Annotated in this window: 51 protein-coding genes, 3 tRNA genes and 1 pseudogene; 12 read left to right on the top strand and 43 right to left on the bottom strand. The window is 59.4% G+C overall.

The features are described 5' to 3' along the window. Positions 1-365 precede the first annotated feature (365 nt). The 3 genes from G1E_RS29390 to G1E_RS29385 all read left to right on the top strand — a co-directional run bounded on the left by G1E_RS29390 (position 366) and on the right by G1E_RS29385 (position 1,791). Complete coding sequence (locus G1E_RS29390) at positions 366-620, top strand: hypothetical protein (protein WP_081791642.1); 255 nt, start codon at positions 366-368, stop codon at positions 618-620. 291 nt (positions 621-911) lie between these two features. Continuing rightward, positions 912-1,334 carry a hypothetical protein gene (locus G1E_RS10095; protein WP_009681798.1) on the top strand — a complete coding sequence of 141 codons (423 nt, stop codon included), beginning with the start codon at positions 912-914 and terminating at the stop codon, positions 1,332-1,334. 166 nt (positions 1,335-1,500) lie between these two features. After that, the gene (locus tag G1E_RS29385; RefSeq protein ID WP_081791643.1) at positions 1,501-1,791 is read left to right on the top strand and encodes a hypothetical protein; all 291 of its coding nucleotides are present in this window, start codon (positions 1,501-1,503) and stop codon (positions 1,789-1,791) included. Between the two features lie 1,570 nt (positions 1,792-3,361). On the opposite strand, the gene terL is transcribed toward G1E_RS29385, so the two are convergent. Continuing rightward, the gene (gene terL, locus G1E_RS10080; RefSeq protein ID WP_009682601.1) at positions 3,362-5,050 is read right to left on the bottom strand and encodes a phage terminase large subunit; all 1,689 of its coding nucleotides are present in this window, start codon (positions 5,048-5,050) and stop codon (positions 3,362-3,364) included. A 131-nt stretch (positions 5,051-5,181) separates the two neighbouring features. Here terL and G1E_RS28295 point away from each other — a divergent pair, with 131 nt between their 5' ends. Further along, complete coding sequence (locus tag G1E_RS28295) at positions 5,182-6,210, top strand: hypothetical protein (RefSeq protein ID WP_127644138.1); 1,029 nt, start codon at positions 5,182-5,184, stop codon at positions 6,208-6,210. Here G1E_RS28295 and G1E_RS10075 read toward each other — a convergent pair. The 39 genes from G1E_RS10075 to G1E_RS09895 all read right to left on the bottom strand — a co-directional run bounded on the left by G1E_RS10075 (position 6,207) and on the right by G1E_RS09895 (position 38,739). Further along, on the bottom strand, positions 6,207-6,494 hold the full coding sequence (locus tag G1E_RS10075) for a hypothetical protein (protein ID WP_009682603.1): 288 nt from the start codon (positions 6,492-6,494) through the stop codon (positions 6,207-6,209). The genes G1E_RS28295 and G1E_RS10075 overlap by 4 nt on opposite strands. Beyond that, positions 6,481-6,717, bottom strand: coding sequence for a hypothetical protein (locus tag G1E_RS10070; RefSeq protein ID WP_009682604.1), 237 nt, complete (start codon positions 6,715-6,717; stop codon positions 6,481-6,483). Before G1E_RS10070 ends, G1E_RS10075 begins: the two co-directional genes overlap by 14 nt. A 46-nt stretch (positions 6,718-6,763) precedes the next feature. Then, the gene (locus G1E_RS10065) at positions 6,764-7,276 is read right to left on the bottom strand and encodes a hypothetical protein (protein WP_009682605.1); all 513 of its coding nucleotides are present in this window, start codon (positions 7,274-7,276) and stop codon (positions 6,764-6,766) included. Next, positions 7,276-8,916 carry a phage tail fiber protein gene (locus G1E_RS10060; protein ID WP_009682606.1) on the bottom strand — a complete coding sequence of 547 codons (1,641 nt, stop codon included), beginning with the start codon at positions 8,914-8,916 and terminating at the stop codon, positions 7,276-7,278. The genes G1E_RS10065 and G1E_RS10060 overlap by 1 nt, the downstream gene beginning before the upstream one ends. Before the next feature lie 67 nt (positions 8,917-8,983). After that, the gene (locus G1E_RS10055; protein WP_009682607.1) at positions 8,984-13,708 is read right to left on the bottom strand and encodes a transglycosylase SLT domain-containing protein; all 4,725 of its coding nucleotides are present in this window, start codon (positions 13,706-13,708) and stop codon (positions 8,984-8,986) included. A 12-nt stretch (positions 13,709-13,720) separates the two neighbouring features. Further along, positions 13,721-15,910 carry a hypothetical protein gene (locus tag G1E_RS10050; RefSeq protein WP_009682608.1) on the bottom strand — a complete coding sequence of 730 codons (2,190 nt, stop codon included), beginning with the start codon at positions 15,908-15,910 and terminating at the stop codon, positions 13,721-13,723. Between the two features lie 9 nt (positions 15,911-15,919). After that, positions 15,920-16,480 (bottom strand): hypothetical protein, encoded by a 561-nt coding sequence (locus G1E_RS10045; RefSeq protein WP_009682609.1) that lies wholly within the window; start codon positions 16,478-16,480, stop codon positions 15,920-15,922. Next, positions 16,465-16,959, bottom strand: a complete 495-nt coding sequence (locus G1E_RS10040; protein WP_127644136.1) for a hypothetical protein — start codon at positions 16,957-16,959, stop codon at positions 16,465-16,467. The genes G1E_RS10045 and G1E_RS10040 overlap by 16 nt, the downstream gene beginning before the upstream one ends. Beyond that, a complete protein-coding gene (locus G1E_RS10035) occupies positions 16,934-19,279 on the bottom strand; it encodes a tail protein (RefSeq protein WP_009682611.1) in 2,346 nt (781 codons plus the stop codon). Before G1E_RS10035 ends, G1E_RS10040 begins: the two co-directional genes overlap by 26 nt. A gap of 3 nt (positions 19,280-19,282) precedes the next feature. Next, complete coding sequence (locus G1E_RS10030; protein ID WP_009682612.1) at positions 19,283-19,870, bottom strand: tail protein; 588 nt, start codon at positions 19,868-19,870, stop codon at positions 19,283-19,285. Between the two features lie 61 nt (positions 19,871-19,931). Next, positions 19,932-20,900, bottom strand: coding sequence for a phage capsid protein (locus G1E_RS10025; protein WP_009682613.1), 969 nt, complete (start codon positions 20,898-20,900; stop codon positions 19,932-19,934). Between the two features lie 160 nt (positions 20,901-21,060). Beyond that, on the bottom strand, positions 21,061-21,270 hold the full coding sequence (locus G1E_RS10020; protein ID WP_009682614.1) for a hypothetical protein: 210 nt from the start codon (positions 21,268-21,270) through the stop codon (positions 21,061-21,063). Beyond that, the gene (locus G1E_RS10015) at positions 21,267-21,725 is read right to left on the bottom strand and encodes a DUF1353 domain-containing protein (RefSeq protein WP_009682615.1); all 459 of its coding nucleotides are present in this window, start codon (positions 21,723-21,725) and stop codon (positions 21,267-21,269) included. Before G1E_RS10015 ends, G1E_RS10020 begins: the two co-directional genes overlap by 4 nt. A 27-nt stretch (positions 21,726-21,752) precedes the next feature. Continuing rightward, entirely contained in the window at positions 21,753-22,532 is a 780-nt protein-coding gene (locus G1E_RS10010) for a phage capsid assembly protein (protein ID WP_009682616.1), read from the bottom strand. A 138-nt stretch (positions 22,533-22,670) separates the two neighbouring features. After that, on the bottom strand, positions 22,671-24,245 hold the full coding sequence (locus tag G1E_RS10005) for a portal protein (RefSeq protein WP_010953251.1): 1,575 nt from the start codon (positions 24,243-24,245) through the stop codon (positions 22,671-22,673). Positions 24,246-24,472: 227 nt separating this feature from the next. Beyond that, a complete protein-coding gene (locus tag G1E_RS10000) occupies positions 24,473-24,667 on the bottom strand; it encodes a hypothetical protein (protein ID WP_009682619.1) in 195 nt (64 codons plus the stop codon). Between the two features lie 12 nt (positions 24,668-24,679). Further along, positions 24,680-24,925, bottom strand: a complete 246-nt coding sequence (locus G1E_RS09995; protein ID WP_009682620.1) for a hypothetical protein — start codon at positions 24,923-24,925, stop codon at positions 24,680-24,682. Further along, positions 24,922-25,080 carry a hypothetical protein gene (locus G1E_RS28290; protein ID WP_009682621.1) on the bottom strand — a complete coding sequence of 53 codons (159 nt, stop codon included), beginning with the start codon at positions 25,078-25,080 and terminating at the stop codon, positions 24,922-24,924. The genes G1E_RS09995 and G1E_RS28290 overlap by 4 nt, the downstream gene beginning before the upstream one ends. After that, on the bottom strand, positions 25,073-25,252 hold the full coding sequence (locus G1E_RS09990; protein WP_009682622.1) for a hypothetical protein: 180 nt from the start codon (positions 25,250-25,252) through the stop codon (positions 25,073-25,075). The genes G1E_RS28290 and G1E_RS09990 overlap by 8 nt, the downstream gene beginning before the upstream one ends. Next, positions 25,246-25,713, bottom strand: a complete 468-nt coding sequence (locus G1E_RS09985; RefSeq protein WP_127644134.1) for a dATP/dGTP diphosphohydrolase domain-containing protein — start codon at positions 25,711-25,713, stop codon at positions 25,246-25,248. Before G1E_RS09985 ends, G1E_RS09990 begins: the two co-directional genes overlap by 7 nt. Before the next feature lie 86 nt (positions 25,714-25,799). Continuing rightward, entirely contained in the window at positions 25,800-26,549 is a 750-nt protein-coding gene (locus tag G1E_RS09980) for a hypothetical protein (RefSeq protein WP_177329609.1), read from the bottom strand. Next, a complete protein-coding gene (locus tag G1E_RS09975) occupies positions 26,498-26,707 on the bottom strand; it encodes a hypothetical protein (protein WP_009682625.1) in 210 nt (69 codons plus the stop codon). Before G1E_RS09975 ends, G1E_RS09980 begins: the two co-directional genes overlap by 52 nt. 34 nt (positions 26,708-26,741) lie before the next feature. Next, positions 26,742-26,957 carry a hypothetical protein gene (locus tag G1E_RS09970; protein WP_009682626.1) on the bottom strand — a complete coding sequence of 72 codons (216 nt, stop codon included), beginning with the start codon at positions 26,955-26,957 and terminating at the stop codon, positions 26,742-26,744. A 12-nt stretch (positions 26,958-26,969) separates the two neighbouring features. After that, entirely contained in the window at positions 26,970-29,057 is a 2,088-nt protein-coding gene (locus G1E_RS09965; protein WP_127644132.1) for a DNA polymerase, read from the bottom strand. Next, on the bottom strand, positions 29,033-29,227 hold the full coding sequence (locus G1E_RS09960) for a hypothetical protein (protein ID WP_009682628.1): 195 nt from the start codon (positions 29,225-29,227) through the stop codon (positions 29,033-29,035). The genes G1E_RS09965 and G1E_RS09960 overlap by 25 nt, the downstream gene beginning before the upstream one ends. Beyond that, on the bottom strand, positions 29,217-29,780 hold the full coding sequence (locus G1E_RS09955) for a hypothetical protein (protein ID WP_009682629.1): 564 nt from the start codon (positions 29,778-29,780) through the stop codon (positions 29,217-29,219). Before G1E_RS09955 ends, G1E_RS09960 begins: the two co-directional genes overlap by 11 nt. A 283-nt stretch (positions 29,781-30,063) precedes the next feature. Then, on the bottom strand, positions 30,064-30,339 hold the full coding sequence (locus G1E_RS09950; protein ID WP_009682631.1) for a hypothetical protein: 276 nt from the start codon (positions 30,337-30,339) through the stop codon (positions 30,064-30,066). A gap of 8 nt (positions 30,340-30,347) precedes the next feature. Further along, a complete protein-coding gene (locus G1E_RS09945) occupies positions 30,348-30,542 on the bottom strand; it encodes a hypothetical protein (protein WP_009682632.1) in 195 nt (64 codons plus the stop codon). 3 nt (positions 30,543-30,545) lie between these two features. Next, entirely contained in the window at positions 30,546-30,989 is a 444-nt protein-coding gene (locus G1E_RS28665; protein ID WP_009682633.1) for a hypothetical protein, read from the bottom strand. Positions 30,990-30,992: 3 nt separating this feature from the next. Next, a complete protein-coding gene (locus tag G1E_RS09935) occupies positions 30,993-31,220 on the bottom strand; it encodes a hypothetical protein (RefSeq protein ID WP_009682634.1) in 228 nt (75 codons plus the stop codon). A 14-nt stretch (positions 31,221-31,234) separates the two neighbouring features. Then, positions 31,235-32,827, bottom strand: coding sequence for a toprim domain-containing protein (locus tag G1E_RS09930; RefSeq protein WP_227743090.1), 1,593 nt, complete (start codon positions 32,825-32,827; stop codon positions 31,235-31,237). A gap of 130 nt (positions 32,828-32,957) precedes the next feature. Continuing rightward, entirely contained in the window at positions 32,958-33,407 is a 450-nt protein-coding gene (locus G1E_RS09925) for an N-acetylmuramoyl-L-alanine amidase (RefSeq protein WP_047149793.1), read from the bottom strand. Between the two features lie 2 nt (positions 33,408-33,409). Continuing rightward, entirely contained in the window at positions 33,410-33,892 is a 483-nt protein-coding gene (locus G1E_RS09920) for an endodeoxyribonuclease (protein WP_227743089.1), read from the bottom strand. Further along, positions 33,858-34,571: a single-stranded DNA-binding protein gene (locus tag G1E_RS09915; RefSeq protein ID WP_009682638.1), complete on the bottom strand. Its 714-nt coding sequence runs from the start codon at positions 34,569-34,571 to the stop codon at positions 33,858-33,860. The genes G1E_RS09920 and G1E_RS09915 overlap by 35 nt, the downstream gene beginning before the upstream one ends. A 26-nt stretch (positions 34,572-34,597) precedes the next feature. Then, entirely contained in the window at positions 34,598-34,774 is a 177-nt protein-coding gene (locus tag G1E_RS28280) for a hypothetical protein (RefSeq protein WP_009682639.1), read from the bottom strand. A gap of 522 nt (positions 34,775-35,296) precedes the next feature. Further along, on the bottom strand, positions 35,297-37,843 hold the full coding sequence (locus G1E_RS09910) for a DNA-directed RNA polymerase (protein ID WP_009682640.1): 2,547 nt from the start codon (positions 37,841-37,843) through the stop codon (positions 35,297-35,299). Between the two features lie 566 nt (positions 37,844-38,409). Continuing rightward, positions 38,410-38,494: transfer RNA gene (locus tag G1E_RS09905), tRNA-Leu, on the bottom strand. A gap of 51 nt (positions 38,495-38,545) precedes the next feature. Next, positions 38,546-38,621 (bottom strand) — tRNA-His (locus tag G1E_RS09900). Between the two features lie 41 nt (positions 38,622-38,662). Continuing rightward, positions 38,663-38,739: transfer RNA gene (locus G1E_RS09895), tRNA-Arg, on the bottom strand. A 270-nt stretch (positions 38,740-39,009) separates the two neighbouring features. Between G1E_RS09895 and folD the strand changes: the two genes are divergently transcribed. The 4 genes from folD to G1E_RS09875 all read left to right on the top strand — a co-directional run bounded on the left by folD (position 39,010) and on the right by G1E_RS09875 (position 43,035). Beyond that, positions 39,010-39,864: a bifunctional methylenetetrahydrofolate dehydrogenase/methenyltetrahydrofolate cyclohydrolase FolD gene (gene folD / locus G1E_RS09890; protein ID WP_009682641.1), complete on the top strand. Its 855-nt coding sequence runs from the start codon at positions 39,010-39,012 to the stop codon at positions 39,862-39,864. A gap of 426 nt (positions 39,865-40,290) precedes the next feature. Next, the gene (locus tag G1E_RS09885; protein WP_009682642.1) at positions 40,291-41,601 is read left to right on the top strand and encodes a C4-dicarboxylate transporter DctA; all 1,311 of its coding nucleotides are present in this window, start codon (positions 40,291-40,293) and stop codon (positions 41,599-41,601) included. 44 nt (positions 41,602-41,645) lie between these two features. Beyond that, on the top strand, positions 41,646-42,350 hold the full coding sequence (locus tag G1E_RS09880; protein ID WP_009682643.1) for a FadR/GntR family transcriptional regulator: 705 nt from the start codon (positions 41,646-41,648) through the stop codon (positions 42,348-42,350). Between the two features lie 16 nt (positions 42,351-42,366). Continuing rightward, a complete protein-coding gene (locus tag G1E_RS09875; RefSeq protein WP_009682644.1) occupies positions 42,367-43,035 on the top strand; it encodes a GntR family transcriptional regulator in 669 nt (222 codons plus the stop codon). Between the two features lie 86 nt (positions 43,036-43,121). Here the strand turns inward: G1E_RS09875 and G1E_RS09870 are convergent, their stop codons facing one another. Beyond that, the gene (locus G1E_RS09870; RefSeq protein ID WP_009682645.1) at positions 43,122-43,550 is read right to left on the bottom strand and encodes a PACE efflux transporter; all 429 of its coding nucleotides are present in this window, start codon (positions 43,548-43,550) and stop codon (positions 43,122-43,124) included. Positions 43,551-43,651: 101 nt separating this feature from the next. Between G1E_RS09870 and G1E_RS09865 the strand changes: the two genes are divergently transcribed. From G1E_RS09865 to G1E_RS09855, 4 genes and pseudogenes are all read left to right on the top strand, one after another. Continuing rightward, positions 43,652-44,530 (top strand): LysR family transcriptional regulator, encoded by an 879-nt coding sequence (locus G1E_RS09865; RefSeq protein ID WP_009682646.1) that lies wholly within the window; start codon positions 43,652-43,654, stop codon positions 44,528-44,530. Between the two features lie 142 nt (positions 44,531-44,672). After that, positions 44,673-45,704 (top strand): annotated as a pseudogene (gene mcpA / locus G1E_RS30180) (methyl-accepting chemotaxis protein McpA); the annotation flags it as partial. A gap of 114 nt (positions 45,705-45,818) precedes the next feature. Beyond that, entirely contained in the window at positions 45,819-46,559 is a 741-nt protein-coding gene (locus G1E_RS30175) for a methyl-accepting chemotaxis protein (protein ID WP_370593823.1), read from the top strand. A gap of 132 nt (positions 46,560-46,691) precedes the next feature. Continuing rightward, positions 46,692-47,477, top strand: coding sequence for a sulfite exporter TauE/SafE family protein (locus G1E_RS09855; RefSeq protein WP_009682648.1), 786 nt, complete (start codon positions 46,692-46,694; stop codon positions 47,475-47,477). Here the strand turns inward: G1E_RS09855 and G1E_RS09850 are convergent. Both G1E_RS09850 and G1E_RS09845 read right to left on the bottom strand, forming a co-directional pair. Further along, complete coding sequence (locus tag G1E_RS09850; protein ID WP_009682649.1) at positions 47,459-48,019, bottom strand: histidine phosphatase family protein; 561 nt, start codon at positions 48,017-48,019, stop codon at positions 47,459-47,461. The genes G1E_RS09855 and G1E_RS09850 overlap by 19 nt on opposite strands. A 49-nt stretch (positions 48,020-48,068) precedes the next feature. Continuing rightward, positions 48,069-49,877, bottom strand: coding sequence for an ABC transporter ATP-binding protein/permease (locus G1E_RS09845; protein WP_009682650.1), 1,809 nt, complete (start codon positions 49,875-49,877; stop codon positions 48,069-48,071). Positions 49,878-50,060: the final 183 nt, after the last annotated feature.

Genomic DNA, 50,060 nt, shown 5'->3' with positions numbered 1-50,060 from the left:
GGATGATGGATCCCTTACGTCCTGATAGCGGAACGCCACAGAAGCTTCGAATACCGTAGCCCGATCAGGACGGGGTTGTATAAAGAAAGCTTCATCTCCTGCCATCTCCTGCTGCTCCATGAGGCTGGCGCGACGGAGCGTAGGGATCGACTCAAGCCCCGGGCCCGGTGGTCCGACATCCCTGAAGCAACCGGACTAACGCCCTCCCCTAGTCCACAGAGGCAGCCTTCATGGCTGAGGAAAAATCTAGAGCAATACATCAAAATAATACGCATATAGATTCAGGGAAAAATTATTCTGAATTACCTTGCATGCCCCCATTAGCCTGACTATTAATTACCTCTGGAGAATGGGGGGATGGCACAATGCAACCAAGATTCGTTATCGTTCCAGCAATACCTTTGGAGAATGAGTCTTTTCAGATTGGCAATCGTTTTTATGCCGCCACGAGCTCTGCCGGATTCGACATTTACGACAATCAGGAAAAAACAAGATTAAAGCGCGGCTTTTCTAGCAGGACATTAGCTATCGCAGAGTGCGAAAAGCTGATTAATGACTCGCGCAACCCGTCCGAGTTATTCCCGGTACTGCGGACAGAATGTTGTGAGCGAGAAAAGTAAGCGCCATGACAACATCCACTGATAAGACCGAAAAATATTACGGCGCTATTGCAATTGCCGCTGCCCTTTTATTCATTTGCATCGCTTATGAATTTTCGGAGGCGCAAATAATATGGGCAATTTTACGCCACTCCTAGAATTACTGTTTATTATAATAGGGTCTTTGGTGGGTGTAACTCTGGCTACAGTTTTTCTCCAATGGATCGTCTAGCTCCTGTTGAGGAGTCTCGCTGACCCAGCGATCAGAACCCACAAGCCGTCCATCCACCTGCATTCACTGGAGATGTCCACATGGCTAGCAAGCCGGCTGCTGCTCACCAAGCAAAGCGATACACCCAGGATGACCGTCGAGTAATTATACTGGAATATTTCAATTCCGGGCTATCGCTAACCAAGTTTTGCAAAGTAAAAGGGCGACCCTCTTATCAGACAATGAAGTTATGGCTCTGCATCTCGCCAGATTTTGATGAAGGCAACATGCACTCTCCCTTTAACTCTAAAAGGCCCCTAAGCGAGAGTATGGATACCCAAAGCGAGCATCAGACTATCCAGACAATAGCGGGCAGACTTGCTCTCTTGCACATTCAACTAGCTGCCATCCAAGAAGAGATCGACTCTCTGAACCAAAAATCTCATCTACAGCTATTTGACATACAGCAGCTCGAACGACTACGCGCCACAACAAAAGCTAGCCAGAAGAAATTAAATAGCTGAAAAGTGTAAACCAGACGAAACAAAAAAACCTATACAGTCGCAAAAATTTGTACAACTCTACACCCATTAGTCGGCTTCTTTCCAAGCAGCCCAAAAAAACGTTACCCAAGTGACCTACTGCGCTATTGTGGATCGAACCACAAGACTAAGTCGTAGGGGACTGAAAATGCGCGTTCGAGGCGAAGTATTTTGGGATTGGGCTGATCCTACGCTACACCACCGAACCCATGACGAGGCGTTGGGCAACGGTACGACGATTGATGTCCAGGTGAGGTTGTCACGAACGGGCAGCACACAAATGTTTATTGGTGTGTATGCAAGCTCCGGCATGGCCCTTCATGAAGAGGCTTTCGATTCTCGTCCGGGCGAATCAATGACGCGAGCATTGGCTTGGGGAGTGGGACGCGCACGGCGAATAGCAACAGCCCATCACACTGAAAACCGCTCCATTGCTTGATGCCAGTTAGGCCCTGAGGGCCCTTGGTCATGGCTGGGTAATGAGGGCAGGCCCAGTCCACCAAGGGCCCACACCGTTGATTTAGTCCTGCTCGCCCCCTGCAAAGTCTTGCCGTTTCAAGCATGTGTTCCCAGCGCTTATCACCGCGCAAAAAACAGATAGCCGAACGTCCACACGCTCAGGATTTGCCGCTGAGGGCCCAAAAAAGCCCCACAAAGGGCCGGTAATGGCCGCCTGTGAGGCTGAGAAGGTGGAGCGCGGGATTCTTAATCCAGTGACAGGCCCTGTGTTTACTGGGGTTTCCGGCCATGTGGGACACATTCCGGGACACATTGGGCAGCCGCTGGGCCACTTGGGGCCTGGCCGGAGGGTTCTCAGAGGGCGGATTCTGGCCGCTCGCTGGGGGCACCGGGGGTAGTCGCGGCCTACCAATGTCGAGGTGGGCTCTCAAATTTTTGCAACAAAATCATTTGGGCCATTTGCCTTGGAGACCCAGGACGAACCACAGCACTAGGGGGACGCCAGGCCAGCCCACTAAGAGGCTCGCTATGGCCCATGTAGTTTCATTGGAGCCGTACCGCACGTAGGCCGTAAGGGAGTCCAGGTGCCAGGTCAGGTAACGCATGATGAGGATGTATATAAAGAAGCCCACGGGGGCCAGGAGGATGCCCAGGAGGTGAATCCCTTGGACAGTCTTGAGGAGGCGCATTGGGGCTCTCTTTGGCTGCTGGAGGCGGCACTATAGAGCCCTGCGGGTGGTGGGTACAGTGAAGGTATATAAAGGAGGGATGATGATGGTGGTGGTACTTAATGACCACTAGAGATGAATCAGTGACTGCATCTCCATGATAGACCATTAGGAAACCTCAGTTAGCCCCCCTACCCCCCATAAAGAGAGTGGAGAGGTAAGGTTCCCAATGGTCATCATCATCAGCAGTCAAGCCATGACGGACACACTGAGGTTTCCCTACAGTCCGAACAATGTCCGGCACCACGTAAGCCGTGATGTAGCCCCCGGATGAACGTCTCCGTCATCCTATTGTGGGCCCTTGGAAACTTGGGGTAGATCCTGCTGGGAACTGGAAGGCTTACGTAAGTCAGTGACGGAGGGTCCCGTAATCACTCCAGAGATAAGCCCCCTGAGTGTTTGCAGGAGTACATCAGCTCCCCAGGGCTTTTGAAGATATACCGCATTAGGCGGTAGCTCTTCATAACGCAGGTCGTACCCAGACATCAGAATGGCAGGGATGTCTGGCCAGTGCTCATGGTGCATTGCAAGAAATTCCACACCTTGGATCTGTCCAGGTACACCATGATCCACGATGACTGCATAACAAGGCGCGCCTTGGAGCCTATAGACCAAAGCATCGTCACAGGTAGAAAAACACCGGCACGGCATTCCCATGTCAGCCACGATGTCAGCTGCGAGGCTCCGTAGAAGATCGTCGTCTTCAATGATGACGATCTCCTTTAGGACACTTGCTACCTGTGTTGAGTCGTTGGGCATGCCTTATACCTCCTCCATGAAGTTTTGCACTGCGACAAGGGTTAGTCCAGTCATAGCAGATCGCTACCTAGCGCTTGCGTTACCTCCCATCCAGCCTCTGTTACGCGGAGGGCGGCCTAATACATGGCCCATGAACTTCCTCAACTCAACATCCATGTTCTTGGCCCGCATCTCCTGGACAGCCTTGTCGTTGTCCCGAGCCATATGGTCTACCCAATACGCCACAGCCATAGCCAGGGCATCGAGTCGGTCATCATGGGACAGGGCCCCACGGTCGCGTGTGAGGCGCGTGAGCTGGTAGAACAAGCTGTACTTGATGTCAGTCTGGGCCGACTCAAAGTCCCGCTCAATCAGCTTCTGGTCCACGATGAGGCGGTGCTGGGTGAGTACGGGTTCCAAGGTATCAATGATGCGCTGCTCTTTCTGCTGCGAGTGCTTCACCTCTTCGACCAGGCAGCGGTGGTGCTTCTGGAGAATAGGCTGGAAGAGCTTGGTGTACATGCCGTCACCGAAGTTGGCTTCGATGATGATGTGGTTCGCTTGGTGGGCCTTGGCGATCTTGGCGAGCGTCTCCAGGGTTTCATCGGAGTAGCCACCACGAAGGCCACCAGCGGCCACCAGGAACAGGTTGCCCATTAGGACTTTGACCACGGCATAGCCGGTTTCGTCTTGACCACGGCCCGAGGGGTCAATAGCCATAACGCATCCGGTGTACTCGCTCATCTCACTGGCGTGCCACATTGGCCGGTAGAAGCGGTCCCCTGTGAGCGCCACGGTGGGCATATCGTTGATGCAGAGTTCTGGTGATGCAGCCCAGGCCAATTTGACGTGGGCCATGATCGGGTTGAGGTTCATCACCATCAGGTCTTGGACCTTGAGCGGGAACTTGTCACCGTCACTGAGGCTGGTGTCCAGCATGAACTGGAGGGCGAAGCCAGCACGGCCATAGGAGGCCATACGCTCCATCAGGTCTTTGTCGTCGAACCTTCGGGGGTCCGTTGGCTTACCGGACAGGCTTGGGTCCGCTTCCATCGCTTGCGTGATGAACGGGGCCAGGCTGCCCTTGTAGTGCGGCACCTTCTGGAGAGTCGGGTACAGCGCGGGCCACACACGGATTTCATAGCCGCGTTCGGGGAGCCGGTTGTACAGGGACATCTCACACTGCGGTGTGCCCAGGTAGATGATGCGTGCCGATTGGAGCGGCTTGAGGATCGCATCGAATTCCTTCACGGCCTCGGACAGCTTGTCCCGCATCATCTGCGTGGCAGAGTTGTTCGGGATTTCGATGTCGTCCGCAATGATGATGTCAGCACGGGAACCAGTGATCTGGCCCATGATGCCCACGGACTTAACCGAGGGGGACTGGTCAGGCAGCGCTGGAGCAACCTCAAACGCTACCATCTTGTCGATCTGATCGGGCCCCGGCTTGAGGTGCTGGAGCAACGGCATTTCGTGGATGAGGCGCTTAACGAAGGTGGAGAACGCATCGGCACGGGCGCTGGACGCGGACACTACCAGGATGCGGAGTTGGGGGTTTCGCCACAGGAGCCAGCACACGAATGCGGCTGTGACCCATGACTTACCCACGCCTCGGAAGGCTTCAATGACGCATCGCCTGGGCCCGTGTTGCAGGTAGCGGGCGATGTCGTACTGGACGGGGGTGGGTTCGGGAAGGTTGAGGTGTTTCCACACCAGGTAGATGAACTTTCGAAAATCCTCCTGGGCGGGGTGAACTTTAACGCGGTCTGCCATATGGCGAAGAGACTCCTTGAGCCCGCGCAGGAGGACGCCAAGGCATAGCCGCAAGGCCGCCCAGGACGCGCCTGGGGGCACCTGTTATTGTTATTGGGTTAGAATCAGGGGTGTTGAGTGGGAGCTAATTAATGAGTAGATCTAGAAAGGCAGTCGCTTCACCTGTAATCCAACTAGATGAACTTTTACAAAATGCAGTGGACTCGATCTGTCTTGGAGTAGAGGACTATGAGCTAAGTGCCACTCCAGGAAAAGAACGGCGCGCCATCTCTGCGGCACGCAATTTCTATTCAGGGGTGCTACTTCTCTTTAAGTACCGCATCGGCTCACTTGCCAGCACTCCAGAACAAGTTGTAGAGCTACTTCACAAACCAATCAAAATTCAACCACACAGGAACTCTGGCGGCCTACTTGAATGGCGTCCGACTCCGCACCCCAAAGAAACTATTGACACTGGAATGATCGAAGCCCGACTCCAGGAACTTAAAATATTCCATGACTGGAATGTCGTAAAAAAACTTCGCGACTGCCGCAATGACCTTGAACACTTCCATCCAAAGGCGCCTACGACTGAAATTCAGCGACTGATCGTTGATCTATTCCCCATGCTTCAACGGTTCATTCACGAAGAGCTAAGCGATAGCCCGTCCGATCTTCTTGGAACGGCATGGGACTCAATGGTGGCGGTGAGTGAGTTCTATGAGAGGACTCAGAGCGAGGCCGCCAAAAAATGGCAAGCTGCCGGTCTCCCGGACACCGCCTGGCCATTCTTGAGTACCTGCCAGTGTGAATCCTGCTACTCCTCATTGCTACAGCCGCTCAAATCGAGCATTGACGCTGGGTTCACGCCTGATGTAATGGAGTTTGAGTACGAGTGCATTAGTTGCCGAAACACAGGTTCAGTCGTGCAGCTATTTGAGGAAGAATTTTCAATAGCTAGAGAGGATCATTATTCGGACGGAGTCCTGATTCGGACTTGTGACAACTGCTATATAACGGCGTTCTCCATGGTGGACGAACACTGCCACTGGTGCGGAAAATACGATAGATGGCCGCGATGCGCGATATGCAACGCGCCTGTCAGCGAACACACCCGAAATGCGGGAGGCAACTGGTGTGATCGGTGTGATGCGGACGAATATATGTTCCGAAACAGTTAACGACTCAAGTGGACTACATTGTCATCGTCAAAGACAGGCAAATCACTTAGGTCTCCCATTGCTGTCCCTTTGGGGGCCAAAGATTCAATTTTGTTATCTTTTAGGAACTGGCGGATGACGTTGAGGTACGCCGGTGCCGGTGGCGAGCGCACCAGCTTCCCGTCCTCCATAACGCCCTCACCGTCGATGGTCACAGGGACGCCCCGCATGATTTCGAGGCACCACACGGCGAACTCGTTGTGGACTACTGCAAGTTCCTTTTCGGTTGCTCTATCCGAGGACATGGTGGACTACCATTTCGAGTGCTTTAGGGAAGCCGAGGTAGTTCACGGCCATGGTGATCGCTACGCCCAGGGCGAGCCATTTGATTTGAGTGAGGTTGTCCTGGATGTTGGTCAGGGCCTCATTCAGCGCTTCGGTCATCTTCTGGACCACGCCCAGTTCTTTCTCCTGCGCTTCCACGCGGACCTCAAGGCGGGTCACGCGGCGGTCGATTGTTTCGCTCATTGTTGTTTTCCAATTGGTGGCCCCCGGTCTCCCGAGGGCGAATCTATTAAGAGGTGGTAGAGGTTTGGACCCACAGGGCCGTTTGGGCTTCCCCGGAGAGCTTGAGCGCCTCCTGGAGTTCGGCCTTAGTGGCCTGGATGGTGCTGTTGTTGGCGAGTACCCAAGTGATGGTGTCGGTATCGCTCAGAGCCACGATGGACCGGGCCATGCGGTTTTGGCTGGCCTCATCGCCATTGAAGGTGTTCCCTGCCGTGGTGGTTACTGTGATGGCAGCAACGGCATCGGTGCGATTAAGGACGAACTCCATCCGCGTGGTGTCGCTGGAGACAACGAAGTCCCCCACGGTCCCGAAGTCCCCGGCCACTGCACGGGTGAAAAGCTCACGCCCGTAGTCGTGGGTGTCGTCTTGCGTGGCCGTGAAGGGGGCCTCACCAATGCTGGCGAAGGTGACAGTCAGGGTGACAGCGGTTTTGTCAGCGTTCGCGTAGACCGGGCTTGAAGCCGAGGTGTACACCGCTGCTGAGGTGCTTGTGGTGCTTGTGGTGCTGGTATCAGTCATTACGCTACTCGCAACATGACGGTGGCCTTGTAGCCGGAGGAAAGGTATCCACACACCATCCAAGTGCCGGATGCTGTGACAGACGATTGGTAGTTGTAGGAGCCGTAGTAGATGCTGGAGCCCGCCAGGAGGGTGCCTGGGGCATAGTTGCCGTTCGCCCACATGAAGGCGTAGGTGCCCACTGCGCCGACTGCTAGCTGCCCCGTGTAGGCCCCGAGGTTGGCCGAGTGGATGACCGGATAGGACACGTCCCCCATGGACCATCCGCCGATCTTGAACACATTGTCCGTGTCGATGCCCAGGTAACAGGCGTACTGCCCATCGCGGATGAACGCCATTACAGCGGAGGCGGCGTCATTGTCGCTGTTGCCGATGGTGAGTGCGGGGCTCTGCCCGGAAGCGGTGATAGAGGCGATGGCGGGCGGGCTTCCCGAGTAGAACTTCATCCCTGTGGTGTCGTGCTGTGAGCCCACTGCGATGTAGTTGGAGATTGCGAAGTTACCGCTGTTGTAGACCGTAAACCAGGCGGACCAGGTGGTGGCCCCAGTGGCATATCGGAAGAACCGCTGAGTGCCCGATGCGAACTCCTGGGCGATAGCTGGCAATGCCGATGTGTCTTTCCAATGCCCATGCACAGTAAGGATGCCATAGCTCGGGTCAGCCACTCCTGGGATGGCAAGCCCCCCTGGCCCTCCAGAGATGAAGCCAAACTGAGTGCCCGTGCCGTAAACGTCTGCGGGGGTAGCCGTGGCCATGGTTGTGGTGCGGAAGTCCACCAGGGCCCCCAAGCCATGAGCCAAGTGTGACGGGAAGTATTCCAGCCCGGTCTCCGTGGCATTCTGCCGAAGGGCCTGGAGCGCCTCACCGGAGGCTACTGGCAGCTTCAAGCTCGCGGCGTACCCTGCTGCCTGCTGCTCAGATGTTGCGGCGTTGGTCTCGCTGGTTTTCGCGGCTGCTTGCGAAGCGGCACTGGCCGTCTCCGAGGCCGAAGCTGCGGCTGCTGAGTTCGCGGCGTTCGTTTCGCTTGTCTTGGCAGCCGTTTGAGAAGCGGAGGTCGCGGCTTCTGCTGCCTGGGTGATGACGTTGAGGTCATTCACAGCAGTCGTGTGGATCGCCTCCAGGTCGCTGTTGGCCGCCGTTCGGATTGCCGTGGTCTTGTCGATGGAGTCCTGCTCAATCGCAAGCATGGTGTTCCTGAAGTTGACGTTCATGTAGTTGAGCGTCATCAGGTCTTGCGCATCTACAGGGTCTGCGAAGTCAGTGGCGCGGACGCCCTGCCCATCCCAAACGCCATCAGCGGTCAGGTGGATACTCGCCTGGGTGCCGTCATACGCCTCCTGGGCGCAGTACAGGTTGTACGTGACCATCAGGTCCAGGTCGGCTTCCAGGAGCGTGGAGCCATCCTGGAAAGACACAATGGCAGAGTCCTTTGGGGTGATCCGGCGAATCTCCACCACAGCCCCAGCGACAGGCGCGGAGGCAATCTTGATGGTGTACGAATCTACCCAAGTGAAGTCCGTGACCACTGTGTCCACGGACACCTGGATATGGGCGGTGTCCAGGTAGGGGAAGTTGAAGGGGAAGTTCGTGGTGGCTCCGTCCGCTTTCAACTGGACGTAGCTGTATGGTGTGTAAGCCAAATAGAGGGTTCCATAAAAAGAAAACCCCAGCCGGAGCCGGGGTTCTCATAAAGGTGGTTGTGTGGGGCTAGTGCTGCTTCGCGCCTGTTGGGTAGTCGTTGGCGATCATGTTCAGCATGGTGCTAACGGGGGCTACGTTGTTCAGCGGCAGAAGGCGGGCCCAGTTCTTGATGTCCGTTGCGGACGTTTGGGAGTCATCGGAAAGCCCGTTCTTGACGAGCTTCTTCATGGAGATGAGGCCGTTGATTGCCTGATACGTCGGGTTGGATACGAAGCTGGAGAGGTCGCTGGTGGTCCGCATCCCCGAGAACAACGGGTACGGTGACACCGTGTCATAGAGGTTCGGCAAGAGTGATGCCTGGGAGATTTTGCCGAAGCTGTTGGCAACGATCTGGCCGGGGGCCATGCGCTGATCCAGGTACTTCTGGCGGGTCTCCTCGTTCATCCCCATGGAGTCCAGCATGGTCCGCCCCATGTAGGTCAGGCTCGCCAGGAAGCCACCGTGCAGGACAGTGGACAACGTGGCCCAGTCCCGATGGTTCGCGGCAAAGAGCATGGACTTGTTCCAGCCGTGCATGGTGAAGGCCATGAACTGGAACATCGCTTTTCCTAGTGTGGTCCCCATGAGTGGAATCATGGAGCTAAGGTCGTTCTCCTGGATGACACGGCGAGACTCCCGGTGCATAGCGGTCATGAATCTGGAGTAGTTCTCGGGAGAGTTTTTGACCCATGCCCCGAAGTCCAGCTTGTGGGACGGACCGAAGGCACCTTTGCGGGGCGTGCTGTACTTCTTGAGGTCGTCCAGGACGCTACTGGCTTGGTCCCTGCTCATCCCCATCCAGGCGAGTCGATCATCTGTGAGGAGCTTGGAGGCTGCCCCGTTGGCATGGTTGACCCAGTGGTTCACCAGTGCGATGGCGTGGATACGCTTCTGCTGGATCATCAGTGGAGTCATGCCGGTGTAGTCCAGGACTCCCTTGGCAACTTTGCGCAGTCCGTTATCCACGGCATCCAGCTTGCGGTTGAACGCGGTATCGCCGTTGTGGCGAACCCAGTCATCCTTGGCGCTGAAACTCAGGCGAGCCACATAATCCGCCCCGGCACCGCCGATGGTGTTTTCCAGATGGTCCAGGAGGTCATCCGGTGCGCGGCCAGTGGCGATGTCACGGCGTAGAGCGCGGAGCGCTGGCACGGCCTGGAGTGTGGCCTTCCAGCCCATGGACCCAGTGATCTGCGACAGTTCGGAGACTTGGTTCCATACCGCCCCGCCCATGAGCCGGATGACGTTGAAGTTCCGCCACATTTCCAGACTTTTGTTGAGCGTGGAGAACTCCTCCATCGGCAAGCCCTGGATGCGATCGAAGGCGAACTTCAAGTCCTTACGCATACCCGAGACGTTCGCGCCTGGGCGCATCCCCTCCCCGAACTTGTTCTCCGTGGCAGCCATAATGGCCTTTTCGATGTCCTGCCCCTTGTACACGTCCAGGTGCTTGGCGAGTGCCACGCTCCCGGCCATGCGGCGTAGGTACGGCTCCACAACTTCGAAGGCATTGGTGTGGATGAAGTCGTTCATGGAAACAGCGCTCTTCGTCCCATCAGCCCCTGTCCAGGTCTCCGTGTGAAGCTCATTCACAGAGTTCCGATTTTTGAGGCTTGCGGCAGTCCGCCCAGCATCCGTTCCCTTCGAGGGCAGCATATCGTCCATGACCCGCACAGCCTCTTCTTCCGAGTAGCCCCCGTTGAGCATTAGCGAGTGCTTCAAGGCTTCCCGGTCGGTGCCCATCATCATGGAACCCATTGCGTCTTGAGTGCGGTTCGCGTGCGCCTCTTCGACAGTCCGAACGTACCATTTTGCCCAGCGAGTGGCAGCCTCATCAGAGATGCCATCTCGGGCACCTTGATACGCCCGTGCCCACCAGCCGGTGACAGCTTCGTGGCCCCAGGTGTTGACCATGGAGTTCCACTTGTTCACGTCATGCTTACGTGGGAGGTAGTTCGGGTTCTTCTCCAGGGTGCCTACCACGGAGGTAGCGCCAGTATCCGGGTCGCGGATTTCCGTTTCAGTCAGGCCCAGCTTGATTCGGCCTTCATCCTTGAGGGGGTTGTTGATGTAGTCCGCCACATGGTCCAGGGTCTTGCGGATGGTCTCACCAGCACGCACTACTTCATCAGGGAAGTCCGCATCCCGGCCCCGGATAAAGTCCGACACCAGGCTACCGAACTGGTCATAAGCCTGGGCCTTTTGGTGCCACTTGAAGCCGTTCGCTTGGAACCATTTCTGGAACTGCGGAAGCGAGGCTTTCTTCATCTGTGTGGCCCAGCCCTCAGCCCACTTCGTGGTGTCATCCCAGGCGTTAGGCCCGACCACGGAATGGTCCTTGTAGCCGATGGATGTCCCAAACAGCTTGGAGGCCAGCGAGCGTACTGCCGAGGGTGCCTCAGCTTTGCCCAGCTTGTTCTCCAGGCCCAGGCCCCAGCCGAACACTTCGGGGATGTTCGCGGCCTTGGCGGCCTCGGTGTCCACATGGACTTGGGTGGACGGGGCTACAGTTCTGCGCACCACTCCACCGTTGCCAGTGAGCGGTCCCGCAACCTCCAGCAACTTTGAGAGCGCGTTGTGTTCGTTCTTCCCAATGCCCAGGAGCTTGCGCAGACTGGACACGAAGCGGTCCCACAGGCGCTTATCTGGCTGCCCTGGCACGGCTTTGGATTTCATCCACTGCTGTAGCCGTGGGTTCGTGAGTCCGTAAGCAATCAGTTCCTTGGGGTTCTGGAGGTTGATCCCCAGGCGGCCCTCAAGCGCGCTCTTCCAGGAGTCACCGAACTCAGCCTTAGCGGCCTTGGTCAGCGAGCCATGGAGGCTATCCAGGTCTTCGGCGGCCCTACCGATGCGCGGGTCCGAGATTCCCAGGTGCGGGTCATTCACTGCGTGGATCTTGTACACGGTGGCCGCGTGGACCAGCTCATGTACGAAGGTCTCTTCATTGAGCCCCGAGAGGTCAGACAGTCGCCCGGTGGGACTCATGTACGAATGGCCCCGGAGGAACATTTGGATGCCATCACCAGTGGAGTGGTGCGGAGTCAGCACTGCGCCCTTGGCTGTCTTAATGGCTGCGTCCATAGCGGGGTTGCCGAACTTCTGGCCCTTTTCAATGACCTTGAAGTTCATCTTGCGGAGGTCCACGGCTTTCAGGACACGGTTCAGTACCTTGACCATATCCGGGTTTTTTGAGTAGGCCCGCACGTAGTCAGCTAGTTGGCTAACGCGATTGATGCCACTAGGCAGAACCAGGTTGTCATCACGGCCTCCCGAGGTTTCATAGCGGGGCGTGTCCCACTCTTCACTCCACGGCTGCTTTCGGCCTGGCGTTGCAGGTGCTTCGGGCTCATCCCGTGGGGTTTCCGGTGGAGGCTCGTTGGGCCCAGCCGCTGGTTCCTCGGGTGCCCGTGGCTCCTCGGGGGGCAAGTCCACGGTCTTCGGTTCTTCACCGGGAGAGTGGATGCGTGCGGACCCACCATCCTCAGCCCGCCAGATGATGGCGTTACCGGGCGTGTTCTCAGTCTTGGCGTCCTGGCCGAACCTGCGGAGAAACTCAGGCTGGCTCAGCGCGCCTTCACCGGGGCGCAGGAATCCCGCATCTGTCAGCTCCTTGATCTGCGCCTTGCCTGATTCCTGGCGGCCCCACTGGGCCAGTCTGGAGTTCTCCTCAGCCAGTGGTCCCTCCACATGAGCCAGCCCGCCACCAATCGCCCCGAGGCCCAAGCCCATTGCTGCGGAGATATACAGGTCGTCATCCGTGCGGAGCGGGTTGTATCGGTTCATGAGGGCGTCATAGCCCACGTTGGTCCCAGCCCCGACCACGCCCATGCGGACTGCGTTGGCAATCCTTGAGCCAGCCGTGAGCAAGCCTTCGCCGCCCATGCCGGGGACAAAGCCAATGAGCGTAGGTAAGTCCACTAGCCCACCGACTAGGCGGCCTCCCATGCCTACGACTCCCATCTCAGACAGCTTCTGCTCATCCTGCATGGACTGCTGCATCCGGGACCGCCGGAAGTCGGCATCGGAGTCGCTTGTGGCTTGGAGGATGTAGTCCCAGTTCTTCTCGGGAATGCCCTCCAGGTATTTGCCGGCCTTGTCATTGTCCCAAGAGAAGTTCCAGTCCGTCGATTGCGTCCCCCTGTCCCGCCACCAGTTCACCACGGAGTTGTCCGAAGCGAAGCCCAAGGCCAGCGAAAGCGGGAGGTTCTCCACGTTGTTGATGAAGCCCCCGTTCTCTGCCTGCTGCTGGGCCTGCATCTGTACCAGGTCCGAAGCGGAGGCACTCTGGTCCGGGCCAATCGTATCGCCGGAGGTGAAGGCGGAGGACAGGGGGTCAGGCTTTCCCGAGGGGGTCTGCCCTGCGGCTGGGGTGGTGCCGTTGAACTTGCTCAGGTAGTCCCGTGTTTCCGGCCAAGGGGTTCCTGCGGCCAGGGCCTTGGCAGCCCGAGGACCACCGTTGTAGTCGGCCAGGGCCATATCCATGTTGCCGTTGTACTTCGCCAGGCTGTCTCGCATGTAGCGCCCAGCGGCATCGGCGGCTTGGGTGTAGTCGTGCGGGTCAGTGACACCGTATGCCTTCTGCGTGGCGGGCATCAGTTGGAACGGGCCTTCGGCTCCCTTGCCGCTTTCGGCATCGAGGTTGAACGATGATTCTTCACCGCTCATCTTGAACAGCGTCCCTTGCGGGAGGCCATATTGTTGCTCGGTCGAATCAGTGATTTTCCGGGCATCTTCCAGAGAAATTTGAGTCATTACTTGCCTTTGTTATTGGAGGTACTGCGGGTCAATAGGATTCAGCGCACGCTGCACTTCGGCGGCATGTTCTGCATTAGCTGCGGCTGTCTTAGCCTTGAGGTCTGCGGAGTAGGTGTTCCCAATCCACTTCTCCACCTGCTGGCGGGAGTAGTTCAGGACTTGGTGGTTCGTATCTGTGAGGGGCACGCCCCCGGTCCACATGGTGTAACCGCCCCGGTCGTTGGGCTCCATGCGGATGTTCCCCTTGCCGATGTCTTGGGCATCCGCGACCTTCCCCGGCACCTCATCAATAAAGCGCTCTACCCATTTCCCCCGGTCTTCTCCCTTGGGGACTTGGGGCAGGTCTTTATTCAGGTACAGGGTGTTGTTGATATTCGTGGAGACATTCGGGTCTTGTAGGTACTGCACCGTGGCCTTCACAGCGCTGGCCGCGTCAGGCACCTGGCCGGACTTGAGGAGGAGTTCCGACCTGCGGCGAATGTCCGCCTGGACTGCCGTGAGGTTCGTCTGGTCATTGCCCCATAGTCCCTCAGCCCAGTGGACTGTCCGGGACATAAATCCAGGGTTCACCACGTCATTCACAGCGCTCGCTACGTTGGCCTTCATGGCCCCCATATCGGCTTCGGTGACACCGGAGTTGCCGCCCTGATAGACCAGGGATGCCGCTGAGTTGGCATCGGGGAAGCCGCCCTTCTCCATCAGGAACTGGATGTCGGAGAGCTTCTGGTATGCCCCACCGGCAAGCTGCTGGGCGTATGCCGGGTTCACCGCGTTGATGCGGTTGAAGGTGTCGATAGCGCCCTGGCCCTGCTGGTTAAGCTGGCCTTGCTGCTTCCCGTCCGGTGTCCATCCAAGGGACGCCAGGTTGGTGAGACCCGACTGGAGAATGCTCTTCCATTGGGGGTTATCCACCTTGTTCGTGGAGTAGAACTGCACCTGCTTGTCGAACGGCATCTGCTCCTGCTGCACACGGTTTGCCATGTACTGCTGGGCGTACTGCTCGGTCTCGAAAGCCTTCATCTTGCCTTCGGGGCTCATCACCTGCTGAGGCTGGAGGTACGCCAGGTTGCCTTGGTCGATGGCTACCCGCGTTGATTGCTGGGCGTTCGCCATGGACTGCTGGGCGGTGGACAGAAGCTGGAAGCGGTTGATGTTGTTCTGCCGCTGGTTCAACTGGGACTGGCTATGGTTGATGACAGCGTTCCAGGTGCTGGCCGTGACCCACCGTTCGTTCTTCTGCGCCCAATCGTTGAAGCCCCTCTGGTCCAGCTCACCGGCATCCGCTTGGGTCAGGAACGGGCGAATCTCATCGTCCACACGCTTGCGCTGGTTCTGGTCATCCATGCTCTGCGCGTGGAGGCTCATTTCGGCTGCGGTGGTTCCGCCCAGCGTGGAAGCCACAGTGACACCGGATGACAGCTTCTGCGCCAGGAGCGCATCCACCAGGGACTTGTTCCCGGTCTGCGCAATCTGGACCAGCGTGTTGTTCAAGGTGGTCTTGCGGGCATCATCCCGGAGGAGCGAGGTGGACGACAGCAGGTTGAATCGACTGGCAATGGCCTGGGCGGCTTGGTCCGTGGTGCCATTGAACTGGCCCCCAGTGACATCCCCCACCACGTTCATGAGGTTGTCGCTGGACTGCTGGATGCCCTCCGTGATGGCCTTGGAGTTCATCGTCCGGGCGTTCGTGTCAAACACGTTCATGCGGAACGCTTGGTAGCCCTTATCGAAGCCCGCCACGGCAAACTGGTTCTGCCCCTCAAGCGCTTCATTGCGGCTCTTCGTGAGGTACTCGTCCACCTGCTGGGGATCGGTGAACTGGAGTTCGCCAGTCTGGATTTTCGACATGGTGTCCCGCTCCATGCCTTGCATCAGGTTCTCACCGTAGATGTGCTGGAGCGTGCCCTGGAAGGCTGGGGACTGGGAGGCCAGGATAGAGCCGTCTTTGATCTTCTGGCCCAGCTCACCTACGGTCATGGAGTCCGCTGTGTCTTGAGCCTTCTGCCGCTCCTGCTGATCCTCAGCGGAGCCGAACTGTTGGAGCGCCTGGGGGATCGCTGAGGAGCCAAGCGCCTGGGCCAGTTGGTTGGCCTTCAATCCAGCCGTATCGTCCAGGTGTGCCCGGACTGGCTGGAAGGCGATTGGGTTTACTTGCTCCATGCCCTGGACGCCAGGGTCATAGTTCACTTGTCCACGCATGTGGCCTCCTTATGAGCCATTAGGGGTTACGGTGGTTGAGCCAGAGTTGGCCCGTAGTTGGGTGCTGTAGGCCCCGAGTGCGCTGGAGCCGATGCGACTGGCAGCTTCCAGGTAGTTCGGGGAGTCCACGGAGCGGAGGGAGTTGAGCGCGCTTTGGATGCCGTAGTAGTTGTTCTGTAGCTGGGTGTTGTTGTTCGCTACGGTCGTGCTGTAGTTCTGCTCTACGGATTGGTTGTAGTTGTCACGCTGGGCCGAGAGGTCGGCCAGGAGTGCATCCACAGAGTTGCCCTCTACGCCTGCTTCACTCGCCTGGGCGCGCGCCGTGGACATAGCCGCTCGGGCCTTGAGGTTGTTCTGGTATTCCTGCTGGGACGCAGACTCACGGGCCTGCTCGTTCGCGTAGCCGGTCTGCGCTTGGTTGTCCTGATACGCCTTCAAGTCGTTCTCGGACTGCTGCTCTTCATACGCTGCGGTCGATTTCGCTTGTTGGTTCTGCTGGACCACGGACGCGGTGGTGCCAGCCGCTGCGATGGCCGTTGCGGCCCACGCTGCTGCTACGATGGTACACATGGGAATTGGACCTTCTGGAATTCCTGGAAGGCTTCGCCATCAGGGCCGAAGGGTTCCGGGTCACAGAACTCAAAGCCCAGCCAGCGTAGCCACAGGAGATGAACAGGGTTGCCCGTCCACGCCCGGTTCATGAGTACCGGACGCAGTTCGTGCATTTGGTTGATGTAGTCCCGGCAGTGCGCCAGGAATGTCTTGCGGGCCTTTGAAAGCTCGGAGGAAGCGAGCATCCACGGAGCGCCGACCATCTCAGTCAGCGGGGCCACGCCGAAGATGGCGACCACGCGCCCATGAACCAGGTAGGTCCAGGTGCGCAGCGAATCCATCTGCCCCAGGAGTAATGCGTCCAGGGGGTGCAAGCGGGAGGACTTCCAGATTTCATCCCGGTCCTCCTCCCGCATGTTGGCGGCCAGCTCATGGCAGTGTGCCGGTGTCGTCTCCAGTACCCACGCGACCTCAGACAGCCTGGCTGCGTTTGACAAAGAAGCCCTCCCAGTCAGCGCTCAGGAAGGCCGAAGGCATCGGTGAGCCGTTCTCGATGACGATGGTGGCATCCGTGTTCTGAGTCATGATGGGGAACGTGAACTTGCCGGTGCTCAGCTCTGCCTGTCCTAATGTGGCGCTCGGGGTGCCCAGTACCTTGCCCGAGTAGGTGTAGGTATAGGTGTCCCGATAACGTGGCGTCACCTTCACCTGGAAGTACCCGGTGTTGGCGAAGTTCACGGAAGCCTTACGAAGCTGGAGGCGGCCTTCGGTGTCGCTCTTGGTCCCCCCGCCTGCGCTTTGGGTCTTCACGGTGATGGTGCTTAGCTGGAAGCTGAACACGTACTGCCGACCGACGATTAGGTCCGAGGTGGTGTAATTCCCCTTCACCTTTGCCGTTGACCCATCCCACACGATTTCCGCGACCACGCCAGGCTTGAGGGTCTGCCCGGTGGCGGTCACAGCCATGTATGTCCCATCATCCATGGCCCATGAGTGCGGGATGGTGGTGTATCCATCGGAGTAGCTCAGGGTGTCCTTCGTGACGTACTGCTTGCGGTCCAGGTGAACCAGGTACGGCTCATTTGTCCCCAGGCTGTCCGTCGCTACGGTGAGCTTTTCGAAGTACAGGCCATCGGCACGGTTGATCGCCAGGAACACTTCGGAGTCCAGGAACTCAGCATTCAGGATGGTATCGGTGTCCGGGAAGGTCCATTTGCTCCAGGAGCTTTGCACCTTCGTGTCACCGTCCCAGTAGAACTTGTACACGTAGATCGAATGGCGGTCCCCGGTGGTGAGGACGCACAACATATCCTCAGAACTGGATGAGGCAATCTTGAACACACCCGAAGGGATGTACTGGGGGACGTGCGAGGCCACGTCCGTGGAGTCGTTGGAGACATCGTTCGTGTCCGTGAAGTATTCCCGGATGGCCGTCCAGTTCTCCCGGTCGGAGGCAAAGTAGACGTTCTTCCCCACGGACTGGGGAGTGGTCAGGGCGTTACACACGAACTCCGTGGATGGCTTGATGGAGATGGTTTTGGGCGTGAGGGTGTCCCCGTTGTCGATCAGGAATTGGACCTCATCGGAGAACAGCAGGAGTTGCTTATTGAACGACACCGCGTGCTTGAGGATCGCCACTTTGGTGTACGTGCTGGATACGTCGATAGGGTCGCTGTCCAGAAGCTCCGTCACGGTGGTGCGGTAGAAGTTCCAGTATTTCCCCGACTCCGAGAAAATCACGGCCTCATCGGCAAGGAACCCCAGGCGGTTCCGGTAGAAGACAACATCGTTGATTGTCCGGCCCACAAAAGACGGGTCTTCGTTAGTGTCCGCATCACCGGCCACTCTGTCCGTCCAGGTGGCAGCCTGGAAGGTGAAGGTGCCGTCCGCGTTACGGACCAGCGTGTGCGGCATGGTTGAGCCATCCAGGCCCAGCGCTACACCAGGACCGACACACTCACGCCACACGCCTGTGCTGTCAGTGCCAACATCGTAATAGACGTAGTAGTCGTCCGAAGAATCGCCGGGGTCGCCGGTAATTTCGAACAGGCAGCCACCGGCCTGGGTGCAGTTGGAAGGCAGCGTGGAGAACGACTGGACTACCTTTTTGTACGCCTTCATGGCGTTGTTGTTGAAGCCATCGTAACAGTCGATGGTGAAGTCCGCGGTGCTGGTGATGTACAGGCACGAGCCCGCACGCACGCATGTGAAGCCAGCGCTTTGGATGCCCGCCACCAGCTCAGTGGCGATGTAATCCGTGGAGGCCAGAGCGGTCTTTGTGGCATCGGACCCATCTGGGGTCGCGTATGTAGCCACAGTCACGCCGTTTAAGATGACCCCGTAGGTTCGCCCGTAGTTGCCTTGGATGACACTAATCAATGCCTCGGGCCCACGGGTTCCGCTCACTGCTGCGCGGTTCGCCACAGTGATGGCCTTGTTCACGATGAAGGTGTAGTCCGCCACAGTGATGGCCGTGAAGTCGCTCGCTGGGTCACTTGCTGCCAGGTAGCTGGTTCCGTCCGGGAAAGACACCGTGCGCTCAGAGCCGTCTACGGCAAATACACGGAGCCCTCCGTTGGTGATCGCTACTTGATAGCGTTCGGTGGAGTCACGGTTGATGGTGTGGACGAATGCCGACTCCAGTGGAGAGGCAGTCACTCGGGCCAGGTGGGTGGTCGGGGGGCGCTTCATCAGGCCCTCAGAAACGGTTGAGATGCCGTTCTCTTGGGCGTCCAGTTGGGAGGCCAGGCGGAGGGTGAAGGGCTGCTGGGAAACGCCGTTAACGAAGTTCGGAATAGAGGATGAGATTAGGGACATAGGCTATCGGTCAAGTACCCGCATTACGGAGTAGTTGCCGGTCAGCACGTTGTAGCCCCCGGTCTCCGAATCGTATTTTCGGATGGCGACCAGGGCCCGCGTTTCGTCCTTCTCGGTGAACCCGTTGAGGACATCAGAGCCCACGTTCCGCTGCTGGAAAACACGGGAGGCCCGGATGGTGATGTAGTGCCGCACCGATTGGGGAAGTTCTGCGAAGTCCAGGAGAACGACCATATCCACGGTGATCGAGGAGCCGAACTCATACGTGTGGTTCTGGCGGTCGTAGATGCGCGTCCCTCGGAGTGTGATGTCCAGGGTGGCGCTCTTCCCGCTTGGCGTGACCTCCAGGCAATTGCCGGGAACGGTGATGTACTTCGTGAGGAGAGCCGGAGTCAGCTTGTAGTTGCGCTCAGTGTTGAACTGCCATCCAGGCGATTGCACGTCGATGGTGACTTCGCGGAGGACTGAGCGTGCGATGGCGGCATCCGCTACGGGAAGGCCATCATCCAGGGAGTTGACTGGCGACTCGCCAATGGTATTGAGCATGATGTTTACGGCATCTAGCTCGGTCGTTTGGGCGAGTGTCTTCATTTTCTAGGCACGAAAAAAAAGCCCCACACAAGGAAGTCCTTGAGTGAGGCTAGGTTGGTGGTTAGGCGGTTTTCAGCTCGACAGCGGCTGCTGGGCGGAGGATGCCGTGGCCCATGGCGTACTTGGCGACCATGAGGGTGCCTTGACGGCGGATGTCGTAGTCCGACTCCATCGCCAGGTCCATCAGCTTGACGGTGCCGACTGCGGCCTTGTGCATGACCAGGGCTGCGGTGCTGGTGGCATCTACAGCGTACTTGTCGCTGGTGCCTGCGGTCAGCGCGGTGCCGCCATTCGCAACGGTGGCGATGTTGGAACCGAACGGAGCGTGAACAGCTTTCACCAGGTTGATGCCCGCCACCTGTGGCAGTTCGCCCTTGGCATAGCTGCCTTGGCCGCCCCACAGGGAGTTCATCAGTTTGGTGTTCTGAGCCAGCATGTAGTACGCCGCTGGGGTCAGGTAGGCGTAACGCTCATCAGCCGGGATGAATTTCTCATCTAGCTTCTGCGCGGCTGCGAACAGTGCAGCTACCAGGGCTTCGCCAGTGGTATCGGTCAGCAGCGCGGAGTCAGTAACCGAACCGCCACCAGCTTCGGTCGAAACCGGGGCCGATGCGCGGGCAGCCAGGACGCCCAGTTGCAGGATGTGCTTGTCGTAGGTGTACGACAGGGCGCGGCCCATCTCAGTCGAGTACGGACCACGGACATCGTAGTGGTTCATGGCTTCGTCGATGGAAGCGATGAATGCGTGCGAGATAAGCAGGTCGTCAATGGTGATGACTTGCTCGTTCGCAGGCACGCTCAGGCCAGCAATCTCAGCGCCCGGAGTGTGGTACTGGGCCGAGATTTTGCCCAGGATTGGGAACTGGGCGGACTTGCCGCTGGTAATGGTGCGGACCAGGTGCTTGTCAGCGGTGACGCACGACTCCTGGAAGGCAGTCAGGACTTCGCCCGAGAACACTTTCAGGAACAGCGCTTTGGCATCGCCGGTCAGGTTCGCTTGGCCCAGGCGGGAAACAGTTGCATCAGACATTGAGGGGTGAATCCTTGAGAAAAAGTCGATGGAGCGAGCCGGGGTGAATCCCGTGGCCCGCGTTGCCACCGCGCAGGGGCGCAGTGCGGCTGGACTTTTCTGTTGCTTCTCAAGGTGCTGAGGCGGCCCGTATTAACGGCTACGGGCCAGGCCGGGTGGATCAGTTGTCAGCGACAACGGCACCAGATACAGCGGCAGTGCTGGAAGCGCTGGTGGCGCTAGCCAGGGTCGAAACAGCGGCAGATGCCACTGCCTGGATTGCATCGGCCTTGGTCACGGTGCCGTCAGCGGCAACTTCGGAGACCAGGTTCGCCAGGACTTTTGCCAGGAACGACTCAGCGTCTACGGCTACGGTTTTCAAAAAGCTCATTGGGGTGTTTCCTTTTGTTGGGTTTGGGTTGGGAGTTGAACCAGGCCGGATGGCTGGGTCACGTTTGCGGCCAATGCGTAAGCACGCACGGCCCCATAAATTACGGAGCGTTTCCACAGGGGAACTCCAAGGTCGGTCATGGCCTGGAGCAAGATTCCATCGCACTCTTTTCGGGTGATGCGTATTGGCACACCGGCTAGTTGCACGGTGAGGGTCTCGCACAGGTAGTCATGGACGATTGCCGCCTGGCCGTAGGTGCCCCATGGGGGGATCATTGACCAGAACGGACGGGGTACAGAGGCCCCATCAGTGATGAAGCCAGCGGGGACATCCACATACCGGCCAGTCCCAATGGGACCGATCCAGTAGCGAAAGGACGAAGACGCCCAGTAGTCCACGCCATCCACTTCCTCCATCCACTTGATGGAGAAGTGTTCGTCGGTGAAGCCGCTCATTGTTATTTTTCTTATTGCGGCCAGGCGTCAGAAGACGTTGGAACGGAGGAGCTTGGCCTGGACTTTGGCACGGTATGCCGGGTCACTGCGGTAGCGCTTGTCGCTCATCGCCTCAGTCACCTGGGAGGTGGATTCGAAGACATCGGCTGCGGCTGCTTTGCCGCCACCAATGAGATTTGGTTCGGTGCCAATGGCGGCCCGGTACTGGGCGTTGAGGCCGTTAACGGCCAGCTTCGCTTGTTCCAGGTTGCCATTCACAGCGGTGTTGAAGGCTTCAATTTGGGCCGGTGCCAAGTTGGCCTTGGCCCATGTGACCAGGCTTGCGTACTCATCGACACCGCCAGCTTCCCCCTTGATTGCGGAGATGTGCTGGTCTGCCAGAGCCTGCTGGCCTGCTACGTATTGATCGACCACGCCACGCGGATACCCCGCTTTAGCCAGTCGTTCATAGCTTTCAGAACTCAGTGCGCCAGTTCGGTCGAACTCCTGGGAGAACTCAGCCAGGTCCAAGCCTTTCGACTCAAGGGCCTGGCTCGCCTCATCCGGGGTGGCCGTAGAGGGTTCGGGCTCTACGGGCGCTGCTGGAGTTTCGGCGGCAGGTGCCTTGAGGTCGGCGTAAGCTTTTGCCAACTGATCCCAGGAATCGAAGCCTTCGGGCAGGCCCTCGGGGCGCTCTACGGTTTCAGCAGGGGTCGTGATGTTGTCGCCTACCGGGCCAGCATTGGCCTTGTCGATTGCGGCAATCATTGCCTCATCATGCCCTTCGGGGGCAGACGGGTTCGGGGTTACGATTTCAATGCTTTCCATTAAAGGTCTTCGAGAACGCGGCCATTAGCGAACACTCGGTATCGCTTGGCCTGGGGGTTGATGTTGAATTGAACTTGCTCTGCGCCCTCACCGAAGTATTCGATAAGGGGCTCAGGGACTGCGCCCTCTTCGGGCTCTTTAGGTTTGCGCTTGGCTGCCATCGGGTTGGCCTTTCTCCATCATGCGACCAGCGGCCTGCACTGCCGGGGCTACGCCCGACTGCATTGCCTGCTGCATCTGTTGCTGTTGTTGTTCCTGCTGGACCTCTTGGTCGGTCTTCACCAGGCCGTCTGTGTCGATCCCGAGGGCGGTGGCCCTGCGGGTCATGTAGTTGCCCCAGTTGATCCGGGAGGCGGCATCAGGAATCTGCATGATGGTGGAGATGAACTGGTCCAGTTTGGTCAGGTCATTGCCACGTCCAAGGGCCTCCATACCCGTCACAATGGTGGGGCTAACGGTGCCCTTGGGCAGCTCGGGGAGCTTCTTGCGGCGCTGCATCGAGAACATGATGCGGTTGACTAGCGGAAGCTGGAATTCTTGGCTGAGGATGGAGTAGACACCGCCCAAGGCGGCTTCCAATTCCCCGGCCATGTACCGGATTTCTTCGGCTGTAACTCGCTCACCATTCCGCTGAATCGCGGAGTTCAGCATGAATGCGAACTCAAGGCGCTCAGTGATGGTGTTGATGGTCTCCAGTGCCACACGGAAGTCACCGGACTTTTGAAGCTGGAGGGCCTGGACATCAGATGCCACGCCATCCACAAATTCGCCATTCGGCGCTTCGGCCAGTTCACTGGAGCTAGTGACCCCGTTGGGGTTCACCAGGAACAGGACTTTGGCGGAGGCTGCGGAGCCTTCCACGATGGCCTGGGAGAGACCTTCCAGCGACTTGATGTCGCCCAGGTACTCTTCCACATAGGAGCGGCCATAGTTCTCACCGTCGATCTTGACGAATCGAATCGGGAGCCAGGCGCACTTGTCTTTCGGGTACGTGCCTCGGGAGCCGGGGACAATCTGGCCCTTAACCTCCTGATACACATTCCAGGTCTCACCTTTGAGGGTGATGTGGGTGTAGATCGAGACGTTCTTGTTATGGTCTCGCGGGGTGTCGCCGGAGTCATCGCCAGGTTCGACTAATGACCGGGCCTCTTCTGGCAGTACCGCCAGGGAGACCTCCTCCTTGACCACGATGTCCAGGACGTTACCCATGGGGTCACGCCGGACCACGTAGCGGTCAAGGGGGTAGAACTTCATGCCGCCCTGCTGAGGCAGGTACACAAGGCCGTTGCCGCCAACAATCAAATGCTTGAGCAACTCAAAACCAGTCACGCGGATGGCGGTGGTTTCAATCTCGGTTTGCACCGCTCGCTCAATCTTCGCCAGGCCCGCTTGGACATCGGCGTGCATCTGAGGATTGCTTGTCAGCTTCTCTTCGGTGAACTCGTCGATCTCCAGGCGGAAGAACGGAGAGTTCGGTGGGAGCAAGGCCATGAGTAACTTTGCCCCGAGGTTGTTAACGCCTCGGGCGGCCACCGCTTGCCATGGGGTGTAGAACTTCGTGCCACTTGCGTGACCGGCAGGCGGGATCAGGGTTGGGATACTGTACTTGGAACAGTCCCGTGCCCTCTGTAGGAAGGTCTCGCGGTCTGGTGCGAGCTTGGCATAAAGACTAGCGGCAAGGCCCCGTTCGGGTTCTTGCTCGGTCTTCGCCATGGGGTCTCGTTATAGAGGGATGTTCAGCCCCGAAGAGCTACTCCCGGTGGATGCTTGGGTCAGGTCGATGCGAAGGGACTTGCGCCCGTTCGCTGCGGACTGAGCCTGTTGGGTATCGGTGCTTTCTGCGGTGTTACTTGTCGCAGGCGCGGATTGCACCGTGGGCGCGGCTGGGGCAGGCGTTGGGGCCGCTACAGTCGTCTTAGGTGTGCTTGAGTGCGAACACATTATTGTGATTCCAGAACAGTGGTGTTTTGGATGTCGAAGCGGCTACGCAGGAGTCGGATGACTTCTTGCTGTCCTTGACGGATGTTCACTTCATGGATGGTGATGTGAGGGTCTACAGGCAGGACGTTGGGGAATCGCTTCTCCAGCTCCACCAGCAGCTCACGGGGAACGTTGGGGAATCTTTCCGTTTTCACGGCTCGTTAATCCTACTGTGGTCCCCCGACTATTCGGCGGGACATTGCGGCGATTCTGGCGTTAAACCAGCGGCGTACCGCGTAGCTGCGCACCACGGAAATTGCGGTGTAGACCAGGCCCATGAAGAAGTTGTCCCTTAGCGAGACGTGCATTCCGAACATCGGCAGGACTACCAGGTTCGCCAGGTAGTTGATGCCGAAGCCGATCATGGTATTGATCCCGGCTTCGATCAGGGAGCTTCGGCGGGACTGGCTCATGCCGGGTAGCAATCCCCGTCTTCGCACTCAAGGCTTACGTGCCAGTCGTCATCCTCCAGCTCATCGGCTGCGTTTTCGGCCTCAGCCTTGGAGTTGGCGGTTACGACCACGTTGGCCTCATAGCGGCCCCAGCGGGTTACAAGGTACTCACGCATTGGCGGGCTCCTGGATGATGGTGTGCATGTTGTTCACGCAGGCAGTGCAGATGATTGCGCTGTTGCGGTAAGAGGGTCGGAAGAACGCCAGTGCGCCCTTCGGGATGATGGCATCGCAGGTACGGCAGGAGGCGTTGTCGCGTTCTGCAGGACGGTATCGGGCTCTCAGCATTCGGAATCCTTAACGGTGTGGTGGTACGGGGTTTTGTCCGCGTGCTTGGCTGCCAGGCGGCCTACGTGGACGGTGAGGTTGTCGAAGAAATGGCCGATAGGTGCCCGTGGTGGGCGGTCATCGGTGAGTTTCCCCATGGCCTGGCTATCGACCAGGATGTTCAGGCAGGCCATCGCCATTGCCAGGTGGGGTAGCCCGTTATCCGGGTCGATGTCTTCGCCGTGGAACCACTTGCTCAGGTGCCGCTGGGCTGCATCCACGTAGATCGAGGCGCGGACACCAGCGATGCGCCAGTTCCATTTGCCGTACTTGAGGGCACCGTCCAGGTGGGCCAGGGACTGGAGCGCTACGGCGGTCGATGGGACCAGGGACAGCGGCAGCTTGGTTGCGCCAATGCCATCCTTGGGGTTCGTGTCCTTGAGGACAGGGACTTCTACAGCGGGGATCATCTCGGTACTCATGGGGGTCCATCGGTTGTAGGCAGGGCCACAGCCCTTGCAGACGTTGGGTTCGGTCGATTCCAGGGAAGCGCAGGACGCGCAGTTCATTACGGGGTCCACAGCTTCACCTGTTGATTTTTGAAGTCGTAGTCGGAGGCACGGAGGATTCGGGCCACGCGGGCCTGGACCAGTGCTTCCTCTTCACAGAGGCCGGCCTTATCGAAAGCGGCCACTACGGTTTCCCAGGTGGGGGACTTGTCCAGGAGCCGCTTGGCAGCCACTGGGCCAATGCCGGGGCAGCCGGTATAGCCGTCCGTGGTATCGCCCATGAGGGTCTGGTAGAGGTGCCAGTAGTCGGCCTCCTCTTCTGTCACCTCAAAGAAGGTGTCGGTGTTGAAGTTGTAGTGGTGGCCGGGGACTGTCTTGAAGTCCTTGTCGATGGAGGCGACCACGATTTCCTCACCGAACTTACGGGTCCGGGTCAGGAGAATCCCACACACGTCATCTCCCTCCAGGGTGGGCTTGGTGACAGACGGGAAGGTTTCTTGAGCCCAGGCCGTGAGGTGAGCCCGGAGGAGCGGCTGGACGGTTTTGTTGCGGTTGTGCTTGTAGGTCGGGAGAACGGTCTTCCGCCAGTTCACCTTGTCCGAGAAAACAAGAAGGGCCTCATCGGCCCCCGTTTTGTCGATCAAGTTTTGAACCATCCCGGTGAAGGTGGCTTCGCCATCCTCTTCAAATGCGTGGAGGGTCCAGAGGGCTCGTTCGCCCTCCTCATCGCCTCCCCAGCGGATGGCTTTCTGGTTTACTACTGCTGCTTGGACGGATAGGACATCGGCGTCGATGATAACTCTGCGCACTCGCGAATCTCTGTCAGGTCTTCTTGGAAGATGAAGCCGTATTGGCCGAAGAGCTTCACTAAGTCAGCGCCCAGTTCCGCATCGAGCGGACGTGCTGGGTACTCCAATGCGTGCTTGGTGCCGTTCACGTCGATGGTGATGGTCCAGGGGGTCAACATGGGAGTGCCTCTCTAACTTAGTGAAGTGATGGGGTCACAGGTAATCGTTTTCCCGTAGCAGGTCAAGGCCGGTGCCAGTGACACGCCACTTGCGACCATACTGGCCGTGACCTTCCAGGGTGCTGAGCAAGCCCAGCGATGCCAGCGAGGCTACTGCCTGGGCTTCGAAGCGGGCGAAGTCCGATTGGATCTTGAAGGGGCTCTTGAAGGCTTCGTACAGGACTTCCAGGAGAACAGGGTCTTTCGTCATTTTCTTTACTCGTTAGTGTGTTTCGGCCCAGTTCAGGCCCATTTTTGATTCACCGGCCAGGGGGCACCGGAAGTTGAAGGCTTCGCCTGCTTTCGCCACGCAAGCCTCAGCCGCTTCCCGCACGATGGCCGCGATGGCTTCGTTACGGCAGGCAATCTGTACTTCGTCGTGGACCCAGGCGCAGAAGGCATAGTCGCCATCCCAGCCGTGTTTCAGCCCGCGTGCCTGGAGTTCGTCATCCAGGAACACAAGCCATTGCTTACAGGCCAGCGCACCGGCCCCTTGCAGGAGGTAGTTGAGTGCCGCGTGGGCGGACTTGACGTGAACGTGGCGACCATCCAGGCCGACCAGGTGGCCGCGCTTGGCTGCCTCTTTCACTGCCTTGACCAGCTTTTTCAGGGCTGGGGTTTTGCGCAGGAAGGTTGCTTTCAGCTTCTTGCCAGCGGCCTTGAGCGCCTCTTCGTCCGGGTTGTCTTGCCCGTTGAAGAACACGTCCAGGAGGTGCTGGTAGTCGAGGCCCAGCGCCTTTGCCTTGGCGACCATGCCGTAAACAATGGTCCCGACCTTTTCATCACCGGCTCCGTAGAGGAAGGCGTAAATGAAGGTCTTCGCACCATCGCGGTACAGCTTGTGTAGCGTGTTGTGGTCGTCTCGCTTCTCGCTGGTGATGCCCATGGCCTGGACGTTGGCCCAGTGGATGTCCCCGTTTAGGAGGATGTCCACGTACTTGCCGCCATCGTAGCGAGCCATGAAGTGAGCCAGGCAGCGCAGCTCCAGGCCCGAGGCATCGGCACCGACCAGGAGCCAGCCGTGGGGCACGGTGAACAGTTCGCGGCAGTCGATCCCGTAGGGCGAGCCGGACGCAGGCACCTGGGCCACGTTCGGGTAAGCGTGAGTCGCTCGCCCGGTGGCCGCACCGTTGGGGTTCACGGAGCCGTGGATGCGGCCCTGTTTCTCCACCAGCATCCACGCCTGCTTCCCTTCGGCCAGTTGCGAGATGCGCTTGGCGACCAGGAGGTATTCGGTCAGGAGCTTGCACGGCGGGTAGTTCAGCTTGGACATCACTTCGTCGTCCACCTGGGGCTTGCCGCCCTTGGTGAACTTCTCAGGAACCCAGCCGTAGAGGGCCGTGAGCCGGTCAGCGATGTGGTCCCGAGAGGACGGGTTGAACTCCACAATCTTGACTTTGGTGTACCGGGTGCCCTCGGTGTACTTCTCAAACCATCCCACTTGCGTAAACGCGGGCTGGCCCTTGAGTTTCACGCGGCGCTCAGTGTTGCCACGGGGGTCTTCGATGAAGACTCGCCGGGTTTTCTTGGTGAGGACTTCGCCTGCGGGTGCGTGCCAGAACTTGAAGAACTCTTTCAGCTCGCGTTCCAGGTCGCCCCTACGCTGCGCCAGTTTGGCGTACAGGATGGCTGCCTTCTCACGGTTGAAGTGGAAGCCGTTGCGCTCCTGGGCGGCCATGAGCCAGGCCACTCGGTGTTCCAGGGCCAGTGCCCGTGGGGAGTAGTTCTTGCCGAGGATTCGCTTCCACAGAGCGGAAGTCACCACAACGTCCTGGACGCAGTAGTCGAGCATCTCTTGCGAGAACTCCAGCCACTCCATGCCGTCCACGTAGGCATCGCCCATACGCGCCTTAAACTCGGTTGCGTACTCGCCTTTCATCAGGCGCAGGCGGTAGCCCCAGGCTTCCAGGGAGTGGGAGCCGAAGAGCTTGCCGGGGAGGACTGCTTTTTTGAGGAGGCCGGTGTCGGTGTCCTTGATGTTCGACCAGATGAGTCGGGTGCAAACAAGGGTGTCGATGACCAGGGCGGGGTTCACGATGAAGCCGGGGTACAGCTTCTGGATAACGGGGATGTCGTACTTGATGACGTTGTGGCCGCCGATGAAGCGGCCTTTGGAATGTTGCTCCTGGAGCCATTTGACTCCCATGGCGATCAGGCCAGGCGGGAATTTCTTAACGTCCCCAGTTGCCGTGTCTTCAATGACAAGGCAATGGATGACGGAGACTGCCTCCAGGAACCCATTCGTTTCGAGGTCGAACAGAAGGGGTTCTTGCATTGGTCCCCCAGTCAGCAGGGGGTAGGCGTTTGCCACAGCTCTTGGAAGAGCGTGCAGGTATCGGCCAGGGCATCACACAGGCCACAGTAAAGGCCCTTGATGGCTTCGCCCAGGATCATGATTGGCACCAGGGGCAGCGCGATCATGACTCGGGTGAGCGGGTAGCGGTTGAGCCAGAACGGGCGCAGGTTGGATTCAGTGGACACGGATTTGCTCCAGAGTGGTTTCGTCGTGGATGTACTCGGGGTACTTCTCTTGCAGGCGGGACACGCGCTTGAATGAGCGGCGCTCCTCCAGGTCGCTTTCACAGCGGAGGATTCGGAAAGCCTTGTCCCGGACGCCCTCTTCGAAGGCCGGGGAAACGTGCAGGGAGTAGCCGTCATACGTGGCGCGGGACAGGTTCAGGTCGAACGAATCGGCCAGTTCTTGCGGGGTCATGAAGTCGGCCAGGATCAACTGGACAGGCAGGCCCTGTACGTCCTGGAGGAAGTCCCAGGCACCGTGCATATCCTTGCGGCCATACAGGGCGAGGAACGCGGGTTGCTTCACCTTCACGGTGAGTTCGGAGTCCAGCTCGGTGTGGTCAATGCTGCGCATGAACACGTCGATGTCCTTGATCGGGCGGCCCAGGAGGGCATCCCGGACGGCCCCGCCACCGATGACCGGGTGGGAACCAGGGAACTCCCAGCGCACCAGCTCCAGCGCATCATCGAAGAGCGGCTGGAGGTGGCCCGGAAGCTTCCATTCAGGAGAGGACAAACACGATGACGAAGATGATGAAGAGGTAATAGCTGGCATCACTCATCCCTCCCCCTCACAGAAACGCAATGAGGCCGTGGACGGCCCCGATTGGAGGGAAGGCGATACCGACAATGCCCAGGAGCATTGCGTCACCACACTGGTGGAAGGTCCAGACAGCGTTGTAGACCCAGCCGAAGCACAGGCAGAGAACGACGAAGAGGTAAGTCAGAATCAGGGGCATAGGGTTTCTCTCAGGCACAAAAAAGGGCCCGCTTGGGGCCCGTGTGGTGGTGCGTTGGGATCAGTGCTTGGTTTCAGCGCGGTAGCCTGCTACCAGATACTCCAGAGCGGCGCTGCCGTTTTCTTCGGTGCAGACGTACAGGCGCACACCAGAAACGGTTTCGCGGTGGGTGTACGTGGCACGGCGCATGTGGCGCGATACCGGCTCAGAAGGCAGCACATTGAAGCGCGGGGTCTCCATCACCGGGAATTCGATATGGGGGACGCCCTGGACGAACATGCGGCGTCCATCAACTGGGCCGCCGATCATCAGTGCGGGAAACGTAGAGTTGCGCATGGGGTTCCTTACAGCCGGAATTCGTCCAGCAAAGCGTTCAGGTAATTGCTCAGTTCGTAGCGGTTGGTGAACACGTTGCAGTCACCCTCATTTGCCAAGCCCAGGATGTTGTCTCGGGATCGGACGATGACGCCGTTGTCTACGCGCTCAATGCGCAGGGACAGTTCTTTCAGCCGTGGTGGCCGTGGTGTTGAAGTCGCCATGGCTTACCTGCGGGAGCGGAAGCTGGAAAAGCTGGTGGTGCGGTAGCTGTAGCTGGCTCGCGGGGCCACGTAGGCCGGACGCGGGGCAACATATGCAGGTCGTGGGGCAACATACGCCGGACGCGGGGCCACGGTGGTGGCTCGGGTATTGGTCGTGGTGTTGTTCACGATAGTGGTGTTATGGACCACTGGTGCAGAAGCTGAGGCGCTGCCCAGCATGTGCCCCATCATCATGCCGGTGAGCATGGCGTTGGAGTTGTCCTGGACCACGACAGGGGCCGCGACCACGGGGGCAGCTTGGACAACTGGAGCGACCACGGGGGCCGCAACCACTGGAGCGGGAGCTTCGACCACGGGGGCCTGTACAACGGCTGGGCTGTAGCAGGTGTGGCGCTCACAGGCAGCCAGGGAGAGTACGGCCAGGGCCGCGAAGATCAGCTTGCGCATGGGTCAGTCCAGGAGCTTGGAGATACGGGAATGGATCATCGAAGCGCGATCAGCCAGGGCGTATTGCATATCGGCATGGTCGTGCAGGTCGCAGGCGGTTTGGCGGGCCTGGCGTGCGGCTTCGCTATGGCAGGCTTCGGCCTGGCTCAGCTTTTCCAGGGTGCGTTCCAGGTCAGATACAGCGGACGCGGTGGTCTGCGGGAACACTTTTGCCATCAGGCGTTTCAACATGGTGGTATCTCCAGTCAGAATTCAGATTCATCTTTGAAAGGTGAGGACGGCTCTGGCGCTTCGGTGAGCGAGAGCAATCCAGTGTCGCGGTCGTAAGCCAGGTACAGCACTTCCCCGGTCGCTTGGCCGGTGTAGCGGTCCTTGAGGATGCGGAAGGTGGTGGTTTGGCGAACCACGGGGTCTTCGGCCTGTTGGTCACGCTCAAGGCCGAACATGAAATAGCTCCAGAAGCCGATGGCACGGGAGCCTTTGAAGTGGCGAATCGTTACCCGTCCGCCTTCCTCATGGGGTTTGCCCTCGGGGGTGGTCAGGTGGGAGATGAACGTGATGATGATTCCCAGCTCGTTCGCCAGGCCCGCCATCTCTTTCATGATCTGCTCAAGCGAGCCCTTCTCATCTGCCGTGTCAGCCATCGCAGTGAGGTGGTCGATGTAGATAAGCTTGATGCCCTCGGAGACAGCCATGTAGCGCACCTTGCGCTTCACAATGTCCCACTCGGTTTCACCAAATGCGTCATACATGACCAGGTTTTCGCCCAGTGCATCTACGGCTGCATCCAGTTCCTCATCGGTCCAGCCAGCGGTTTCCTTGGGAACGTGGAAGCGTTTCCCGGCGATCTTCCCGGCCACACGCTTGGCGGTCTCGGTCGGTTTCTGCTCCAGGAAAATGGTGCCTACACGCTCGCCCAGGACTTGGATGTCGTAGGCGATTTGCTGCGTGAGGAAGTCGGTCTTGCCTACACCAGTACCCGCGCCCAGCCCGTAGACTTCGCCATAGCGGCGTCCATAGGTGAGTTGGGTGAGTGGATCAAGGAACCATGGCAAGCCCATGACCAGGGCCTTGCGAATCTCTTCGCGGAGGTCTCGGACGTTCACTACGCCATCAGGCCGGTACAGCTTTGCGTTCCAGATGGCTGTGACGATTTCCTGCTCACGGCCCGCTACCAGAAGTTCGTTGGCGTCCTTCATGGATAGCGTGGCGATCTTGCACTTGCCTGGGCTGAATAGCTCTGCGCATTCCTGCGCTGCTTCGCGGCCCGGTTCGTCCATATCGAACATGAGGATGACTTCTTCGAAGCTCTCCAGATATTCGATGTTTCGCTGAATGGCCTTGCGTGCTGCTGGGGCCCCGTTCGGGAGCGACACCACAGGCCACTTGTTGTTTTGCACCTGGGAGACGGACATCGCATCCAGCTCGCCTTCGGTGACAACAATCTTCTTGCCCCCACTCGCCCAAAGGTTCTGGCCGAAGAGGGTTAACTTTGCACCATCGCCCAGGATGGCGAAGCCTTTGTCCTGATCGCGCAGTTTCTGAGCGACCATCACACCACTGTTGTCGAAGTACGGGGCAACTTGGACTAGCCGCCCACGCACCTCACTTACGAAGTATCCGAACTTTCGGCAAGTCTCCAGGGTAAGTTTGCGCTTCATCAGCGGCTTGAATTCGCCGGAGATTAAACCTTCCATTCGTTTCGTTCGCCCTCCAGTAGTTGGGGTCTCGCCATCGCCGTGAACGTAATGCTCACAGGCAAAGCAATATTGGTGGTTGTCGGTGTAGATAGAGTTGGCATCACTTGAACCACAGTTTTCACAGGGCAGGTGTCGCACGAACTCACTCTCTGTTTCATGCTTTCGATTTTTCATGGGCAATAAAGAGGGCCAGCCCGGAGGCCAGCCCTTTATCAGAGTTGAGTGATAGACGTGGCGGCTGCCATATCCAACTGAGGGCCCACGGCTTTTATAAGTTGGCCGCTACCCACGGTTTAACGTCGAAGCTCGGGCAAGCCTTGGCTACTTTCGGGAAGTCCCGGTGGCCTTGGATTGTCGCGTTGGGGTATTTCTCTTTCAGTTCGCCCAGCAGGTGCTTGAGACTTGCGAATTGCTCGGGCGTGAAGTTGTTCTCGGGGACGTCGATGTCCGCCTCGGTGACTCCACCGGCCATGCAGATGCCTACGGAGTTGATGTTGTGGCCCTCTACGTGAGCGCCGATTTGATCCAGCTCGCGGCCCTCCTCGACCACGCCATTACGGCGGATGACGAAGTGGTAGCCGATGCAACGCCAGCCCTTGGCGCGGTGCCAGCGATTGATGTCAGCGGCTCCGATGTCTTGGGATGGGCGTGTGGCGCTACAGTGAACTACCAGGTAGTCCGTCTCAGCGCGGGGCTTAGTTCCAGCGTTATAGGTCATTGTTATTGTTCTTTGCTGAGGCCCTTGATGATCGACAAAGAGGCTTCGTTCACCGGCTCATTAAGCCAGGCGTGAGGAACCAACTTGTCGGCATACTTAAAGCCATTCTTGCTGCACCAGTCCGCGTAGGTGGTGGTACTGCGTTTATTTATTTTTGTTTTTGAGTTGGAGAAGACAAAGCGCACGTCAAGTTCGGGGTGCTGAGCTTTAACCAGGAGCTGCTTTTGGCGGTCCTCGGTCAAAAAACGGCCCTTAGTTTCGACGATGATGCCGTTCGCCAGTGCGAAGTCCGGGGTGTACTTGTGAACTTTCGCAGGCCGGGTATATGGAACTACCAGACTTTCGAAAGTGAAGCCCATGCCGACAGCCGTTAACTGGTCTGCGGCACGTTCTTCAAGCCCGGAGCGGAACCCATACTTGAGTCCCACTTGTTCGGCATCCAGGGGCGGCTTAGAAGTCTTCTTCGTAAGTGTTGCTTTCGCCACCTTCTTCCTCTTCTTCGAATTCGTCCTTTTCTTCTTGTTCTTGTTCGGCCACGGATTCGGCATCGAAACCGCCTTCCTCTTCACCGAAGCCGTATTCGCCAGCGGACTTGTTGCCGCCACTGCGCAGTTCGATGACTTGGACTGCGTTCAGGCGCAGCTTGATACCGGCCAGGGCGGTGCCTGGGATGAAGTACGGGGCTACTTCGAAGCTCACTTTGCCTTCGGTGCCGCCCCAGATGTCTGGGACTTTCAGCATCGGCTTGCCCTTGGCGTCAAACAGGGCTGGCTTGCGGGTCCACACGGAGCCGTCTTTCTTCGACTTGCCCGATGCAGCCATTTTGATGTTGAAGAACAGGCGGCCAGTCGGCTCCTCGGTCTCCTTGTCGTACTCCTCGGTGTACAGAGGCTGGACGGTCACGTCTTTCAGCTTCTTGCGGGCTTCGATCTTGAGCTTCTTGAACTCTTCGCGGCCATTTTCGATGGCGGCTTCGTGAAGCGGTTCCAGCTTCGCCAGGAAAGGCGCGGCCTCTTCTTGAGTCAGGATCAGGGTGACTTTGTACTCACCGTCCGGCTTCGGGTACTCATCGGTGCCGAAGTCAGGCTTGGTCAGTGCCGGGTAGCGGAAAATGCCACGCGGCGAGGTCATGGTTACGTTCTTGGGGCGTTTCTGATAGGACATTTTGGTACTCGTTTTGTGTGTGCGTGTTAGCGGCTGTGGCGCGCTTCCAGGGACGGAAGGTCAAAGCCTTGTTCAATCAACTCAGCGGCGAGGGCCATTGAGATGGAGCGACCCATGCCCCAAAGCGCGATTGCGCGGCCCAGGGCGGAGTCGTAGTTCTCGGGTTCGTTGCGTTGGTTATCTGCGGTGCCGAAGCGATTCATTGCGGTTCTCTCGATACGGCCACGGAGTTGTAGCCTGGGGTTATCCGTTGGGGTTGCCTACGGGGCCCAGGCGCACGTTTCCCGTTCCTCTGCACCGGCACGGTGGAGGCTCTATGGCAAAGGTCGGGGGAGTTGCGGGTGGTCCGTAGAGGTGTTGCGAAGGTGTTGCTGGTTCATCCGAGGCGTTGCGGCACTGGCACGGTGGAGGCTCTATGGCTGCTGCTGCGGATGAATGGGGAAAATTGGGGTGGTCTCGGGATCGGCTCAAATTTGAGCGGATGTCGCACTGGCACGGTGGAGGCTCGGGCGGAGACTGGGGTGTTGCGGCTTGGTTATCCGAATGTGGTCCCTCGGGCCCGGCTCAAATCTGAGCTGGGGTCGCACTGGCACGGTGGAGGCTCTGGCGGAGGGTTGCGGCTCGGTTATCCGAATGTGGCCCCACGGGAATTACCAGGGGGCCATTCGGAATGGTTCATTAATGGAAACGTTCCTTTTGTGGTTTGTTTCCATCAATGAGAACGATCAGGCAAAACAAAAACGCGACTCTGCTACGGCTGCCAGGCTCAGGCTGCCGCGCTTCGGTAGTTCTGCGAGCTTGGCCCGCGCTTTGTCGCTCAGTTGCGCGGCCAGTTCATCCCGGAAGCGCTCCAGAACGGCGGTCTCTTCGTACATTTCAATGAATGCCTTACGGACGGTCATGAAGAACAGCTCGGTTTCCCCGGCGGTGGTGCCGAAGCTGTCATGGATCATCGCAAAGCTCTTCAAGCCGGACTCCACGCCACGCACAACGGTGAGCATGAGGTGGGCGGCATCGCAGCTATGGACGAAGTTGGGGCTGATCCCCTGCGACTGCTTGCGCTTGTCCAGGGAGTCTTGCTCCTCGTTCATCAGGAGGCGCACACGGGCCCCGTTGATGGCCGTTTTGACGCGGCGAGCTACCACGGAGTTGTACGCCTGCATCACTGGGAAGCCCACGGCAGTGGTCCAGCACACCGGCAGTTCCTCTTTGGCGGCCAGGGTGGCAGCGTCCTGGAGCCACTTCATGGCTTCACCGGCTTTGACCAGTACCTGATTCACGGCTTCCCAAATGGCCTTTGCCATCCAGCCAGCGGCCCGGAAGCCATCCCCGGTGAACGGGAAGTGGCGAGCGTCCACGTTGCCTTCGGCATCGGTGGCCTTCTTGCGCGCTGGGTCCAGGATGTCCTCCATCACTTGGTCCTTGAAGCCGTACTCCTTGGAGCCGTAGGCCAGGGTCATGACGGAGCGCTTCGTGACTTTGCGGTTGATGCCGAAGCGGGTCCACTGCTGGGCCAGGTTCTTCGTGCCCTCCTGGACGTATGCCTTGCCATCAGCATCATGCTTGAGAACGTCTTCGGTGCCGTGCTTGGCATCATGGATAGCCCGTTCGATGACCTTTTTCGCTACCAGTCCGTACACGTCTGCCGGGAGGTCGCTGGGGACCAGGTTCACGGCTGCGCCACCGACCTCATCCCGGAGCATCGCGGAGAAGTGCTGGATGCCCGAGCATGAGCCGTCCATCGCAATCGGGAGCTTCGACACAAAGCGGTCCCCGTGTTCGCAATAGCCCTTCCACTCCAGGCAGAACGCCAGGAACTGCCATGGCTTGTCGATAGCCTGCGCACCTACGTGATCGGCCCAGCCGCGTGCCTGGAAAGGGTCAGCAGCAATCGCCAGGATTTCCGCTTGGTGATCGTGAACCCACTTCACGCGGTCCTCCAGGCTGGCCTTGTCGTACCCGGCCACGTTCGCCCCGTGGATTGCCAGCCACTTGGCCCCATGCTCGCCCAGCGGCTTGCCATAGGCGAAACGGAGCAAGCCCTTCGTGTGATCCGCGCCTTGAGGGTTCAGGTGTGGCACCGCGTAGATGCGGCCACGGAAGTCCAGTTGGTACGGGAAGTAAATCTTGCGGAACGGGGAGTAGCGGTTCGCAATGTCGAGGGACATAGAGACGTTGATACGGGCCCCTTGAATCTCCAGGTTATCCGAATGGACCTTGAACGCGGCTTTACGCCAGGCAGCGCGGGCCACTTCGTTGGTGTCGATGTCGAACGGCTTGGCTGGCTGCGGGATGCCCTCACGGGGCGGAAGGCCGCACCAGGTGGAGCCTTGTTCCCACAGCGTGGTCATGATTTTCAGGATGGGCGTGTTGATCTGCCACGCGGTGGCCTGAATGGCGTTGAGCGCGGTGTAGACCATCGGCATATCGACGTTGCCCAGCTCCTCCAGGTAGGCCCGGTTGCGGGTTTTCACCATGCGCAGCGGCTTGAGGCTGGACGACAGGTAGCCCCCATCGGTCGGTGAGGTCCAGTTGCGTGGCGGGACTACCATCGGCTCATACACCGGGCGCAGCATGGCCGTGACGTTGTTCTTACGGGCGATCCACTCCAGCGTGGACTCCAGCGGCTTCACGTACTTGAGCGCCTTTTCGGTGCCTTCGCCATTGGTGGCAATCTGGATCAGCCCCACGGAGTTCATCAGCAGCTCCAGGAGCTTCGTCCCTACGTGGATGCGGTCGTTGTTGCTCCAGTTGCTCCAGGTGTCCAGCGCGGAGGCCACACGGGTGGCGTAAATGTGCTTGTGGCGCTGGCTGGACCGCTTGTTGGCCCGCTCTACCAGTTGGTCGTACTTCTTGCGCTCCTTGTCACGGATGCCGGACAGACGCATTTCATCTTCCACGGACTGGGCGATGGAGACGGACACATGCTGGAGCGTGCGGGGCTGCGAGATGCCCGCCAGGGTGTGCTTGAGGGTCAGGTAGGCCAGGACATCGGCATCATAGCCACGTAGGAGTTTGTAGGCACTGCCCCAGCGGGACGACACACCGGCCTCAGACTCATCCATCCACGCCTTGATGGCCTCAGCCAGCGCCTTCATGCGGCCCGAAACGATGATGGAGCCGTACTCGGTCCCATCCTCAGCGCCCATTCGGCGGGCGGCCTCTACGTTACGCTCAAAACGGCTCACGCCACGCTGGGTCATCTCTTCTTCCAGACGGACTTGGGTGGCGATCAGGTCTTCACCATCCAGGCGGCCAGCTAAAGGAGTCATAGAGGTAGTCATAAAGGGAATCTCTTAGTAATCATCATTAAGTAATCATTTCTAAGGATGTCTTTAAGGATGTCTCTAAGGGTCATCTCAGAGGGCATCGCTAAGGAATCCAATTGTGGGTCCGCGACTCTGGATGTGGTCTCCCACAGCGCCCTGGCGCGGCCCTGGATGGCTCCTCAAGCGGGAATGTCTCGTCAATGAGTCAGTATCGTTTGAGAGAATCATCAGGCGTAGCTACCCCCTCCAGGCAAAAAACTGGCAGCCATAATGTGGTCCCACGGCTTCACGCGGACAGCACTCTCCCGCACTGGATTTTCCCCGGTCAAAAGGGGCCAGTGTGAGCCGGTCAAGGCCGACGAACGGTCAGTTAGGGATTCAGTGGGTGGGGGTCTCGGAGGTGGTCAAAAGGGGCCTTTGTGTCCCAAAAGTGTCCCTAATGCTCTCCCTTGCGAGAAGGTGATTGTAGATGGAAAAGGTATCATTCGTGCAAGTGATAGACGAAAAAAAATCCCCGAACCCTTGAGCCGTGAGGCTTTCAGGAATTCGGGGAGATTTTTTCTAATTCGTGGTGCGGACGAAGAGACTCGAACTCTTACAGCTTGCGCCGCTGGAACCTAAATCCAGTGTGTCTACCAATTTCACCACGTCCGCGTAACGCTTAAAACAAAGGCGCCAGATGCTATCGAGGCGCCTTCGAAAATATGGGGTGGACGATGGGAATCGAACCCACGACAACTGGAATCACAATCCAGCGCTCTACCAACTGAGCTACGCCCACCATATTGCATTACAGCCAACTTGCTTGCCAAAGCTGCCTAATGGCGCACCCGGCAGGACTCGAACCTGCGACCATCCGCTTAGAAGGCGGATGCTCTATCCAGCTGAGCTACGGGCGCTTAAGCTTCAAGCCTAACCGAACAAGTATTTAACAGCTAACTGCCAAACGACCCATTCTGCCCGACTTAGCCAACCAGTGCTAGGCTGTGCCCGACAAGTGCGGCGAATCTTATAGGCGACCCCGAAAGTCGTCAACACCTTTTTCAAAAAAATTTAAATTATTTAAGGGCTTAGGGGATTTGCCCGACCACCCGCCTTTGCCCTTCGCCCATGTCGTGCGAGAATGCGCGCTCTTTATTGTTTCCTTCTCGATGGTTAATCACGCGTCTATGACTGCACACCTAATCGATGGCAAGGCAATCGCCGCCAGCCTGCGCCAGCAGATCGCTCAACGTGTCGTGGAGCGTCGCCAGCAAGGCCTGCGTACGCCGGGCCTGGCGGTGATCCTGGTCGGCACCGACCCCGCCTCCCAAGTCTATGTCTCGCACAAGCGCAAGGACTGCGAAGAGGTCGGCTTCATTTCGCAGGCTTTCGACCTGCCCGCCGAGACCACGCAAGAAGCCCTGACCGAGCTGATCGACCGTCTTAACGACGACCCGGCCGTCGACGGCATTCTGCTGCAGTTGCCGCTGCCGGCGCACCTGGAGGCGTCGCTGCTGCTTGAGCGCATTCGCCCTGACAAGGACGTGGACGGCTTCCACCCGTACAACATCGGCCGCCTGGCCCAGCGTATTCCGCTGCTGCGCCCCTGCACACCAAAAGGCATCATGACCCTGCTGGAAAGCACCGGCCAGGATCTGTACGGCATGAACGCCGTCATCGTCGGCGCTTCCAACATCGTTGGCCGCCCAATGGCCATGGAGCTGCTGCTGGCCGGCTGCACCGTGACTGTCTGCCACCGCTTTACCAAGGACTTGGCCGGCCATGTAGGCCGCGCCGATCTGGTGGTGGTGGCCGCAGGCAAGCCGGGCCTGGTCAAAGGTGAGTGGATCAAGGAAGGCGCCATCGTGATCGACGTGGGCATCAACCGCCAGGCAGATGGCAAGCTGGTCGGCGATGTGGTCTACGAGACTGCCCTGCCCCGCGCCGGCTGGATCACCCCAGTACCGGGCGGGGTTGGGCCAATGACCCGGGCGTGCCTGCTGGAGAACACGCTGTACGCGGCGCAAGAGCTGCACAAGTAAAATTCGCACCTAGCGAAAACGGCACCTCTGGCAGGTGCCGTTTTTTTTGCCCGGCTCGAGGGCCCGGGCTTGATGCAAAGAGAAGAAATGGCGACCGCAAGGCGGGATTGGCAGGTAGCTTGCATTGGCCGTAGGGGGCGGGCCCTGCTCGAATCAGGTTCAAGGGTATCACCGGCACCGGGGGCGTGTTCGCTCACGCGCCCTGCTCAATCATGAACTTCCCGCTGCGCACCGAACTAGAGCGCGGCAGGCCCACTCGCCCCATAACTGGTCAGACCGGTAAGGCCAAAAACCCTTGCAAAGAACGATTTTTCGCGCTTTTATGGCCTGGCGCTGAACAAACCGGTAAGACCACAATAATTAAGTCCTGCGCTCTTTCGCCCCGTGCGGCTACCGAAGCAAGGACACCGATCTGAGACTTCTCCCATGCTCAAATGGTGCTCGCGTTCGATATTCCTGCAAGTCGTGCTTGGCCTTGCCCTCGGCATTGCCTGCGGCCTCAGCTTCCCCGACCTTTCGCTACAACTCAAACCCCTAGGCGACGGCTTCATCAAGCTGATCAAGATGCTCATCGGCCTGATCGTGTTCTGCGTGGTGGTCAGTGGTATCTCGGGCGCCGGCGACCTGAAAAAGGTCGGGCGCATCGGCTTGAAGTCGGTAATCTACTTTGAAGTGCTGACCACCCTGGCGTTGGTGATCGGCCTGGTATTCGCCTTCAGCAGCGGCATCGGCAGCGGCGCCAATATTCACCTGGACCAACTGTCCAGTGCCGATGCCAGCAGCCTGGCCGAGCGCGGTCAACACATCCATGGCGCCGCAGCGTTCTTCATGGACCTGATCCCTACCTCGGTGATCGGCGCCTTCGCCGACAACAACATCCTTCAGGTGCTGCTGTTTTCGGTGCTGTTCGGCAGCGCATTGAACCTGGTGGGCGACTCGGCCGCCGGCATTTCGCGGCTGATCAACGAACTAAGCCATGTGATCTTCCGCATCATGGGCATGATCGTGCGCCTGGCCCCGATCGGTGTATTCGGTGCCATCGCCTTCACCACCAGCAAATACGGCCTGGAATCGCTGCAGCACCTGGGCGGCCTGGTAGCGCTGTTCTACCTGACCTGTGCAGGCTTCGTGCTGATCGTGCTGGGTACCGTGATGCGCCTGTCGGGCCTGAAACTGTTGCCACTGATCAAGTACCTGCGTGAAGAGCTGACCATCGTGCTGGGCACCGCCTCTTCCGACGCCGTTCTGCCGCAGATCATGCGCAAGCTGGAACACCTGGGCATCGGCAGTTCCACGGTGGGGCTGGTGATTCCCACCGGCTACTCGTTCAACCTGGACGGTTTCTCCATCTACCTGACGCTGGCCATCGTGTTCATCGCCAACGCCACCGGCACACCGCTGGAGATGACTGACCTGCTGACCATTCTGCTGGTGTCGCTGGTAACTTCGAAAGGCGCGCACGGCATCCCTGGCTCGGCGCTGGTGATCCTGGCGGCCACGTTGACTGCCGTACCGGCGATTCCGGTTGTCGGCCTGGTGCTGGTACTTGCGGTGGACTGGTTCATGGGCATCGGCCGGGCACTGACCAACCTGATCGGCAACTGTGTAGCCACCGTGGCGATTGCCCGCTGGGAAAAGGACATCGACCTGGAACGTGCCAACAACGTACTGGCAGGCAAACCCGGCTTTGCCCCGTTGCCACGCAAACAGCCCAATGCCCACCAGCAGGAATTCTGAGCGAACGTGGCCGGCACTGATGCCGGCCCTTCAAGGAGCGAACCGTGATCAGCTCATCGACCGTCGTCAATTCAGTGGTGGAAAAACTCCGCCAGGCCCTGGCCCGCGGCCAGTGGCGCAGCGGCGACATGCTGCCAGGCCAGCGCGAGCTGGCTGAACAACTGGGCATCAGCCGGCCCAGCCTGCGCGAGGCGGTAACCGTGCTGGAAACCCTGGGCCTGGTGCGCGCGCTGCCGGGCAAGGGTGTACTGGTGCTGGATGCCGAAGCTGCCGCCCTGGAACCGGGGCTGGATACCAGCGCCGCCGCCAGCCTGGCTGACGTACTGGAACTGCGCTACACCCTTGAACCGTTCATCGTCGGCCTGGTGGCACAATCGGCCAACAGCCAGGATGTTGGCCAGTTGCGCCTCACCCTGATGGACATGCGCGAAGCGCTGGAGGCCGATGACAGCGAAGCTGGGGTCAGGGCCTATATCGCTTTCCATGAGGCCCTCTTCGCCCTGACCACCAACCCGATCTTCCAGAGTGTCGTGCAGCAGACCGGCAACGCCCTTAAACAGAGCGCCGACATGCTGCGCAACTCACCGGAGCATCTGGCTGCAAGGCTGAAGGAGAACGAGGCCGTAGTACGCGCCATTCGCGAACGCAACAGTGCCCTGGCCAGTGCCCAGATGCGCCAGCACATCCTGGCCGAGGGCGCGCGCATGGGCATCCCGCTGAACATCCCGGATGAACACCTGCATCCATGACCTGAGGAGAGCGACCATGAACGCCGCCCCCCACTTGCCTGCCCTGCTCGCGGCCGGCGAAACCCGCCTGTCGGCCGAGCAAATCTACCCACGGCTGTTCGACACCATTCTCGAACAGCGCCTGCCCCCCGGCAGCCTGCTGCCCGAGCAGGCGTTGGGCCAGGCGTTTGGGGTCAGCCGTACCGTGATCCGCCGCGTGCTCGGGCGCCTGTGTGACCAGCAAGTGGTGGTGCAGCGCCCTAGCCACACCGCGCACCTGGCAGCCCCCGACCCCGAGCAGGCGCGGCAGGTGCTCAGTGCCCGGCGGCTGGCGGAGACCACCCTGATCACCCTGGCCGCACAGCGCGCCCGCCCTGCGCAGATACGTCAACTGCGCCAGTTGGTTGAACGTGAGCGCCAGCACCATGAAAGTGGCGAGCGTTGCGCGGCGATCCGCCTGGGTGGCGAGTTCCACCTCAAACTGGCGCAAGTGGCGGCCAATGCACCCCTGGCACGGTTTCTCAACGGCCTGGTGCCGATGACCTCGCTGATCATTGCCCGCTACGAGTCGCCGTGCTGCGAACATTGTGCGTGGGAAGAACACGCGGCGATCATCGATGCCGTGGAGCAAGGCGATGCCGAGGCGGCATTGGGGCTGATGCACACCCACCTCGACCGGCTGGAAGACAAACTCGACCTGGCGTAGCCCGCGCGCAAGGGCCAAGCCCGCTCCTGACGGCCATGCACCGGTCCAGCAGCGGGTGTACCAGGCGGTGGCCTGTAGCGCCCGAGTCAAGCCTTGGCCATGGCCGAGGTCGGTAAGCCGAAGATCCGGTCAAACACCCAGTTGTAGGCGAAGGTGTAGCAAGGGATCAGCACAATGAACGCCATGTCCACCAGCAGTGCCTCTACCAGTGTCATGTCCAGCCACCAAGCAATCAGCGGGATCAGATACACCACCAGGGTCAGCTGAAAGCCGACCGCATGCGCCACCCGTCGCGCCACGCTGCGGCCGCGCTTGGCCTGGCGGCTTTCCCAGCGCTCGAACAACGTGTTGAAAATCAGGTTCCAGAGCATGGCAATGGTTGTGATCATCACCGCCAATGGCCCGGTATGCGACGCCTGGGTCTCTGACAGATAAGCCAGCCCGAGGGTCGACATGCTCAGCCCTATCAGCTCATAGCACGTCACGTACACCAGTTTGCGCTTCAAACCCTGCACCTGCATTTCCCTCCAATACCAATAACGAAGGGCGCGATAATGCTTCACCTCGCTTGACAGCAAAAGTCAGCAGCTGTCAGATCTGCTGACAGGAGGCTGCCATGAACTTTTCCAGCGACAACATCCAGCTGTTTCTTGCCGTGCTCGACCGCGGCTCGTTCTCCGCCGCCGCTCGCGCCCTCAAACGGGTACCGTCGGCGGTCAGCATGGCCATTGGCAATCTGGAAGCGGAGCTGGGATACAGCTTGTTCGAACGCGGGCCCCGCGAAGTTCGGCCCACCGCCCGGGCCTTGGCCCTGGAACCGCACGCCAGGCTGATTGCCGAGCAACTCGGGCTGTTGCAAGTCCATGCCTTGGAGCTCTCACAGGGGCTAGAAAGCAGCCTGACGCTGGCGGTGGTGCCGGACATCGATCACCGCCCGTTGCTGGCGGCTATCGCCGACCTCGGTGTGCGCCACCCATTGCTCGATATCGCTTTGCTCAGCGCCCCGCAGGAAGAGGCCCTGCACTTGCTGGACAGCGGCCGCGCCGATCTTTGCGTGGCCTTCGCTGGCCTGCAGGTGGATGCGCGCCGGGGCTTTCAGCACATCGGTATGGAAGCCTTGGTAGCCACCCTCGCCCCTAGCCACCCGGCGCTGCGTGAAGCACGCATCCACTACCTCGAAGACCTGACCCGGGTGCGCCAGATCCTCGTGCGCAGCCGGGACCTGCCGCTGGCCGATCCACGCCCGCTGATCGGCGCCACGCACTGGTCGACCGACAGCTTCGACCTGGCCCTGCAGATGGTCGAAGCCGGCCTGGGCTGGGGCGACCTGCCGTTGTCTCGGGTAGCCCCACTGCTGGCAACCGGGCGCTTGGTGCGCCTGGCCTTTCGTAATACGCGCAACGAGTTGCAACTGCCGGTGCATATCCTGTGGCGCAAACAACAGCCACTGCAGCAAGCGGCGAGGTTGCTGATAGAGCAACTGGCCAAGGGCTGAGTGCCGTCTGTCGAAAGGTCTGTAAGAAATTACTGTAAGTACTTCAATGTTTTACCCCCCGAGCCGATATCCCGGTCGATAGGCCCCGCAGAACGTCATAAGCGCGCTGCGTCCTCCCCACATTGGCTCAAGGTCTCGAAACATGAACCTGAAATTTCGCCACAAGATCCTGCTCAGTGCCTGCGGCGTCGTGGTCCTGGCATTCGCCCTGTTCACGCTTTATAACGACTACCTGCAACGCAACACTATCCGCCAGAACATAGAAGCCTCGGTGCAGCAGGCCGGGGCCTTGACCGCCAGCAGCGTGCAAAACTGGATGAGCGGCCGCATCCTGGTGCTGGAAAACCTGGCCCAGGATATCGGCCAGCAGGGTGCCGGCGAGACCCTGGCCGGGTTGATCGAGCAACCCTCCTACACCCGCAACTTCCTGTTCACCTACCTCGGTCAGGCCAACGGGGTGTTCACCCAGCGCCCGGACGCCCAGATGCCTGCCGGCTACGACCCACGGCAACGGCCCTGGTATGCAGCGGCGGCCAATGCCGGGCAAACGGTGCTGACGCCACCGTACCAGGGTGCGGTCGGCGGCCTGATGGTCACTATCGCCACCCCGGTGAAAAGCAAGGCCACGGGGGAAATGATCGGTGTGGTTGGCGGTGACCTGACCCTCGATACCCTGGTGGAGATCATCAACTCGGTGGATTTCGGTGGTCTCGGCCACGCCTTCCTCGCCGATGCCAATGGCCAGGTGATCGTCAGCCCGAACAAAGACCAGGTCATGAAAAACCTGAAGGACATCTACCCCGGCAGCGACCTGCGCGTTGCCGCCGGCATGCAGGATGTCACCCTGAACGGTCAGGACCGGATCATTTCGTTCGCGCCGGTCGCCGGGCTGCCTTCGGCCCAGTGGTACATCGGCTTGTCGATCGACAAGGACAAGGCCTACGCCGCACTCAGCCAGTTCCGCACATCGGCCATCATCGCCATGCTGATTGCCGTGGCGGCCATTGCCGGCCTGCTGGGCCTGCTGATTCCACTACTGATGCGCCCGCTGACCACCATGGGCCGCGCCATGCGCGATATCGCCGAGGGAGAAGGCGACCTGACCCGCCGTCTGGTGGTGCAGAACCAGGACGAATTCGGCGAACTGGCAACGTCGTTCAACCGCTTTGTCGAACGCATTCACGCCTCGATCAGCGAAGTGTCGTCGGCCACCCGCCTGGTGCATGACCTGTCGGAGAAAGTGGTCAGCGCGTCGAATGCGTCGATCAGTGGCTCCGAAGAGCAGAGCATGCGCACCAACAGCGTGGCCGCAGCCATCAACGAGCTGGGCGCCGCGACCCAGGAAATCGCGCGCAACGCCGCAGATGCCTCGCAGCATGCCAGTGGTGCCAGCGAGCAGGCCCACGGTGGCCGGGAAGTGGTGGAAGAAGCGATCAACGCCATGACTGCGCTGTCGCAGCGCATCAGCGAATCGTGCGCACAGATTGAAACGCTCAATGCCAGCACTGATGAAATCGGCAAGATTCTGGACGTGATAAAAGGCATCTCGCAGCAGACCAACTTGCTGGCACTGAACGCTGCGATCGAGGCGGCACGCGCGGGCGAAGCGGGTAGAGGCTTTGCCGTGGTGGCCGACGAGGTGCGCAACCTGGCCCACCGGACCCAGGAATCGGCAGAAGAAATCCACCGCATGATCACCAGCCTGCAAGTCGGTTCCCGCGAAGCGGTGCACACCATGAACACCAGCCAGGTGTCCAGCGAGCAAACCGTGCAAGTGGCCAACCAGGCCGGTGAGCGGCTGGCTAGCGTCACCCAGCGTATTGGCGAGATCGACGGCATGAACCAGTCGGTGGCCACCGCTACCGAAGAGCAGACCGCCGTGGTCGAAAGCCTCAATCTGGACATTACCCAAATCAATGCGCTGAACCAGCAAGGGGTAGAGAACCTTAACGAAACCCTGCGCCACTGCGATCAACTGGCGCAGCAGGCCGGCCGGTTGAAGCAATTGGTGGGGAGTTTCCGGATCTGAGAACCCGGGGGCGCCCAGCGCCCCCATCTTTACGCGGTTATAACCTAATAACGAACAAGTCTATTTGGCTATAAAAAAATCTATATGCTGGCTGCATCCGATAACGGGCAATGTTGGGCGGTCGAGTAGCGTATGGATGTAGGTTCTTTTGGTTTCACCATTGCGGGACTGGTCGTGGGTTTCATCGTCGGCATGACCGGCGTCGGTGGCGGTTCGCTGATGACCCCGATCCTGTTGTGGTTCGGTATCAACCCGGCGACGGCCGTCGGCACCGATCTGCTCTATGCCGCCATCACCAAGGCCAGTGGCGTCTGGGTGCATGCACGTAACAAGAACATCGACTGGAAGATCACCGGCCTGCTCAGCCTCGGCAGCGTGCCTGCGGCCGCATTGACCCTGTGGTTCCTGAGCACCCTGCATACCGACACATCGGCGCTCAATGCCATCATCAAGCAAGGCCTGGCGGTGGTGTTGATCCTCACCGCGCTGGCCATTCTGTTCAAATCGCGGCTGCAGGCTTTCGCCAGCCACCATGCCGGCGATCACTACCACCTCAGCGCAGGTACCCTGAATACCCTCACCGTGCTGACCGGCGTGGTGCTGGGGGTGATGGTGACCCTGACCTCCATCGGCGCCGGCGCCCTGGGTACCGTGGCGTTATTCCTGCTGTACCCGTTTCTGGTCACCCGTCGCCTGGTCGGTACGGAAATCGCCCATGCCGTGCCGCTAACGCTGGTGGCAGGCCTTGGCCATGCCGGCATGGGCAATATGGACTGGTCGTTACTGGGCTACCTGCTGCTGGGTTCTCTGCCGGGCATCTACCTGGGCAGCCACCTCACCGGGCGGATCTCCGACCGCGTGCTGCGTCCGTGCCTGGCCGCCATGCTGTTGTTGATCGGCTACAAGCTGGCGTTCTGAACCTCACCCAGGCGCAGCCGCCACTGCCCGGTATGGCTCAGTTCCAGACGTGACAGCGGCAACACATCGATACGCTGCCCGGCACTCATCGGGCAGCCCAGTACCTGCACCAGCACAGCACGTATGACCTGCGGATGGGTGACCGCCAGCCATTCACCCGGCCTGTCGAAAGCCGCCAGCCAGGCGGCCATCCGCTGGCACAGCGCAGCGAACGACTCCCCGCCATGCACGTTACTGGCTGGCTCCCGTAACCAATCGGCCAACGCTTCTGGCTGCTCGGCCTGCAACTGCTTCAGCGCCATGCCCTGCCAATGCCCGAGGTCGCAATCGGCCAAGGCGGGCTCGACATGCACCGTGCTCGACAACCACGCCGCTGTTTCGCAGGCGCGCCGCTCTGGCGCCGTCAGCAACTGCACCGCTGGCAGGAGAGGCGCCGGCGGTTGCGAAAGCGGCAGGATGCCGTCATCAGCGCAGTGCAGGCGCCCAGTCTTCTGGGCCTGAGTCAGGGCATGGCAAAAAAGGGTCAAACGGGTAGCTTTCATCAAGTGCCTCGGGTGGCGGGCTGGTGCACAGTGCTTGGCATGCTGAACACTATGCCAGCGCAGGCGCCTGCGCCACCAATGACCAACCGCCACGCCCATCCACCTCCAGCCGGTGAGTATGAAAACCTGCCAGGGTGCTGCGGTGCCCGACACTGATCAACAGTGCACCAGGCATTTCCGAGCGCAGCAGCGCATACAGGGCATGCTCGAGCCCCTCATCCATCGCTGAGGTGGACTCATCAAGAAACACCACCTGCGGCCGGTTGAACAGAACCCGGGCAAAAGCCAGGCGCTGCTGCTCGCCCACCGACAGAATATGCGCCCAATCGCAGCTGACCTCCAGGCGCTCGGCCAGGTGCCCAAGATTGACCTGGTGCAGTACCTGCTGCATACGCGCCTGATCCTCGGGCTGCCCCACCGCCGGGTAGGCAATGACCGTGCGCAGGTCCCCCAAAGGCAAATAGGGACGCTGCGACAGGAACAGCGCCTGATGGCCCAGTGGGCGCCGCACCTCCCCTTCGGCATAGGGCCACAGGCCGGCCAGGGCGCGTAGCAGGGTAGTTTTGCCGCTGCCTGAAGGCCCCTTGATCAACAGCGCCTGGCCAGCTTGCAGGCTCAGGTTCAGATCAGTGATCAGGGCGTGTCCATCCGGGCGCAGCACTTTCAGGTCGGCAATCTGCAGCGCATGGGCCTGCTCCGCGGTGAGTACCCGCGGCAATACCCTTGCCTGCGCGTTGGCATCGAGAAAACCGGTCAGACGGTCCAGCGTAGCCCGGTACTGCGCGAATTCATCGTACGATTCACGAAAGAACGACAGTGCATCCTGCACCTGCCCAAATGCCTGAGACGTTTGCATGACGTCACCCAGCTTGATTGCCCCGCTGAAGAAGCGCGGTGCCTGCAGAATGAACGGGAACACGACTGCCACCTGGCTGACCCCCAGGTTGAAACCACTGAACTTGAGGTTTCGGAATACCAGCGCCCAGGCATTCACGATCAGTGCCGCGAAGCGCCCCAGCAAGGTGCCCCGCTCAACCTCGGCACCTTGGTAGAAAGCGACATTCTCGGCATTCTCACGCAGGCGCATCAGCGCATAGCGGAAGTTGGCGGTGAGCTTTTCGTTGAGGAAGTTCAGGCGAATCAAAGGCTGGCCCAGGCGGAAGGCGATCCAGGTGGCGACGACCACATACAGGTACACGGCAAACACCATCGCCCTGGGAATTTCAACACCGGCCACGGCCAACGGCGCTGACAACCCCCAGAGGATCCCGGTGAACGCCACCAGGGACACCAGCGCACTGACTGCCCCCAAGGCCAAGGACAGGGAGTTGCTGACGAAGGCGTTTACGTCCAGCTCGATACGCTGGTCGGGGTTGTCGATCGGTTCAGCAAGAAATTGTCCACGGTAGTAAGCATCACCGTGCATCCAGTCACGGGTCAGGCGCTCGGTCAACCATACCCGCCAGGTGATGCTGAAGGCCTGGTTCACATAGAAAGAGCACAGCGAGCGCAGCACATGGATGCTGGCCAGCACGGCGAAGACCCCGAGCAGGTACCAGAATGCCCCTTGGTCCAGCCCCTGCAAAGCGCTGTAAAACCCGTTGTACCAGAACGAGAACAGCACATTGAGGCGTACGGAAAACAACGTCAGCACCAGCAGCAACGCAAACACCAGCAGTGGCCGCCAACTGCGTTTGTAACTGAAATAAGGCCCCGCAAGTTGCCAGAACTGGCTGCCCCAGCGGGTGTAGCGTACGGCCAGAATAGCGGCGGCAGTGAAGCCGACAAAGGTGATGAACGAGGCGATTGCCAGCCAATTCAGGCTCTCTTGCAAGGCCTGGTGCCAGTTCATGTCCATGGTGAATGTCCGTGCTGAGTATTTCCGCGAGCGTAGCACTGCCCTATAACGCTTCAGGCATACATGACGTACATTTCATGAAAGCTGGCTGGCACGGGCTGCGCCCGTGTTCGCGGGCACGCCCGCTCCCACAGTGATGGTGCCGGGGATTATTTTTGGCCCATAAAGACAAAACCCCTACCT

It is taken from the genome of Pseudomonas sp. TJI-51 (assembly GCF_000190455.2).
Taxonomy (GTDB): domain Bacteria; phylum Pseudomonadota; class Gammaproteobacteria; order Pseudomonadales; family Pseudomonadaceae; genus Aquipseudomonas; species Aquipseudomonas juntendi.
Note: the sequence above shows the minus strand (reverse complement) of the source record. Positions and strands in the feature narration are given on the sequence as shown.

What these genes read in the sequence shown, in the direction of transcription:
- G1E_RS10065 (WP_009682605.1), bottom strand. Translation starts at nt 7,276, where the DNA reads ATGACTGATACCAGCACCACAAGCACCACAAGCACCTCAGCAGCGGTG.
- G1E_RS09910 (WP_009682640.1), bottom strand. Translation starts at nt 37,843, where the DNA reads ATGACTCCTTTAGCTGGCCGCCTGGATGGTGAAGACCTGATCGCCACC.
- G1E_RS09850 (WP_009682649.1), bottom strand. Translation starts at nt 48,019, where the DNA reads ATGAAAGCTACCCGTTTGACCCTTTTTTGCCATGCCCTGACTCAGGCC.
- G1E_RS09865 (WP_009682646.1), top strand. Translation starts at nt 43,652, where the DNA reads ATGAACTTTTCCAGCGACAACATCCAGCTGTTTCTTGCCGTGCTCGAC.
- G1E_RS10025 (WP_009682613.1), bottom strand. Translation starts at nt 20,900, where the DNA reads ATGTCTGATGCAACTGTTTCCCGCCTGGGCCAAGCGAACCTGACCGGC.
- G1E_RS09995 (WP_009682620.1), bottom strand. Translation starts at nt 24,925, where the DNA reads ATGAGCCAGTCCCGCCGAAGCTCCCTGATCGAAGCCGGGATCAATACC.
- G1E_RS09950 (WP_009682631.1), bottom strand. Translation starts at nt 30,339, where the DNA reads ATGCGCAACTCTACGTTTCCCGCACTGATGATCGGCGGCCCAGTTGAT.
- G1E_RS28295 (WP_127644138.1), top strand. Translation starts at nt 5,182, where the DNA reads ATGAGTAGATCTAGAAAGGCAGTCGCTTCACCTGTAATCCAACTAGAT.
- G1E_RS09925 (WP_047149793.1), bottom strand. Translation starts at nt 33,407, where the DNA reads ATGACCTATAACGCTGGAACTAAGCCCCGCGCTGAGACGGACTACCTG.
- G1E_RS09885 (WP_009682642.1), top strand. Translation starts at nt 40,291, where the DNA reads ATGCTCAAATGGTGCTCGCGTTCGATATTCCTGCAAGTCGTGCTTGGC.
- G1E_RS30175 (WP_370593823.1), top strand. Translation starts at nt 45,819, where the DNA reads ATGCGCACCAACAGCGTGGCCGCAGCCATCAACGAGCTGGGCGCCGCG.
- G1E_RS10095 (WP_009681798.1), top strand. Translation starts at nt 912, where the DNA reads ATGGCTAGCAAGCCGGCTGCTGCTCACCAAGCAAAGCGATACACCCAG.
- G1E_RS10055 (WP_009682607.1), bottom strand. Translation starts at nt 13,708, where the DNA reads ATGACTCAAATTTCTCTGGAAGATGCCCGGAAAATCACTGATTCGACC.
- G1E_RS10015 (WP_009682615.1), bottom strand. Translation starts at nt 21,725, where the DNA reads ATGAGCGGCTTCACCGACGAACACTTCTCCATCAAGTGGATGGAGGAA.
- G1E_RS28665 (WP_009682633.1), bottom strand. Translation starts at nt 30,989, where the DNA reads ATGCGCAAGCTGATCTTCGCGGCCCTGGCCGTACTCTCCCTGGCTGCC.
- G1E_RS10030 (WP_009682612.1), bottom strand. Translation starts at nt 19,870, where the DNA reads ATGAAGACACTCGCCCAAACGACCGAGCTAGATGCCGTAAACATCATG.
- G1E_RS10050 (WP_009682608.1), bottom strand. Translation starts at nt 15,910, where the DNA reads ATGCGTGGACAAGTGAACTATGACCCTGGCGTCCAGGGCATGGAGCAA.
- G1E_RS29385 (WP_081791643.1), top strand. Translation starts at nt 1,501, where the DNA reads ATGCGCGTTCGAGGCGAAGTATTTTGGGATTGGGCTGATCCTACGCTA.
- G1E_RS29390 (WP_081791642.1), top strand. Translation starts at nt 366, where the DNA reads ATGCAACCAAGATTCGTTATCGTTCCAGCAATACCTTTGGAGAATGAG.
- G1E_RS09935 (WP_009682634.1), bottom strand. Translation starts at nt 31,220, where the DNA reads ATGTTGAAACGCCTGATGGCAAAAGTGTTCCCGCAGACCACCGCGTCC.
- G1E_RS10005 (WP_010953251.1), bottom strand. Translation starts at nt 24,245, where the DNA reads ATGGCGAAGACCGAGCAAGAACCCGAACGGGGCCTTGCCGCTAGTCTT.
- G1E_RS09845 (WP_009682650.1), bottom strand. Translation starts at nt 49,877, where the DNA reads ATGGACATGAACTGGCACCAGGCCTTGCAAGAGAGCCTGAATTGGCTG.
- G1E_RS09915 (WP_009682638.1), bottom strand. Translation starts at nt 34,571, where the DNA reads ATGTCCTATCAGAAACGCCCCAAGAACGTAACCATGACCTCGCCGCGT.
- G1E_RS09945 (WP_009682632.1), bottom strand. Translation starts at nt 30,542, where the DNA reads ATGGCGACTTCAACACCACGGCCACCACGGCTGAAAGAACTGTCCCTG.
- G1E_RS09975 (WP_009682625.1), bottom strand. Translation starts at nt 26,707, where the DNA reads ATGTTGACCCCCTGGACCATCACCATCGACGTGAACGGCACCAAGCAC.
- G1E_RS10075 (WP_009682603.1), bottom strand. Translation starts at nt 6,494, where the DNA reads ATGTCCTCGGATAGAGCAACCGAAAAGGAACTTGCAGTAGTCCACAAC.
- G1E_RS10070 (WP_009682604.1), bottom strand. Translation starts at nt 6,717, where the DNA reads ATGAGCGAAACAATCGACCGCCGCGTGACCCGCCTTGAGGTCCGCGTG.
- G1E_RS28280 (WP_009682639.1), bottom strand. Translation starts at nt 34,774, where the DNA reads ATGAATCGCTTCGGCACCGCAGATAACCAACGCAACGAACCCGAGAAC.
- G1E_RS09970 (WP_009682626.1), bottom strand. Translation starts at nt 26,957, where the DNA reads ATGACGAAAGACCCTGTTCTCCTGGAAGTCCTGTACGAAGCCTTCAAG.
- G1E_RS09990 (WP_009682622.1), bottom strand. Translation starts at nt 25,252, where the DNA reads ATGCTGAGAGCCCGATACCGTCCTGCAGAACGCGACAACGCCTCCTGC.
- G1E_RS10035 (WP_009682611.1), bottom strand. Translation starts at nt 19,279, where the DNA reads ATGTCCCTAATCTCATCCTCTATTCCGAACTTCGTTAACGGCGTTTCC.
- G1E_RS28290 (WP_009682621.1), bottom strand. Translation starts at nt 25,080, where the DNA reads ATGCGTGAGTACCTTGTAACCCGCTGGGGCCGCTATGAGGCCAACGTG.
- folD (WP_009682641.1), top strand. Translation starts at nt 39,010, where the DNA reads ATGACTGCACACCTAATCGATGGCAAGGCAATCGCCGCCAGCCTGCGC.
- G1E_RS09875 (WP_009682644.1), top strand. Translation starts at nt 42,367, where the DNA reads ATGAACGCCGCCCCCCACTTGCCTGCCCTGCTCGCGGCCGGCGAAACC.
- G1E_RS09855 (WP_009682648.1), top strand. Translation starts at nt 46,692, where the DNA reads ATGGATGTAGGTTCTTTTGGTTTCACCATTGCGGGACTGGTCGTGGGT.
- G1E_RS10045 (WP_009682609.1), bottom strand. Translation starts at nt 16,480, where the DNA reads ATGTGTACCATCGTAGCAGCAGCGTGGGCCGCAACGGCCATCGCAGCG.
- G1E_RS09985 (WP_127644134.1), bottom strand. Translation starts at nt 25,713, where the DNA reads ATGAGTACCGAGATGATCCCCGCTGTAGAAGTCCCTGTCCTCAAGGAC.
- G1E_RS10020 (WP_009682614.1), bottom strand. Translation starts at nt 21,270, where the DNA reads ATGAGCTTTTTGAAAACCGTAGCCGTAGACGCTGAGTCGTTCCTGGCA.
- G1E_RS10010 (WP_009682616.1), bottom strand. Translation starts at nt 22,532, where the DNA reads ATGGAAAGCATTGAAATCGTAACCCCGAACCCGTCTGCCCCCGAAGGG.
- terL (WP_009682601.1), bottom strand. Translation starts at nt 5,050, where the DNA reads ATGGCAGACCGCGTTAAAGTTCACCCCGCCCAGGAGGATTTTCGAAAG.